Source organism: Rossellomorea sp. NS-SX7, assembly GCF_052828565.1.
On the sequence record NZ_CM128249.1, the window covers coordinates 2,936,862 to 2,994,532 of the forward strand.

Genomic DNA, 57,671 nt, shown 5'->3' on the forward strand with positions numbered 1-57,671 from the left:
GATTCACTTCCCCATGACAGGCAAAAAAAAGGCAGCTTCGAAAGCCGCCGGCGTGATAGTGGATCATTTTGTTAAAAGACGGGCATCCAGATCTTCCACCACCTGGTTTTTCCCATGATTCTTTGCGGTATAAAGGGCTTCATCCGCTTTTTTGACTAATTCCTTTACCGATTCTGGGCCGCTTCCATGTTTTCCCCAAGATGAAAGCCCGCATGAGAGCGTAACCCTTGGCTGTGTTTTACAGGCAATCATTTCCACAATGGTTTCAGCAATGACAAGGGCTTCCTTTCGCCCAAGCCGGGGCAGATATACAGCCATTTCTTCTCCACCCCAGCGCGCGGCCATTCCATTCCCGCCTACATGATCCTTCAGAAGGCTCGCTACCTGGATGAGGACTTCATCACCTATTTGATGACCATAACTATCATTCACCGATTTAAAGTCGTCAATGTCGATTAGAAGCAGCGTACCCAATTTGTCTTCTTTCATCGAAGTTTCCATTTTGGCATCAAGGTGATGCCGGGCGTACAGTTTCGTCATATGATCAGTGATGACCAGATGCTCAAGTTCTTCCCTTAGGGTCGCATTTGTAATCGCAAGGGCAGAATGATGGATAAACGACTGCAAGAGTTTGTACATATCAAACGAAAACATATACGGCTCTGAATGAAGAACGACACAGAAGCCGATCAGCGTTTCATTTTGGGTCATCGGCACAGCCATAAGAGATAGATAATCTGGTTCGCCAATCCGGTCACTGACGTCTCCCAAAAAGATAGAATCCCGCTCCTTATTGATCCGTTCATTTACATAAGATATGTATTTTTGGCCTTCTTCTGTAAAAAACACTGAAGAGCTCTGATCCAGGATGACTGATTCATTCTTTTCATTTAATACGAATCCGATTGCACTCGGCTGAAATGAACGCTGTATCTGTTTCTTTAAAAAGAATATAGTGTCGGACAAGCGGGACTCCAGATTAAGTTGATGGGAGGTTTCATTGATAAGCTGCAAATCACTGATCAGCCTTTTCGATTGCTCATACAGTTTGGCATTCTCCAATGCGCTCCCTGCTGTATAAGCAAGTAATTTGATAAACTCAATTTTTGACTCTGTAAACAGCATATCGGGCGCTGTGCCTACTTCCAATACGCCATAAATTCCCTGTTTTCCTCTTAACGGGGCATAGAGCATGGATTCTTCATCCAGTTCAATATCCCCGTTAACAAAAGCCTGCATGGCATAAGGATTGGCTTCTTCGAAATCAAAGCATGTAATCGGAAGAGAACCGAAATCATACCGGTCATTTGAGAGAAGGATTTGGAACGTATCCTGTGGAAAAACCTCTCCCAGCGTCTCGATAATTTGCACCAATAATGTCTGAACATCCCGGTTGGAATGAAAAACTTCCGTTACCTTGAATAATTCCCGATAACGTCTTTCTTCTTCACACACGCTCTGAATGTTCCAAGCATGTTTCAGGAACTGATCGCTCGCTTTCCAGAAAGAAGACAGCCATTCCGCTTCAGCTGCTTCCAAGGCAGCGGGACCCTGGATAAAAAGCACATACGTTTCTTCAACATTCTTCTGAAATCGAAATCCACATTGAAAGACTGAATCATGGGAGTCCATAACAAAATAAGAGGAGCCTCTAAAGGAGGTCCCCGCACTGCCTTTGCTCATTGCCTGTGGAATACCGAGCTCTCCGGTACATTGCAGCAGGCGGTATTCATCCTGTTTGCTGCTGTATAAAGAAGCTTTTTCTATCCCCAGGCATTCATTTAACACCTCGAGCCAGTTCTGGAGATGTACTGATTGCAGCAGCCCGTTGGACATATCATCATGAATCAAATCGAATAATTTAGATTTATAAGCATGTAATTTATCAGTTTGAATGTTCATTTCCTCACCCGTACCTTAAAAGGTTTGTGAATCTAAGATTAACGCGATTTTGCAAGGACCAATTCGTCCTCATATACGACGAGCCATAATGAGTCATCAGCAGACAGCGGATGTATTTCCAATGGCTTTGTTTCTTTTGTAAGCTGTATGACAATTTCTTGTTGATCTATCGCCACATTGGCCTTATGATTGCTTTTCTCATAACGGAATGAATGACGGGTTGAATGACCATTTTCCGGCTGCTCTGTTTGATTCAGCACTTCTAAATCATTTGAAAAAAGGATCCATTCATTTTTATTTATTTTTGCCCACAGGCCTTCCCCGTCACCAAGTATTTTCATTTCCTCGATCTGTTCTTTCAGTGCCGTGCTATGAAGCACGTTAAAATGATGCTTATCTTCTTTTTCAATTTCATATAGTACAAGAACCGGCTGTTCACCGGCCATTCTGGTCACCGCTGCAACGGCGTTTTGTTCACCATTCTGTTTCATGAGAACCTGTGCGGAAACAAGCGGTTCCTTATGTTGTTCCACCTCTCCCGGGGAGGCAGCATATACATAACCGATTACCACGACCGACAAACATGAGGCAATCAATAAAAATCGTATGTATTTTTCACGCTTTGTTTCATTCAAAAGCATTCACCTGACTAACTTATTTGCCACTCATTATTATATCATACGAAGAACCGTACGACTGATAATTTTTGCAATATTTAGGTAGTAAATTGGTAAATGCAGTTCGGGATTGATAGAAATGGTTAAAGGCCGGCCCGGGCAAGTCTTACAGAAGTATTTGTCACTGACTACAATAGATTAGACGGATGTCGATATTTACAGGTTTTAAAATTCAGCGCAAAAAAAGTCTATTTTCTTTACCGGCTCATTTTTTCATTCTATACGAAACTAAAATACTTCCTTGACTTCTATCCTTCTACGTCATATAATGTTCTTTGTGTAAAATAATGCAGCTTCAGTGAAGTCCTTTATGTTTGTATTTTGTTCCTCTTATGTTGAGGTGTATCTTGTAACCCTCTGCTGCTAGGGCGAAGGTACATGAAAACAAAATGCACATAATTGTTAATTCACAGGTGTTTTTATTTTACAACAAAATAAAAACAATAAAGGAGGAGTCTCTCATGGCTCGTTATACTGGTCCAAGTTGGAAATTATCTCGTCGTCTTGGAATCTCTCTAAGCGGTACGGGTAAAGAATTAGAAAAGCGTCCTTACGCTCCAGGTCCTCATGGTCCTAACCAACGCAAGAAAATCTCTGAATACGGTTTACAACTTCAAGAGAAGCAAAAACTTCGTCACATGTACGGAGTAACTGAACGTCAATTCCGTAACCTATTTGACCAAGCTGGCAAATTACAAGGTAAACACGGTGAAAACTTCATGGCTTTACTTGAGTCTCGTCTAGATAACGTTGTTTATCGTTTAGGTCTTGCGCGTACTCGCCGTCAAGCTCGTCAGCTTGTTAACCACGGTCACGTAACGGTTAATGGATCTCGCGTAGATATCCCATCTTTCCGCGTACAACCTGGACAAACAATCTCAGTTCGTGAAAAGTCACGCAACTTTGCCATCATCAAAGAAGCTCTTGAAGTGAACAGCTTTGTTCCTGAGTTCTTGACTTTCGATGCTGACAAGCTTGAAGGTACTTTCACTCGCGTTCCTGAGCGTTCTGAATTACCAGCTGAAATTAACGAAGCTCTTATCGTTGAGTTCTACTCTCGTTAATCTTTGTGAAGAAGAAACTCTGCTCTTTTATGGGGCAGGGTTTTTTTGTTCTTTTAGCAAGGGGAACCGCTTCTCCAGGAATTACGGTTTTGGGGATGTGGGTAGATCCCGGTAATAAAGAACATTCGACAAGTTGCTCAATTATGAAAAAAGTGGCGCAATAATTTTAAAAGTGGCTTATTTATTTTGAAAGAGGCTCAATTATTCAGAATCCGGCGCAATAAATATTAATATAGTTATATTCCTGCATTTCCCACTCATTTCTCCACTGTTAACTCTCTCATTTTCATTAAATCAAGCTTCCCCCAATCAAAACCAACCTAATATCTGCCTGAATGCAGCCAAATCCATACAAAAAACAGCGCAACCTCTTAAACAGAGATTACGCTGTCCTCCAAACCAATCACTACTTACACATACTGAATCTTAAAGTACTTCTTCTTCCCGCGGCGGATGATCGTAAATTGTCCTTCGATCATATCCTTCTCATCGATCACATGCTGCAGGTCCGTCACACGTTCACCATTGATATAGATCGCACCGTTCCCAACATCTTCACGCGCCTGGCGTTTTGAAGGTGAAATTTTTGCATTCACGATCAAATCAACAAGACCGATCGCATCTCCTTTAGGCTGCTCGAATGACGGTACATCCTTGAAGCCTTCAAGGATTTCAGATGCTGAAAGTGACTTGATGTCTCCGCTGAAAAGAGCTGCGGTAATACGGATTGCCTGATCAAGTGCTTCTTCACCGTGGATCATTTTAGTCATTTCCTCGGCAAGTGCTTTCTGTGCTTTACGTAAATGAGGCTCCGTCTCCACCGATCCGGCAAGTCCCTCAATTTCTTCCTGAGACAGGAATGTAAAGTATTTCAGGTATTTCACGACATCCGCGTCCGCTGTGTTGATCCAGAACTGGTAGAACTCGTATGGTGACGTCTTTTCCGGATCGAGCCAGATCGCGCCGCTCTCCGTCTTACCAAACTTTGTGCCGTCTGCTTTCGTTACAAGTGGAATTGTAAATCCGAATGCTTTCGTTTCTTCTTCGTGTGTCCTGCGGATCAATTCAAGACCGGTCGTGATATTCCCCCACTGGTCGCTTCCGCCAATCTGAAGCTTACAATTGTAGTTATCGTATAAGTGATTGAAATCGAGTGCCTGAAGAATCGTGTAAGTGAACTCAGTGAATGAGATCCCTGATTCCAGGCGGGAAGAGATCGTATCTTTTGCAAGCATATAGTTGACACCTACATGCTTACCGAAGTCTCTCAGGAATGTCACGACATCCATCGCGCCAATCCAGTCGTAGTTATTCACCATGACCGCTCCGTTTTCCCCTTCGAAATCGAAAATGCTTTCCAGTTGATTCTTGATGCTTGCTGCATTGTGCCTGATCGCATCGATCGTCTGCAGTTTACGCTCTTCATTTTTACCGCTCGGATCACCGATAAGACCAGTAGCCCCTCCGACTAAAACCAGAGGACGATGTCCTTCATTTTGAAAACGGCGGAGAGTCAGGAAAGGCAGTAAATGACCGATGTGCATGCTGTCTGCGGTCGGGTCGATTCCGCAGTAAATGGAAATGCTTTCTTTATCTAAAAGGTTTTTCAACCCTTCAGCGTCTGTTTGCTGGTAAGTGATTCCACGCCACTCTAAATCCTTCAATAATTCCATGTCCAATCTTCCTCCTTCTTCTCTTCCAATCATTTGACACACGCCTGAAAAACAAAAAAGTCCCTGCATATATGCAGGGACGCTGTCGCGCGGTACCACCCAAATTAAGGAAAATACATCCTTCACTCAATAAAGATAACGGCTTTAACCGTTTGCTGCTACTAAAGGTTCACAGCAAAAGCTCCAGGATGTAATTCATCTGCATTTTGTGTCAGTTTTCAGCGGCCACTGACTCTCTGGGGAACAGGGAATGCAAACTACTCGATCCTCTCATTGCGGTAGTGTCTATATGTCAAACGAATTGAAAAAATCAATACTAACTATATTAGGTTTTTACCATAATGCACGATATTAGTCAACAAAGTCAAGAATTTTTTATGTCGAAATACCTTTTTTGTTTGACTTTTTGCGACAGTGTTCTCTCGTATATGCTATAATAGGAATGTTCTAGGGGGAATGAAAATATGAGAGAAACATGGAACAAATTACTTGAAAAATTAGATCCTGCCATCAGGTTCTTTACAAATACCAGAGTTCATAAACGAGCAAGAATTACATACGGAGTATTTTGGAACCTTGCACTGATCACCCTTGTCGTTTTGGTGTTAGGAACGGCCTTCGCCGGTGGTGTGGGTGCCGGTTATTTTGCATCATTGGTCAAGGAAGAGCCGATCCGCTCATACGGCCAAATGAAAAAGGACATCTACAATTATGAAGAAACCTCGCAGCTTTATTTCGCCGACGATGTCTATCTAGGAAAATTAAGGACGGACCTTGAACGTGAAGAAGTGAAGCTCGAAGATGTATCAGAGCATCTAAGAAATGCTGTCATCGCAACGGAAGATGAATATTTCAAAGAGCATAACGGCGTGGTCCCTAAAGCGATCATGCGTGCAGTGGTGCAGGAATTCACCAATTCTTCCACTCAATCGGGCGGAAGTACGCTCACACAGCAGCTGATCAAGAATCAGATCCTGACAAATGAAGTATCCTTTGAAAGAAAAGCTAAGGAAATCCTTCTCGCCCTGCGACTGGAAAGATTCTTTGAAAAGGACGAAATCCTCGAAGCTTATCTCAACGTTGCAACATTGGGAAGAAATTCATCAGGACGTAATATCGGCGGAGTCCAATCTGCTGCCCAGGGGATTTTTGGCGTTGATGCAAAAGACCTGACTCTTCCACAGTCAGCATTCATAGCCGGATTGCCCCAGGCTCCATTCAGTTACACACCATTCATGAACAATGGAGAACTGAAAGAAAACCTTGAGCCGGGTATGTCACGTAAGAACACGGTCCTCTACAGGATGCACCGTGAAGGCTATATTACAGACAAGGAATATGAAGAAGCAGTCGCTTATGATTTAACAAAAGATTTCATTGAGCCGAAAGCTTCTCCGAATGAAAAGTATCCTTGGCTGACAGCCGAGCTTGAAAGCAGGGCCATCGACATCATGACGGAGGTTCTTGCCAAGAAAGACGGGTATTCAAAGCAGGACATTGAAAACAATGATGAGTTGGAAGAGAAATATCACACATTGGCCGACCGCAATGTCCGTCAAAGCGGGTATGAAATCCATTCAACCATCGATAAAAAAATCTATGATCAAATGCAAAAGACAAAAAATGCATACAACATGTACGGACCATCAAAGACTGTCACAACAACCGATCCTGAAACCGGCGAAGAAGTCCAAGTCGAGGAACCGGTACAAGTCGGCGCCATCATGATAGAAAACAAGACTGGAAGAATCATAAGCTTCATCGGTGGCCGTGATTTTAAAATCGAGCAGTTGAATCACGCAACTTCTTCCTACCGCTCGAACGGTTCGACAATGAAGCCGCTGCTTGCTTATGCGCCGGCATTGGAGTATGGCTATATTTCACCGGGGTCGCCACTGCCTGATGTTGGAGTCAATATTAATGGTTGGACACCGGAAAACTACTCATTGAGAGAGCGTGGACTATTCCCTGCAAGACATGCACTTGCAGAGTCCTTGAACCTGACGGCGGTCAGAACGTATGCGAATATATATGACCGCAATCCTTTCAATGAATTCCTGATGAAGATGGATTTTGCTAGACTGAGCCGGGTGGATAACAACTTGTCCCTTGCCCTCGGAGCCACGACAGATGGTGTGACGGTCGAAGAAAACGTCAATGCTTATGCGACGTTCGCCAATGGAGGAAAGTTTGTCGACGCCTATATGATCGATAAGATCGTCGATCAAGATGGAAACTTCGTATTTGAACATAAATCAGAAGCTGTGGATGTATACAGTCCTCAGACTGCTTATCTGACGATCGATATGATGAGAGATACGCTTGACCATTCCCTTGGAACTGGCCGCTACGCGAAAAGATTCCTGAACTTCTCATCGGATTGGGCAGGAAAATCGGGTACTTCCCAGGATTATAAAGACCATTGGTTTGTTGCTTCCAACCCAAACATCACCTTTGGTACTTGGTTTGGGTATGATACACCTTCAGACTTAAATACCGCAGCATCCCGTGCGCAGTATGGACATTACGGATTAAGGAACATTCGTCTATGGTCCTTCCTGCTGAATGATACAAGGGACCTTGCACCAAACCTGATCGATCCCGAAGGCTCCTTTAAAGAACCGGGCGGAATCGTGCGACGTTCATTCTGTTCCATCTCCGGACTGCTTCCTTCAGAAGCATGTACGAAAGCTGGACTTGTCAAGAGTGATCTGTTCAATGCCAAATTTGTACCGACCAAAACAGATGACAGCTTGTTGATGAGCCGTTACGTGATGGTGAACGGAAAGAAATATCTTGCGCTTCCTAATACACCGGAAGAATTTTCACAGCCAGGGGTCATCCTCAACCCTGATTTTGTGAAAAGTGTCTTCGGTAAAGTACCTGGGGATGCTTCAAAACTGATCCCTCAGGAAGATGAACGTTTCAAAAATGTTCTGATTGCAGAGAATAAAATTTCAGATGATGGAGCTGCACCCGGTACGGTGAAAGCTTCTGTGAACGGAAATAAGATTACATGGACTCCTTCCGGAAGCGGGGATGTCGTCGGTTACCGAGTATATTCTAAATCCGGAAGTAAAGTAGGCAGCGTCAAATCAGGTGGTAACTATTCAGTTTCAGTAGGTAACGGAGAATATTTCGTCAAGGCAGTTGATGTGGCCGGTAAAGAATCGTCTCCGTCCAACACGGTTCAAGTAGGGAAACCGGAACCAAAGCCTGAAAAGCCAAAACCTGAGCCGAAGCCTCCGGGCGGGGATAAACCAACAGATCCCAAGCCTCCGGAGCCGGATAAACCGGAACCTCCTCCAGCTGACGGTGGCGGAGACGGCGGCACCACGCCTGAGCCGCCTGGTGATGATGAACCAACGGATCCTAAACCGCCTGAAGAAGGAACAGAATAAAAAATGGAAAGCGAGCACAGAAATAGTTTCTGTGCTCGCTTTTTATGAATTGAGGAATATCTATACAAAAATCCCCGCTTCGATTAACAAGCGGGGGTTTTCTCTTGACTATTAATCTTCCATCGTACTCAAATCACCTGTAGGTAAATCCAGCTCCCATGCTTTCAAGACACGGCGCATGATTTTACCGCTTCGTGTTTTTGGAAGTTTTTCACGGAATTCGATTTCACGTGGAGCAGCATGGGCTGCCAATCCTTTTTTGACAAACTGGCGGATTTCCTCTTTCAGCTCGTCTGTCACTTCATACCCGTCACGAAGTGCGATGAAGGCTTTGATGATTTCACCGCGTACCGGATCAGGTTTCCCGATAACACCGGCTTCAGCGACTGCAGGGTGTTCAACAAGCTTACTCTCCACTTCGAACGGACCGACACGTTCACCGGATGTCATGATGACATCATCGACACGGCCCTGGAACCAGAAGTAGCCCTCTTCGTCCATATAAGCAGAATCTCCTGACACATACCAATCGCCCGGCATGAAGTAAGACTCATACTTTTGCGGGTTGTTCCAGATTTGGTTCATCATGGACGGCCAGCCTTTTTTAATGGCCAGGTTCCCCATCCGGTTCGGAGGCAGCTCATTCCCCTGATCATCGACGATCGCAGCTTTCACTCCAGGGAAAGGTTTACCCATTGAGCCCGGCTTGATTTCCATACAAGGATAGTTACAGATCAACTGTCCTCCTGTTTCAGTCATCCACCACGTATCATGGATGCGCAGGTTGAAGACCTTCATTCCCCAGCGCACCACTTCAGGATTAAGCGGCTCTCCCACGCTCAGGATATGGCGAAGCGAACTTAGGTCGAACTGTTTGACGACCTCATCGCCTGCACCCATCAGCATCCGGAAAGCGGTCGGGGCACTGTACCACACGGTCACCCCGTAATCTTCAATCGTTTTATACCAATTTTCAGGCTTGAAACGGCCTCCTACAATCACGTTAGAGGTACCTGTGAGCCATGGGCCGAAGATTCCGTATGAAGTTCCTGTTACCCAGCCCGGGTCTGCCGTACACCAGTACACATCTTCTTCCTGGAGATCCAGCACCCATTTAGACGTTTGGTAGTGCTGAAGCATCGCATTATGAACATGCAGGACTCCCTTAGGCTTTCCTGTTGAGCCGGATGTATAATGCAGGATCAGACCATCATTTCGATCCACCCACTCGATGGCAAGCTTATCACTTGCTTCCTTGAATTTTGCATTGAAATCAACATGGACATCGTCTTCCTGAACGTTGTCCCCAATCAGGAATACATGTTTAAGATGAGGCAGTTCACTTACAGGAACACGGTCCAGCAGTTCAGGAGTCGTGATGAGCACCTTTGCTTCAGAGTCCTCCAGGCGGTCTCGTACGGCACCTTCCATGAACGCTTCGAATAAAGGACCTACGATAGCGCCCAGTTTCACCGCTCCAAGAACGGAGAAATACAGCTCCGGTGATCTTGGCATAAAAATGAACACACGGTCGCCTTTTTCCACATCACCGTACTGTTTCAAGACGTTTCCTGCTTTATTGGATAATTTCTTCATATCAGTGAACGTATATTTGTCATCACGTTCAGGATCCCGATAATAAAGGGCGACTTTATTTTTTCTGAATGATTCAGCATGACGGTCTATCGCTTCATACGCTAAATTGACCCGTCCTGTCTCATGCCATGAAAATTCTTTTTCAACTTCATTCCAATCAAAAGTATCATACGTATTTTCATAGCTTTCCAGATTATAATTCCCCTTCGTGACTGGTAACGCTTCCACTTTCATATACCGAATCCCCCTTATGTAAGAATTTACAACCTTATTATAGTATATAAATTATATTTTCTCAATTTTTTAAAAAGTCTGTTGCATTGATTATCCTCAATATATATAGGTTTGATCGCAGATAAACCATTGATTTATAGGTATTTCACAATAATGTTCAGACGACAAAATTTATTTCAAACGTCTGAAAATTTTGTGAAAGCGCTCTACTTTTTTCTATTTCATGTATAATAGATTGAGAGGAATATCTTTAGGTGGTGTCCAGATGAAATTGAAGAAAACCTATAATGCAACTGAGTTAAAGACAACAAAAGGAAACTTGATCATTGAAGGGCCGATTCATGCAGAAGAGCTGGCACGTCTTGATTTTCATGAAGATTTGGTCGCATTCAGACCTCCCGCACAGCAGCATAAAGCTCTCGTCGAGATTGCCGGTTTACCTGAAGGAAGAATTATTATCGCTAGGGATAATCATACGATAGTAGGCTATGTTACATATCTATATCCTGATCCACTTGAGCGGTGGTCTCAAGGGAAAATGGAAAACCTGATCGAGCTTGGTGCCATTGAAGTCATCCCGAAGTACAGGGGGGCATCAGTCGGAAAGCACCTGTTAAAAGTATCTATGATGGATGACAATATGGAAGACTTCATCGTCATTACAACCGAATATTACTGGCATTGGGACCTGAAAGGAACGGGGCTGAATGTTTGGGAGTATCGTAAAATCATGGAGAAGATGATGAATGCCGGCGGTCTGGAATATTATGCGACGGACGATCCTGAAATCAGTTCGCATCCAGCCAACTGCCTGATGGCGAGAATCGGGAAGCGAGTCGACCCCGAATCCATACAGCGATTTGATCAGCTTCGGTTCATGAACCGCTTTATGTACTAATCTATACGTTTTCTAAAAGGGGTGGAGAACATGATAGTAGAAGAAATAATGAAAACGAACGTGGCTGCCTTGCACCCAGAAGATACAATCGAATCAGCCATTCAGTTAATGCGAGAAAAGAAAATCAAACATATTCCGATTACGAACGAGAATTCAGAAGTGATAGGGATTGTAAGTGACCGGGATGTAAAAGACGGCACCCCGTCCATTTTCGATAAGGACTCTTCAGCTCCAGAGCTTAAGAAACCCCTTAAATATATTATGAAAACGGATGTCATAACCGGGCATCCGCTGGATTTCGTCGAGGAAGTCGCCGCTTTATTCTATGAACATCATATCAGCTGCCTTCCGATTGTACGGGAAAACAAACTGATCGGGATCATAACGGAAACAGACCTCCTTCACACGCTGATCCAGCTGACCGGAGCCAATCAGCCAGGCTCACAGATCGAGGTAAAGGTCCCTCATCGTGCAGGGATATTATATGATGTGGCAGGAATCATCCGTCGCCATAACAGCAATATTTTAAGTGTACTTGTATACCCTGATAAAAAGGATGAAGCATTTAAAATCCTTGTCTTCCGAGTGAGAACCATGAATCCGATGAACGTGATAGAAGATTTGAAGAAAGAAGGGTATGACGTGTTATGGCCAAACATGCCGGGAATGTCTTCATGATGAAAGATGCTGTATTTATCTATTCCGATGAACTTCTCGGGTACCGCTTCAATGATCAGCATCCTTTCAACCAGACCAGGTTGACGCTGACGATCGATTTATTGAAGGAAATTCAGGCTCTTCAGCCCGAGGAAATCATTCCGGCAAGAATGGCAACGGATGAAGAGTTATTTCTTAATCACGATCCCAACTATGTAAACGCTGTCAAGAGAGCAAGTACTGGCCAGCTACCCGCAGAACAGGCAGAAGGATATGGAATCGGTACGGAAGATACCCCGATGTTCGATGGAATGCACGAAGCAAGCGCCTTTTTAGTCGGAGGGACGCTTACAGCAGCGGATTATGTGATGACAGGAAAAGCGAGACATGCACTTCATCTCGGCGGCGGCCTTCATCACGGATTTAAGGGAAAGGCTTCCGGATTTTGTATTTATAACGACAGTGCAGTCGCCATCCGGTACTTACAAGAGAAATATCATGCAAGAGTGCTGTATGTGGATACTGATGCTCATCATGGGGACGGTGTGCAGTGGTCTTTTTATGATGACCCCGATGTCTGTACATTGTCCATCCATGAAACCGGAAGATACTTATTCCCCGGTACCGGAAATATTAATGAACGCGGCCATGGGAAAGGATATGGATTTTCGTTCAATATCCCCTTGGATGCATTCACAGAGGATGAATCATGGCTCGAGGCATACGAAACGAGCTTCAGGGAAGTTGTGGAATTCTTCAAACCCGATGTCATCCTTACACAAAATGGTGCAGATGCCCATTACTATGATCCATTGACACATCTTTCTTCAACGATGAAGATTTACAAGGAGATCCCCCGCATCGCCCATGAACTGGCTGAAAAGTACTGCAACGGTAAGTGGATCGCAGTTGGAGGCGGCGGATATGATATTTGGAGGGTCGTTCCGAGAGCCTGGTCCTTGATCTGGCTGGAGATGACCGGACGTACAGATGCGGCCGGCACATTTCCATCTGCGTGGATTGATCGGTGGAAGAGTAAAGCCGGTGTCACGTTACCCACTGAATGGACGGATGCTCCTGATATCTATCCTGCCATACCGCGCAAAGGCGAGATCACCGAAAAGAACAGGCATACTCTTGAAAAAGCCCTCTATCCCATCCGCCAGCAGCTCAGGCAGAAGCCTGGGAGTTGACACTATTAGATTAAAAAAGGCTCAGAGTCCCTCACAGTACTCTGAGCCTTCACTGTTATTCCTTTCATTCCGCCTGCCTTCAAAAGCAAAAACCACTCCAACTCTGCATGTTGAAATGGCTTCCCTTCATCTATTCTTCTTCATAAGTAGGATCACTGATGATGATTTCCACTCTTCGATTCTTTTGCAAATTCTCAGCGGTATCATTCGGTGCGATCGGACGCGTATCGCCGTAGCCCACTGCGATGAAGCGTTTGGGATCGAGGTTTTCAGCCCCGGTCAAATAACGGATGACAGCACTGGCACGCGCTGATGAAAGTTCCCAGTTGGAAGGGAATTGATAGGTGGAAATCGGCCGATTGTCCGTATGCCCTTCCACTTTTACAAAGTTGGGGATTTGGGATAGCAACTCTCCCACTTTATTCAAAAATGGATAGGACGTTTCAAGGATCGCTGCTTCTCCGGAGGCAAAGAGTGCCTGCTCCTGAAGGACAAGGACAACCCCTCTTTCCGTTCTTGTCGCCACTACGATTTCACTTAATTTATTTTCTCTTAAGTAGGATTGGATTTCAGAAAGCAATTCCTGCAAGTCTTTATCCCTTTCGGCTCCGTCGTCCATCTCTATTTCCGGCTCGCTTGACGGCGTTTCAAAAGGAATGACAGATGGGTAGAATTCAAGAATCTGCTTCTGCTGAAATGAATCGGCAATGGCCCGGAATTTTACAATATCAATCTGCGACATTGAAAAGAGCAATATAAAGAATACAAGAATAAGAGTGATCAGATCCGAGAAGGTAACCATCCAGCGAGGTGCATTCGACCTGGGTTCAGGCGGTTTCCTTCTACGCCTCATCAAGGGCAGCCTCCTCATGCTTCAGCAGTTCGTCATGAGACAGAAAGACTTTGAGCTTTTCTTCCAGTATCCTCGGATTCTGCCCAGATTGGATCCCTACTACGCCTTCAATGATGATTTGCTTCATGAACACTTCTTTTTCCGTACGCATCCCTAGCTTGGATGCCATCGGGATGAATACAAGATTGGCAAGCAATGATCCATAAAGGGTGGTCAGGAGCGCAATCGCCATGTTGGGTCCTAAAGAAGACGGATCGTTCAGGTTCTTCAACATCAGGACAAGGCCGATCAAGGTTCCGATCATCCCCCATGCAGGTGCATATTCACCCGCTTTGTCCAGTAAACTTCTGCTTTTCCGGTGACGCTCTTCGAGTGCAATGATTTCTGCATTCATGATATCTGTAATCATATCAGGTTCCATGCCATCAACGGCCAAAAGGACCCCTTTTCGGATGAATGGGTCCTCGATTTCTTCCACTTCCGCTTCCAAAGCCAGGAGGCCCTCCCTCCTGGCTTTTTCAGAGAGCATGATGAAGGTGCGGATCAATCCATGTATGTCGTAATCCTCATCACGGAATGATTCACGCATGACTTTCCCCAGCTGCTTCAGTTCTTTGAGTGAGAAGCTGACAAGCATGGCGGCGATCAAACCGCCGATGACAATAAAAATAGAGGGAAGGTCCACAAATGAACCAAACCCTGAAAGCCCTGCGTTTGATATGATGGCAAACGCTACAAATAGAAAGCCTACGACTACCCCAATAGGCGTAAGAACATCAATCTTCTTCATATTGACTCTCCCTGTAAATAAGTTCTTTTTATCTTAGGCACAATTCTCATATTTTGTTGTTTTAACCTTCGTATTATCGGATGTGCAATCAGCTGGGTCGAATCGAGTACATTTATGCACTTCATTCAGACTTCTCCAGAAACGTAAGAAAACAACAATTCTTTAGAAAAGAGCCTTGTCTTATCTCTATTATCGACAAAAAACTTATTTAGTTGAGCGTCTATGTTCAATACGGTGTGGTAATACAACGGTTTCTTCTTCGACAGTTTCCTTATTCATGTATTTCGTCAAAAGTCTCATCGCAACGGCACCGATGTCATACAGCGGCTGCACGACTGAAGTCAGTTGAGGTCTTACCATGAGTGCAAGCCTTGTGTTATCAAAGCTGATGATTTCCACATCTTCAGGGATCGCGACACCACTGTCCTGCGCACCATGCACCACGCCTAGAGCCGTTTCATCGTTTCCAACGAAAATCGCTGTCGGTTTTTCATCCAGCTCAGAGAATTTCTGCCAAGCTTCCAGCCCTGAATCATATGTGTACTCCCCTTCAATCACAAGGTCGTCGTTGAACTCCACTCCTGCAGAAGCCAGTGCTTCTCTATATCCTTCAAGCTTAAACTTCATATTGATCGTATCGTGGAAAGGACCGCTTACGAACCCGATTCGTTTATGTCCTTTATCAAGCAGATCCTTCACTGCATCATATGTCGCAGCCTTATAGTCAATATTCACAGACGGGACTCTGTTCGTTTCTTCAACGGCACCAGCAAGGACGATCGGAACCGGGGAACGTTCAAATTCCTGAACATGCTCTTCGGAGATATGTCCTCCCATGAAGAGAATTCCATCCACTTGTTTTCCAAGCATCGTGTTTAACAGATGAAGCTCCTTTTCCGAATTCTGATCGGAGTTGCTCAGGATGATATTGTATTTGTACATTGTGGCAATATCCTCAATCCCACGTGCCAGTTCAGCATAGAAGATATTTGAAATATCTGGGATGATGACTCCGACTGTTGTTGTTTTCTTACTTGCAAGTCCTCTTGCCACCGCATTCGGACGGTACCCCAAGCGGTCGATGACCTCAAGTACTTTCTTTCTTGTTGCCGGTTTTACATTGGGATTTCCATTTACTACACGAGATACAGTTGCCATCGAGACATTTGCTTCACGCGCTACATCGTATATTGTTATATTCATTACTGACACTCCTTTATCTTCTCAACTTATTACTGTTATTTTACACTAAACATTCCCTAAGAAAAAAGCGATTACAATGGTTTGTTAAAAAATGCACATATTTAGCGTTAAAATAATCATTATAACAGTGTTTAGTCTATTTATCTGCAATTATGTTGATTATCATACGACAGAGTTTGTTTAACTGCAATGATTGACGTTTATAAATATCCCTTTTAAGGCCGCTGTTGATTTCCGTGCAAGACTTCGCTTTCCGCAGGTGACTCGTGAGCCTCCTCGCCGCTGCGCTCCTGCGGGAAGAAAAGCGGAAGGGCTTTGTTCAGAGGCGGGTGGCATAAGACGAATCGGCCTGGAAGGCGCTCTTTGCCTTCTTGGTCGGTTTGGCTTATGACATGTGCCTCTAAGCCCTGGAGCTGGACACGTCTCACATTAGTCACTTCTCCCGCAGGAGTCTTCGTTTTGCACTCCAATCAACAGCTGGATATAACTTTAATCCACAATTATTTATACAATACCTTAATTGAATTATTCACCAAACCAAAAAGGCTGGACTCTGTGGAAGTCCAGCCTTTTCTCTATACCCCGTATTGGGTTGGTTAAACGTTAATTGTGCGTCCTTTTAATAGTTCCTGGTAGAAGTGATCGAATTGATCAAGGTCCATTTGCTGTGCTGAGTCGGATAGTGCTACAGCTGGGTCCGGATGTACTTCTGCCATTACGCCGTCTGCTCCGATGGCGATAGCTGCTTTTGCAGTCGGAAGCAGAAGGTCCCTGCGTCCAGTCGAATGCGTGACATCCACGAATACAGGAAGGTGAGTCTCTTGTTTAAGAATCGGAACAGCTGAGATATCCAGCGTGTTTCGTGTCGCCTTTTCATACGTACGGATACCGCGTTCACAAAGGATGATGTCCCCGTTACCTTGTGAAATGATATATTCAGCTGCATTGATGAATTCATCGATCGTTGCAGCAAGACCTCTTTTTAATAGGACAGGCTTCTTCACTGAACCGGCAGCTTTCAGCAATTCGAAGTTCTGCATGTTTCTCGCACCGATCTGGATCACATCAATGTAATCGAGTGCAGGTTCGATATCTGCAGGATTCACGATTTCACTGACTACCGCCAAATCGTATTCATCCGCAACCTTCTTAAGAATCTTTAATCCTTCAATGCCCAGCCCCTGGAAATCATATGGAGAGGTTCTTGGCTTGAATGCACCTCCGCGAAGTAGTTTCAACCCTTTCGCTTTGACAGCCTGTGCCACTTGAGCCACCTGCTCATAGGATTCCACTGCACACGGACCGAAGATGAAGTGAGGATTCCCGTCACCGATTGCATCTCCATTGATATTCACAATCGTATCTTCTGCCTTCTTCTTACGGGATACTAATAATGCTTTACGATGATCATCTTTCTGTAATTCCAAACCAGCTTTGAAGACCTCTTTAAAAATATGTTCAATGGTCGAGTTTTCAAAAGGACCATTGTTATTTTCCTTGATCAGGTCTAACATTCCTCTTTCACGAACAGGATCATATCGGTATACTCCTTGCTTTTCCTTCACACGCCCGATTTCCTGAACGAGCTTAGCACGTTCATTGATGGTTTCTAGTAGTTTTAAGTTCATCTCGTCGACTTTTTTTCGTAATTGATCGAGCTCTTGATTACTCACAATACAGCACCCTTTCTTGATTTTATCCTGTTCATACATAAAAAACTGTTTTAGTTTTATCAAAGTATGATACATTTTTTATAGATATTGAAACTAATTATAATAGAAGAATACCCAAATGTCACGATAATTTTCTTTATTAATTAAACGCTTTTAAGCGCTAAAGTATTTTAGTATCTTATGAGACTGATCAAAAGTAGGTGTATGCTTTGCAAAAAATTTTTTCATTAGATATAGGAACCCGTTCGGTCGTAGGCATCATTTTAGAAGAAAAAGACGGGAACTACCATGTATCCGACATTGAAGTGGAAGAGCACAAGGAACGAGCGATGCTCGACGGTCAAATTCATGATGTCCCTGCCGTATCGGATGTGATTTGTTCCATTAAGAAGAAGCTTGAAGAAAAGCATGGGCCGCTTCATAAAGTTTGTGTAGCCGCTGCAGGCAGAGCATTGAAAACGGAAAAATCACTGGCCGCCTTCTCCATTAAAGGGAAACCGCTTCTAAAAAAAGAAGATATCCTCCATTTGGAACTCAGTGCCGTCCAGCAGGCACAAGCGCAGGCAGCAGAAAACGAGGCCGATGACAAAAGCTATCACTATTACTGTGTCGGCTACTCCGTCTTATATTATCGGCTGGATGGAGAAGAAATCGGCAGCCTGATCGACCAGCAGGGAGATGAGGCCAGTGTTGAAATCATTGCTACCTTCCTCCCGAGAGTGGTAGTCGAATCGCTTCTGGCTGCATTGAATCGAGCAAATCTTGAAATGGAGGCATTGACGCTTGAACCGATCGCTGCGATCAACGTCCTTATTCCCCAGTCGATGAGAAGATTGAATGTCGCACTGGTGGATATCGGAGCGGGAACTTCTGATATCGCGCTGACAAATAAGGGAACCGTCACCGCATACGGGATGGTGCCGACCGCTGGGGACGAAATCACTGAAGCGCTCAGTGATGCATTACTGCTCGATTTCCCACTGGCGGAAAAAGCGAAAAGGGAACTTCACCAATCCCAGAGCATTGTTGTAACGGACATTCTAGGATTCCAATCAGAGCTTTCTGTTCAGGAAGTGGTGGATAAAATACACCCTTCCATTGAACATCTTGCCGGGAAAATCTCGCGTGAAATTCTTCTACTAAATAATCAAAAGTCCCCACAGGCCGTCATGCTCGTCGGTGGAGGCAGCTTGACGCCACAATTGAATGTAGAGTTGGCAAAATCATTGAACCTTCCGGAAAACAGAGTGGCCGTAAGGGGGATCGAAGCCATTCAGGATTTAACGTTTACAGACGCTTCCGCAAAAGGGCCGGAACTGGTTACACCTGTCGGCATTGCAATCGCCGCTAAGCAAGCACCTGTCCAATACGTTACCATTTATGTTAATGATCAGCCAATCCGCCTTTTTGAAGTAAAGGATCTAACCATCGGGGATGGGCTGCTTGCTGCCGGTTTAAAAATAAACAAACTGTACGGAAAACCTGGTACTGCGTACTTCATCACTGTCAATGGACAGGATGTGACCCTTCCAGGAGGCTACGGTCATCCCCCTGTGATTACTAAGAATGGGAAAGAAGCATCCGTGGACGGCAGACTGATGAACCATGACAGAATCACGGTCAAAAAAGGAGAGGACGGGGCCTCTCCTACTGTAAAAATAAGAGAGTTAGTGGATGACATTCCGGATAAAACTCTTTTAATCAATGAAAGAACACATACCTTGTCACCCAATCTATTAAGAAACGGAAAGAATGTCACCCTGGATGAAACCATTCAAGATGGGGACACCATTCATTATGAAACAAGAGAAACAATTGCCGAAGCATTGAGAAAGCTTGGGTATGATGAGTGGCTGGAGAAATGTAAACCTTTCCACCTCACCATCAATGGTAAAGAAACCTTCATCCCCTCATTTGGAGGGAAGTTATTCATTAATGATAGGGAAGCTAAACCTTCTTCAGCCATTGCCCATAATGATAAAATCACGATAAAGGTCCCTGAAAACCCTGCGGTCGAACAATTATTGATGAAAATAAGTGATTATCGTGATCGATCGATTGAGGTCGAATTCAATGGCAGCCCGGTGATTATAAAACAGGAAGCGGCTAAAGTATATAGGGATGGCAAACCATTGATTGTGAATGATACCATCCATATGGGAGATACAATCACGATCGAGGAAAAATCAGGGCACTCATTCATTTTCCAGGATGTCTTTAATCATGTGGAAGTCTCCATGCCTGAAAACGGAAATGCTTCCTTTCAGTTAATAAGAAATGGAGAAGAAACCACTTTCTATGAAGAAATACAAGCTGGAGACAGTCTCGAGATACGATGGGCAAACTCATATAAGAGATAATCAAGAACATAGAAAAACTGTCACTGGCGAAACCGCCAGTGACAGTTTTTTATGAGCCGATCTGTCCAGGGACACTGCTCGGCTTATTCGTGCTGTGGACATTATCTCTGTTAGAAGATGGAATGGACGTCGATGCAGATGAAGTTTGTGATGCTTCAGATGTCACTTCTTCACCTGCTTCCTTTACTTTACTGCCGATTTCCTTCAGATCTTCAGCAGCTTCCTTTGTAGTGGCGATAATTTCAGTAGAGTCATCTTTCACCTGATTCACTTGATCGATGACTTCCCCGTTTACTTTTTCATATAACTTTTGCGCATCATTGATCGCTTCTTTCAATACAGAAGAAGCTGACTTGATTCGCTCCTGCCAGTCATTCATGACTCCTGATGGGTTTTCTTTCACTTTCGATACCATGTCCATTGTGGAGTCCTTCATTGAACTTGTATTGTTTGAAATTTTCTTTCTTGTATTTTTGTCCATCATGGCAACCGCTCCGCCAACGACGGCTCCGAGTACGATTCCTTTTACGAGCTTACCGCTTCTTTTTTCTTTTACGGTTGGGATTTGATTTACATTGTTTGATTCAGTCGTTCTGGTTTGGTAAGATTGTACCATTTTAATTGATCCTCCTATAGTGTGATTGATTTGTTATTACGTTTAATTCCCCGTCCCGGTGTAAATAAACTTTTGTAGGGAAAATTCCTATTATTACCGGAAGAGTTCAAGCTTTAATTTGGAGGTTTCTATTAACTTTTTGCCTGGAACATGGACCGTTCTTTTCCGCTGCAGGCACTTGCTTTCCGCGGGGAGGAAGTCAAGCCTCCTCGACGTTCCGTCTGCGGGATAGAAAAGCGGAGGCGGTTCGCACAGCCCCGACAAGCATAAGATGAATGGGCCGGGAAGGCGATCTTTGCCTTCTTGGACCATTTAGCTTATGACCTTGAGGGGCTAACCGCCGGAGCTGGACAAGTCTCGACTTTTCCTCTATATCCCGTCGGAGTCAAGTGCCTTCCGCTTCAATCCACTCTAGGTTTCATAACATAATAGGAGCTAAAAAAGAAGTTCTTCCATATTCAGGTCTTTGTAATTTATGTATTAACCGGTTCCAGCTGTTGATTGGAGTGCAAGACGAAGACTCCTGCGGGAAAAGCGAGTTAGGTGAGACCCCGCAGGAGCGTAGCGACGAGGAGGCTCACCAACCGCCCGCGGAAAGCGAAGTCTTGCACGGAAATCAACAGCGGGGTTTAGCAGGACAAATCTTACGAAAATCTAAAGAAATAAAAAAGAACCTGCACATGCAGATTCTTTTTTTATAGTTTACTCAGTTCTTTTTCGGTGATATGCCAATGGGAAGCATTCCAGCCGGGTTTTCCGTCGATGAATAGGAACGCTTGGGGGGATTCGTGCTTGATGCCGAATTTTTCGGCAATATGATTTGAGAGTTCCCTTGATTCCTGGACCGCCAGATAATAGCCTTCTTCTTCTCTATTATTGTTTAAGAACGCTTGGTAATCATTGAACGCATTTGAACTGATTGGACAGGTCAAACTGTGCTTCATAAAGAAAAAGCGGGGCTTCGTTTCTGCAAGCTGTTCGAATTGCTGAACGGTTTCAATCTTTTGCATCTTCAGTATTCATCCTTTCTTTCACAAGTGCTTTAGTTGGACACTGCTATTTCTAGAATAGCCTGCACAAAAAAGCGGCGAAGTAATCATATCACTTCACCGCTCCCCTGGACAACTATTATTGGTTATACGTTTTTTCAGTTTCATCAAAAGCTTTTTTCGTTTCTTCAAGCTTTTGGTTCACATCTTCCGTTTCCTGAACTGGAGTCGCATCCCCTACAGGAACTTCCTGAAGCTCATCAGTTACGTCTTCTGTATTATTTTTTGAACGGTAAGATTTGAATTTATCTTTCACTGTATTGGATTGTTCCTGAACAGTCTTTGAAAGCGCAGCAGATTTTTCTTTGGCAACCGCCGCTAATTCATTGCTCTTTTCAACCGCTGAATCTTTCCACTGACCTGACTTTTCCCTTATTACGACAGCCTGTTCATTCAGGTCGTTCCGTAAATCTTTCCCTGATTTAGGCGCCAGTAAAAGCGCTGTAGCAGCTCCTACGATCCCTCCGATCAAAGTACCGATCATGAAGTCCTTTGAGTTGATGTTGCTGCTGTCGTTTGTTTGCTGGTTTTGGTTTTGGTTTTGATTTTGTGTCATTTGAAAATTCCCCTCTCCTAATTGTTATAAGATCTTGCTCTTTTAATCAATTTTTCTCGAGATTGAACTTCTGCGGGTGTGGGTTGATTATGAACAGCTTCATCGGTATGACTCGGCTGCTGATCCTTTTTTTGCTTCCACTTGTCCTTTAACTCGATAATCGCATTCCCCCACTGAACCACCTGTGAAATCTTACCTTGGTTCTTTTCAAGTTCAGTCGAGATGGAAGTGCTGACTTTCTTTACCGAATTATTAAGGTTTTGAATGGAATGACCTACATCTTTTACTGCATAAACAACGGTGTTCAGATCCTCAGACTTACGCTGGATATCCTCGGCTAACAAATTCGTTTTATGTAGTAATTCAGTAGACTCTTTTGTCACTCCCTGAAGCTGGGTCTCAAGACCGTTCAAGGTCGTCGATACACTATCCAGTGTAGTCCCCAGTGATTTCAAGGTTTTCATAACGCTGATTACTAAAATGAAAAAGGCAATTGCTATGACAGCTACACTCAGATAAAGAATTATTTCCATATAGTACACCTCCATATATAAAAATTCTTTACCCACCCTATACATAAATAAAACATTATACTAGGATTTCTTCCTTTGAAAGGCAAATTCCTGCTTAATTTTAAAAATACTTTTTTATCTTTTCTTTTTCACTTTTTTATCATCCCGGTAATTTTTAGGGTAAAATAAAGGTTGATATACATATAAGGAGGTTCACATAAATGAAAGATCCACGTATTGAAAAACTGGCAAGAAACTTAATCCAATATTCAGTCCAATTGCAGCCAGGTGAAAAAGTGCTGATTGAAAACTTCGGCCTCCAGCGAGAGTTGGTCACAGCGCTTGTTAAAGAAGCATATGCAGCAGGAGGATTCCCTTTTGTATCCATCAAAGATCACTCGGTTGACCGTGCATTATTGTTGGGTGCGCAGGAAGAGCAATATAATATGATGGCTGATTTCGAGGCGAATGTCATGAAGGATATGGACGCATATATCGGACTCCGCTCAGGTGATAATATCAGCGAGCAATCAGACGTTCCAGATGAAAAAATGAAGATCCATGGAAATACGATCGGCAAAAAAGTACATAGGGAAATCCGTGTTCCAAAGAAAAAATGGGTGGTTCTTCGCTATCCGAATGCATCGATGGCCCAGCTGGCAAAAATGAGCACGGAAGCATTTGAAGACTTCTACTTTGATGTCTGCAACCTTGATTACAGTAAAATGGACAAGGCAATGGACAATCTCGTTGACCTCATGAACAAAACGGACAAAGTCCGCCTTGTCGGAGAAGGGACCGATTTGACGTTCTCGATCAAAGATATTCCGGCTGTGAAATGTGCTGGCCGTCTGAATATTCCCGATGGGGAAGTATACTCTGCCCCGGTCAAGGATTCAGTAAACGGAACTATCAGCTACAACACTCCGTCCCCTTATAATGGGTTCACGTTCGAGAATGTAAAGCTTACATTCAGAGATGGTAAGATTGTCGAAGCGACTGCTAATGACACAGAAAGAATCAATAAAATATTCGATACGGACGAGGGTGCCAGATACGTCGGTGAGTTTGCCATCGGAGTCAATCCTTACATCCAGCATCCGATGCAGGACATCCTTTTCGATGAAAAAATCGACGGCAGTTTCCACTTCACTCCTGGTGAATGCTATGAAGATGCGTACAACGGCAATCACTCAAACATCCACTGGGACATGGTCATGATCCAAAGACCTGAATACGGTGGAGGGGAAATCCACTTCGACGACGTCCTGATCCGCAAAGACGGAAAATTCGTCCTACCAGAACTCGAGGTGCTCAACCCGAAAAATTTGAAATAACAAGAAAAGCGGAGGCGGCTCTAGCCTCAGCTGGATAAATAAATGCCCTTTTCTCAATGCTTAAAGCAATGAGAAAAGGGCATTTAAAATGGAAAACCGGCCCTTTGTGAGCCGGCATCATCTGATTAGTTTTGTGCTAAATTTGCTTTTAGCGTCGTTTCGTATGCTTCCTGGAACTTTTGGATATCTCCCGCTCCCATGAAGATCAGGACACTGTTTTCATGGTCCAATAGAGGGGTAGTATCATGTTCGTCGATGATTTCAGATCCTTCAATTTTGCTTTGCAGATCCTGGATCGACAGTTTTCCATGATTTTCCCTGGCTGAGCCGAAAATCTCACATAAGTACACTTTATCCGCCATATCAAGACTTTCAGCAAACTCTGACAGGAACGTCTGAGTACGTGTAAAAGTATGCGGTTGGAACACCGCGATGATGTCCTTTTCGGGATATTTTTGTCGAGCGGAATCCACTGTTGCTTTGATTTCCGTCGGATGATGGGCATAATCATCAATCAGGATCTGGGACCCGAGTTCTTTTTCAGAGAAGCGGCGTTTAACTCCTTGGAAGCTGCTGAGTCTATCCTGTACGACCGCTGTATCCAATTCTTCATAATGGCAAATCGCGATGACGGACAGCGCATTTAAGATATTGTGATCACCGAATGTAGGGATTTTGAAGCTTGCATAGAACTCATTTCGTACGAATACGTCAAAGGAAGTCCCTTCACGGTCACGGTTCACATTTCGTGCCTGAAAATCATTTTCTTCAGCGAAACCATAAAAAACGACCGGAACCTGAGCCTGAATCTTCTGTAATTGTTCGTCATCACCGCAAGCAATGATTCCCTTTTTCACTTGCATCGCCATCTCCTGGAATGCGGAAAAGACATCATCGACATTTGCGAAATAATCAGGGTGATCGAAATCGATATTCGTCATGATGGCATAGTCAGGATAATAGGATAAGAAATGACGTCGATACTCGCATGCTTCAAATACGAAATATTGAGCATCCACTTCCCCTTTACCTGTACCGTCACCGATCAGATATGAAGTAGGCTTTGCACCGCTGATCACGTGTGCAAGAAGACCTGTTGTGGACGTTTTTCCATGCGCCCCAGTCACAGCCACACTCGTAAACTTCTGCATGAAGTCACCAAGGAATTTGTGGTATCTCGTGATCGGCAACCCTTGTTCTACTGCAGCTTCAATTTCTTCATGTGTATCCGGAAATGCGTTTCCTGCAATCACATGCATATCCCCTCCGATATTTTCTTTCTGAAAAGGAAGGATTTTTATATTTGATTCTTCTAAAGACTTTTGAGTAAAGAAATATTTATCTACATCAGATCCTTGGACCTCGTAGTCCATATCGTGGAGTATTTGGGCTAATGCACTCATACCCGAACCCTTGATTCCTACGAAATGATAAATAGTCATAATAGAACCTCCAACAATCATCTATCTAAAGCATTATATGAAATGAATATTAATTTGCTATCCGTATGGCTATGGACTTGAGATACAGAATTCTTTTCGTCTTCTTAAGTATAAGGGAGTTCAAGAAGAATGGCTATCTTCTGACATCCTATTTGGAAGATTACTTGTTTCATTCAACTTGAACATTATATCACTTTTTAAAGACGCTGACCATGAACGAACTAGGAATCCCCCTTAAGGATATAGGAAGGAGCCTCTTCTTTTAAAAATGTTCTCCATAATACTCCAGTTTCATGATTCTTTTGGCGGTAATGTTTTTTTATCACTGCCTGCAAACCGCTGTCTCCCGCTTCAAACACGGGTCCAATGAGCCACGGATCTGTGACGAGAGGGACTTTTCTCATAAAATAAAGCGAGCCTCTATGTATCTCATCCTTTACACGCCCCGGGAACGTTTTCACGCATTCTTCCTGGTCATGGATGATATTGACAGCCTTAATAAATAATTCATCATTCTCTGAACGGATTTCTGTGGCGATCACCGGTTCAGGGGCAGCTGATAGCAGCAGGGCCCCCATCATCTTTATTGGGTCGCTATGCTGCCGGGACTGCAAAAATTGAAAGAATAACGTCTGACCCTTTATTGTCTTATAATCGAAAAGAAACCATTGGTGAAAAACATCTTCGACTTTCTTTGAAACAAGGGATGCTTCCTTCAATTTAAAACGTTTTGCAAAGATCATTTTCGCTCTTACTCTTTCACGTATATTGGTTTCTTTTAACGCATATTGATACGACCTCTGATATAATTCATCGATTTGCCCTTGTGCAATGAGCTGTTTTTTCAAACGATATTCACTTAAATCCAAAAGTTCCTTATCCTGCATCCTCTCACCTATTCGAATTCAACTTTTTCAAGACGTGGATTAGGACGAAGCTTTCTGCCTGCTTTTGCTTGGTGTACACCGTCAAGGACAACATTATCCCCTGTAAATCCGACGTGAATCTTTAGAAGGCTGCTGCCTACACCATACACGTCAACCGGCACCCGGCTCTCCTCAAACTCACGGATACGTTTCTCGTTGAAGCCACCCGTAACCACTATCTTCACATGTTGATATCCCTCTTCATCCAATGCTTTTCTGAGAGCAAATATCAGTTCACTGTTCACCCCTCTTGGATCGAACGTGCCCAGCACATGCTGATTGCGGAGGAAATATTTGTCGATCAACATTCTCGATGTATCTACACGTACCCCCTTTAGGTCGGAACCAAACTCCCTGGCCACTTTCAATGCATCTGTAATGACATCGTTATTGTAATCGACCAGCGCAATCAGTTCATCCTCAGGAAACGTTTCCTGATACACCTTGGCCGCTTCCACGATATCACCATTGAATAACTGGATCAACGCATGGGGCATCGTGCCCATCCCCTGTTTTCCCCACCATTCATTCATGGCATGTGTAGCCTGTGCAGTAGATCCGCCGATAAATGCGGCATATCCGTCCCCCGCCTGCTGAGTAAAGTGATCATCACGGTCACCCATGAAAATGACCGGCTTTTGTTCTCCTGAAAGGGCAGCTGCTTTCATTACGTTATACACGCTTGTGGCAACGGATGTCCTTCTGGCAAGGATTCCATCAATGATTCCCTCCAGGTAGCCGAAATCCTGGTAGCGTCCTGTTATCGTCAGCACAGTTTCAAATGGAGATATTTGATCTCCATCTTTCAGAGAATGGATTTCGAGGTTTTCAGGTTGATCGGCAAACGTATGCAGAAGCGCTATGACTTCATCGGTACCGCATAATACTGAGTGATCCTTCTGAAAGAATTGCATCGTAACTACCGCATCGGGTTTATACTTACGAGCAATTTCCCTTGTTTTTAAAAAATAGACCGCCGAAAACCATCCTTCCTTGATCCTTTCGTCAAACTTGAATGTATGGTTGGTCAATCGGTTGATTTTCCCTTGAAGTTTCAATTCGATTTCTTTCATCTTAGAGCTCCTTAATGGCTTACCAAAAAAATAGGTATTCTGTTTATATCATAAACAGAATACCATGTATTAAATGTTTGTACTAGTCTATGCCAATGTCTCCAGTTCGCTCTCTGAAATCAGGACATCCCTTGGCTTGCTGCCTCTTGACTCTGAAATGACACCACTCTTTTCCATCATTTCCATCAATCTTGCCGCACGGTTATATCCGATTCTGAACCGTCTTTGCAAGCTGGACGCAGAAGCCCCGCCCTGATCGATGACAAATTCGCATGCCTCGAAAAACAACTCATCTTCTTCTTCCGTCACTTGCGCCTTCTTGATCAGTTCATCCTGTTGAAATATATAATCCGGCTCTCTTTGTTCCCGTACATGATTGATGATTTCATCAATTTCGTCATCGGATACAAAGGTCCCCTGCAGCCTCACAGGTTTGCTGGACCCATTTTCAAGGAAGAGCATATCGCCTTTACCGAGCAGTCGTTCAGCACCGCTGCCATCAATGATCGTTCTGGAATCAACACCTGAAGAAACAGAGAATGCAACCCTAGTCGGAACATTCGCTTTGATCAATCCCGTGATGACATCAACGGACGGGCGCTGTGTCGCAATGATCAAGTGGATCCCGCAGGCACGGGCCTTCTGGGCGATACGGCAGATCGCTTCTTCGACATCTGCAGGCGACATCATCATAAGGTCCGCCAGCTCATCAATGACGATGACCAAATATGGAAGCATATCATTGTACTGTTTGTTCCGTTTTGCCAATTCATTGAAACGCTTGATATCCCTTACTCCGGTATGAGCAAACAATTCATATCGTCTTTCCATCTCCTCGACCGCCCACTTCAATGCAGCCGTTGCCGCTTTGACATCGGTGATGACCGGGCTGACGAGATGCGGTATGCGGTTATATGGGGCAAGCTCCACCATTTTCGGGTCGATCAAGAGCAGTTTCAATTCATCCGGTGATGCCTTATATAAAAGACTTACCAGTATGGAATTGATGCAAACACTTTTTCCGGAACCCGTAGCACCGGCAATCAGTCCGTGCGGCATCTTACTCAAATCGGTCACGATCGGCTGACCTGAAATATCGAGTCCCAGGGCTGCAGTCAACGCTGATTCCGATTCCTGGAAGGCAGGGCTTGCGATCACCTCACTGATACAGACAGGACGGCTTTCCCTGTTCGGAACCTCGATCCCGATCGTATGCTTCCCTGGAATTGGCGCTTCGATCCGGATATCTTTTGCTGCAAGGCTGAGCTTGATATCATCCGCGAGATTCGTAATCTTATTGACCTTCACCCCAGGCTCCGGCTGCACTTCAAATCGTGTAACCGACGGACCCTGAGTGACATTGACCACTTTCGCGCGGACATTAAAGTTATGAAGCGTCTCATCCAGAAGATTTTTCAGTGATTCCAGCCATTCCCCGCTCAACTTCTTTGAAACGGGGGGCATCAAATAATCCATTTCTGGAAATGTATATCCTTTTGTGCTCTTCACCGAAGAGGCAAGTTCACTGTAGCTTTTTGCAGCTTCTTCCCCCTGGACCTTATCCGGCGGATTTCCTTCTTGGCTGGAGGTCCTTCTTTCAGACACCTCCGGTTGATGTGCTGTTCCTGCATACCCTTGGTTTTCATGGGGTTGGGTTCCATCCACAGTTTTTCGTCTATCTGCAGAAGTATCTGCAGAAGGTTCGCGGACAGATTGAACCGATGTCATGACGCCTCCGCCCTCCCCCGGGGTCTCATTTAACGATGCATTTTCCGATTCTGCAGCTGCATCGTATTGAACAGGTGCAGACTGCCTTTTTTCCTCTCGGTTCGGAGAAGACAGCGGCTTTCTTTCCTGAGCGCCATTGGTTCTTTGGCGCTGATTCATCTGCCGTTTATCCTGCTTTAACATTAAGACGTTAAAAGGGAGATGCGACCTTTTTCTAGGCTTCGGTTCCTCTTCCTTGTTCTTTGCAGGAGCCGTTTCCTGATTGTTTTCTTGAATCTGCAATGTTTCTTCTGGTTGTGTTTTTTCTTGGGACATTGCGGTAACTTCCGGTTGTACGATTGGCTGGAGTTGGTCCTCCGGCTTTGATTGTTCAGATTCTTGCTGTGTTTGTTGCACATCTTCTTGTTGTATCAAATGTATTTCTTGTTCTGACTGCTGCACTTCTTGAAGAATTGGCTGTTCCGGTTGATTTACTGTCGCTTCTTCAACCTCCCCCGATTCTTCTTGGGAGACAGCAGAAGGGAGCTCTGCTTGCATTACTTTGACAGGCTCATTTTCGGTTGAATTTTCTGCGGGATATTGTTTGTATAGACCTTGCGGTTCTTCCCCATTTTCATTTTCCTCAAAAGAAAATTCATTCCCGATAAGGGAAGCTCCGACTCCCGACCAGCTATTGCTGATTTTTTGCGTGCTTTCATGTTTTTCGTGTACTTCTTTTACTTTTTCAACTTCATTAACTTCACTTACTTCTTTCAATTCAGGAGGATATACATCGTATGTTCCTTCCTTTACTGCTTCGCCATTATGTAAAAACTCTTTCAGTTCGTATTCCACTTCATCTTTTTTAATCGGCCTTGTTCTGAAACCGTAAATAGGAGAAGGGATTTCCGTCGGACGAAACGGCCGGCTGTTCCCTTTTTCAACTTTCTGGGTCTTTTGGTTTTTGCCGCTATTTTCAGTTTGTCGCGCAGGCGAAGCCTTTTCTGAATAGGTTGATTTTTGCAGCTGGCTTTTCCGGGGTTTCCGTTCGATTCCTCGTGCTTCTTCCCGTTTAGTCTCCTGTTTGTCTTTTTGTTCAGGCTCTCTCCGTTTTCTCTCGGGGCGGGGCTCATTCACGTCTTCTCTGTCCGAAATCAGCGGGAACCTGAAGTTCCCTTTTGGATATTGATACGTCATCCTTGCTTCTACGTCTCTTGAATGTTTCACGACTCTATTATGATTAAATGTACGCTTTTCAGACCGCGGCTCTCTTTCTTCAACTTCTTCTTCAACATATTCTTCAATTGGCTCATCTTGATCTGATAGTTTATTCATTATCTTTTTAATCCAACTCACACTTATCACTCTTTCCTTGATACTTATCTTATATTTTATCAGTTAAAGAGAAAAATTCGAGTGATTTCGATAGAATTAGAGAATTGTTAAGAGAATGTGTCGAAAGCAATATTGGTGTAATATTGTTTTGATGGGAATGTTTGAGAGGAAGTGGTTTCTTTTTGAAGGAATTTAAGTCATTCTGATGATGTTTTTCTACCATTGTTGAACTTTTTGTATTAAAAGTTGATTTAAAAGATTGATTTTTATAGTGGAAATGGGGGAGGGACGGTAGAGCGGAAATTAATTGTTCCGGTTTCAAGGTAATTGCACCGTTATCAGGTTAATTGCACCGCATTTCCATTAATTGCACCCCATTTGGAATTATTGTTCCGCTTTCCGCATAATTGAACTACTTAGAATCATTATCGATTACAGACGGGCCATTTAAGCCGTTAGTTCTTTCACGGTTAATACTCCAAGCTACTCACTTTTCCATATCAAAAAGCCCGGAGTGATCTATCATCGACTCCGGGCTTGTTTTTTTGTAAATTTATCCTTTATATGGCTGTCCAACTTCATAACTGTCTTCCAGCACTAAAATCCCTTTTTCCTGCGGGGCATTCGGCAGGTCGAGTTCTTTTGCAGAACAGATCATCCCGGATGAAGGGACACCGCGCAGCTCTGCGTCTTTAATGACCATTCCACTCGGCATGACTGCGCCCACTTTCGCAACAACCACTTTCTGACCCTGGTCAACATTAGGTGCGCCGCATACGATTTGCAGGGTTTCCCCGCCAACATCCACTTTACAGATGTTTAATTTATCTGCGTTGGGATGCTTTTCTTTTTCAGATACATAACCTACGACGAATTTAGGTGAGAAGTCCGCTTCCAATACCTCTTCAAATCCATTTCCCTTAAGAGCTTTATTGATTTGCTCCAGCTTTTCGTCATGCATTTCAACTTGTCCATTTTCATTTAACTTCATGTAGTTTGAGGCTTTGAACAAATTATACCCGACTGTTTTGCCGGATTCGATATCGAAGATGCGGACAGCATCTCCTTTACTTTCATGTTCCACTTTCCCTTCAAATCCGGGTTGAAGCGTGATGATTAGGGTATCCCCAATTCCTTCTAGATTGTAAAATACGTTCATGTATGTTTTCTCCCTTCACTTTTTACGATTTTTAGCCAGGATGAAGATCGGTTCAAGTTCTCCATCTTCATAGACAAATGATAAAGCAGTAATCGGGACATTGCCCGTGGTGAAAAAGCTCATTGTTAGCTGCGCTAGCACATCATAGCCTGTTTCATTACGGATATCCCCTATGACAAGCACGTCCTGGTGCGGCACGGATACTGTCATCTCACCTTGGATATCACCGCTGATCTTCTTAAGGAAAGCATCATTTAATATGCGGCTCGCATCGTAGCCGTCATTATTATTCAAGAAATAATAGATGTTGCCGGCTACCTCATCTTTTTTCATTTGCGTCGGCAGCCCTCTTACGTTGAATAAAGCTGTTTCTTTCATCTGCTCGTGGGACCAGCCTTCTTCTTTCAACATGTTTTCATCAATCAAACGATAGGTTGAACCGAGATCGATTGCATAATAGATCCTGGTTTCGGCTGTGTGTTCGTCTGTGACAAGCGGGACCCCGTCGTTTGATTCGGTTGCAAAGGAAGTGGACCGGATGACCGGAAACACGTTCTTCTCTTTGCTTCCCATGTCAGATTTTGTTCCCATGACATTAAGCGCTTCTTCTACATAATATACGACTTCATCGATGATCGACTTATTATTTTCTTTCCACTTTGAGACGATGGGCGGTAGTGCTACCGTAATCCCTTTATTAGTCTCGGTATTTTCTATGCGCAGGGAATCTTTTTCCCGATCATATGTAAATGTGCGATTCGGTTTTTCCAATCGCTCCTGAAGGATTCCTTTTAATTTTTTTATATCCATAGTTCCCCTCCTTCTTATACTCATCATTCACCGTTCAAATAAAACAATCTGCCACTTTTAACATTTTACAATAAAATCTCGATATTACAAAAAGAATCCGTCCATAGAAAAAGGGATACCCCGAAGAATATCCCCTTTGCATTATTTAGAAAGGCTGTTCATGAACTCTTGTATTTCTTCTTTTGTTTTACGATCCTTGCTTACAAAACGGCCGGTTTCCTGTCCGTTATCGAATGCAAGGAAGCTCGGGATCCCAAAGATATCATGTTCAATGCAGATATCGATGAATTGATCGCGGTCTACATATAAAAAGGTGTATTCACTGTATTCATTTTCAATTTCAGGCAGGATCGGCTCAATCACCCGGCAGTCGGGGCACCAGTCAGCCGAAAACATAAAGACATGTTTCCCGTTATTTTTCAATTCATGAAATTCTTCCATTGTTTCAAGTTTACGCATCTTATTTTCCTCCTGTATCTATCGTCATCTGATTCGGCTTGATCCAGCCAATTTTACGCATATATTCAGATATTAACAGGGAGATGAAAGCAGGTCCAACAAAATGCAACAGCAGCACCTTCAGCGCCGTATCCCAAGTGAAGCCCATTGTCTTAAAAGTCATGATCTGACCGACGAGTCCGCTCGTTCCCATCCCCGCTCCAGCAGCATTATTCTCCATGATCCAAAGAGTCGTTCCAATCGGTGCAAGTACCATCCCTGCAATCGTAGGCGGCAGCAAAATGCGCGGGTTCCGGACAATATTCGGCACTTGAAGCATGGAGGTACCGATTCCCTGTGCCAGAAGGCCTCCTACTTTATTTTCCCTGTAGCTGATGACAGCAAACCCAACCATTTGAGCGGCACACCCTATGGTTGCAGCCCCCGCTGCCACCCCGCTCAGATCAAGCATCAGCGCAATCGCCGCACTCGAAATCGGCGCTGTCAAAGCAAGGCCCATGAGCGCCGCCACCAAGATACCCATGATGATCGGTCTCTGTTCCGTCGCCCAGCTGATCCAGCTTCCAAACATGGTCATAAAATCACCTATTTGCGGCCCCACAAAATATGCCACAGAGAATCCTGCCAGAATCGTCACAAATGGAGTGACGATAATATCAACCTTTGTCGTTTTACTTACCAGTTTTCCTATTTCGGTGGACACCACCGCTGCCAGATAGGCACCTGCAGGACCCCCAAGGGAGGCACCTGCCGCACCCGTCACGACGGCAGCGAATAATACAAGCGGAGGGGCACCCAAGCCATATGCAATGGCCACACCGATGGCTGGCCCCATCAGACTGATGGCCAGGGCTCCCATATCGATGAAAAAGGTATTAATCGGCATAGGCAGGAACGCTGCCTGCTCACCGATCGTCTTGATGATCAACCCGATAATCAGCGAGCTGAAAAGACCAAGGGCCATATAACTTAAAGCATCTATAAAGTAAACTTTGGCAGAGAACTTAACCCCTTTGCTCTCCATGTAGTTCTTCATTTCCATTCCCCTTTTCTCTGTAATAAGGAATACACATTTACTAGTGTAAAGACACATGTTGTTTTTGTCTATATGTAATTTCCGGACAACCCTATGAATTGTAAGCTGTCCAAGGGAGACTTGAATCATTCATAGGATAAGAGGCTGCCTGTCATCCCATTTCCAATAAAAAAAACCGATTTTCTACTGTTATAGTAAAAAATCGGGAGATATCGTTATTTATGTTTTACAGAGCTTGCTATTTCCATCATCATTTCGGCATTATCCGAGAGATCTTCCAAATGCGATTGAGTGGTCAATTTAGTGCCTCCCACCCCAACAATCAGTTCATAGTCTTCGGAATCCGGCAATTTTTTAATGACATAGTATCCTAAACGATTATCATCTTTGAATGTGTCATTTTGCACGATATTCTTCTCGTCGCTGATTGCCATCATATATAGAAGTTCACTGTTTTGATCTTCTTCGGTATTAGCAAATAGAATAAAAGTATCAGAGCCTTCTGAAATAATGATATTATTTGGAGATTCCTTTTCAATCTTGGCTCCAAACGGGAGATAAAAGCTTAAGTTCCCTGCTTTTTCTTTCGCGCTCTTCTCTGTATTTTTGAACGTATCCTCCACAGTCTGGGCTGTCTGCTCTTTTTCATCATCTATGGTTGTATTGCATCCAGCTAATATAAGCACAAGAAAGAAGAAAACGATCGAAATCTTTGTTTTCATCCTCTTATCCTCCTTTTTCCGCGTTCAGGCGGACATCCGCCTTCACTTTTCTCGCTTAGGACCTACGCTAATAATACCGTCACAAAGTACCATTGACAACCCTTACAAAAAGAAAAGTCCTTTATTTCATGGCAATTCAGGTTACTTTACACCAGCACAGGGTATATATGATAAAATGACTAAAAAAAGGAGAGATGCCGAATGGAATTTACTGTATACCTCGCGGGGGAAATACATAGCAGCTGGAGAGAAGAGTTAAAACAGCAATCGAAACAGCTGGACTTGCCATTATCCTTTGTCGGACCCATGGAAAATCATGACCGCTCTGATTTCATCGGAGAAGAAATCCTAGGCGAACAGCATGATAAGATCCATCGTGATGAAGCTGCGTCTGCCATCAACAACCTCCGTACCGAATTGCTCATGAAAAAATCGGATCTGGTCGTTGCGTTATTCGGGGAAAAATATAAGCAATGGAATACAGCGATGGATGCAAGTACAGCTCTTGCCATGAATAAACCGCTGATCCTCATCCGCCCGGAAGAACTGCATCACCCCCTAAAAGAACTGTCGAATAAAGCAAATGTAACATGTACGACAATCGAACAAGCAACGAAAGTACTTTCGTATATATTTGAAACGGAATAACCAGATTATTCTTTTACTGACAGTAATTTTATCTATAAATTAAAAGAAGCATGCCGTTATAATAATCTCCGGCATGCTTTTTTCATGTTCAGAACACTGCCATCATCCCTAAATTATCTTACTATTCTAAAATAATATAATCTTGGTAAAATAAAAACATTTTGTGCTATAATTACTAGTTTTGAAAGTTTTTTTGACTTTATGAAAATATTAAAATATTATAGTAAAAGAACTAAGGAGGTTGTAATATGTCGTCAATCAATAAACAGAAAATTGTGGATAGTGTTCCTCAGAAGGGATTCTTTGGACATCCTAAGGGACTATTCACGCTATTCTTCACGGAATTTTGGGAGCGCTTTTCTTACTACGGAATGCGCGCAATCCTTGTGTACTATATGTATTACGAGGTTTCAAAAGGTGGCCTGGGCCTAGAAGAAGGTACAGCTTTAGCAATCATGTCTATTTATGGGTCACTTGTTTATATGTCCGGTGTCATCGGAGGATGGCTGGCAGATAGATTATTCGGTACATCAAAAGCCGTCTTCTACGGAGGAATCCTGATCATGTTCGGGCATATCGCTTTATCGTTCCCGGGCAGCTTGTCAATGTTTTTCGTTTCAATGGTATTAATCGTAATCGGTACTGGTTTATTAAAACCAAACGTATCGACTGTAGTCGGTGAAATGTACTCAGAAAATGATACCCGCCGCGATGCTGCATTCAGTATCTTCTATATGGGAATCAACTTAGGAGCTTTCCTTGCACCGCTATTAACAGGTGCTCTTATGAAAAGCTACGGATTCCACTGGGGATTCGCACTTGCTGCAATCGGTATGTTCTTCGGACTAGTCGTCTTCATGGTGACAAAGAAGAAGAGCCTGGGTCTTGCTGGTACATATGTGCCAAACCCGCTTAATGCTGCTGAAAAGAAAAAATACGGTTCCATCACTGCACTTGTATTGGTTGCAGTTGCCATCGTACTAGGAATTACGATTCCTAACGGCTGGTTCACTTTGGATCTATTTATCAATCTAGTCGGAATCTTCGGTATCTTGGCACCAACGATTTATTTCATCGTCATGTACAAGAGTCCTAAAACAACAGCAACAGAACGTTCACGTGTCATTGCCTATATTCCATTATTCATTGCTGCAGTCATGTTCTGGGCAATCCAGGAACAAGGTTCAACAATCCTGGCTGCTTATGCAGATAAACGTACTCAATTGGACTTTTTGGGACTTGAGATTTCACCTGCATGGTTCCAATCTCTTAACCCGCTATTCATTATCATCTTAGCACCGATGTTTGCCGGTATGTGGGTAAAACTGGGCGATCGTCAACCGACGATTCCTCAAAAATTCTCTCTTGGTCTTCTATTTGCAGGTCTATCATTCCTTGTCATCCTGCTGCCTGGTTATTTCACAGGAGAAGATGCATTAGTAAGTCCGCTATGGTTAGTACTAAGTTACTTCATTGTAGTACTTGGTGAATTGATGATTTCTCCGGTAGGTCTGTCAGCGACAACCAAACTTGCACCTGAAGCATTCTCAGCTCAGACAATGAGTCTTTGGTTCCTTGCTTCTGCCGGAGCTCAGGCCTTGAATGCACAGCTGGTAAGATTCTATTCAGCTGATTCAGAAATGCTTTACTTTGGTTCCATTGGAGGAGCTGCAATCGCATTAAGTATCATCCTTTTCCTTCTTGCACCAAAGATTCAAGTGTTTATGAAAGGTATAAAATAAATAAGTTCATGACCCTCTGATGAATTTCAGAGGGTTTTTTTTATGCAAAAAAAAGACCCGCGCATACACGCGGAGCCTTTCCCCCTTTACCAGAACCAGCAGCAGTTTCTGCGTCTTCTTCTGCGATTATCTTCCGCTCCAAGGACACCATCTCTACGGCATCCTCTGCGGTTGTCTCCTACACCAAGGACATTGTCATTTCTTCTGCGACGGCAGCCTCTGCCGTTGTCTTGTGCACCAAGGACATTGTCATCTCTTCTGCGGCATCTTCCACGGTTATCTTCCGCTCCAAGGACACCGTCATCTCTTCTCCGGCGCCGTCTTCTGCGGCCGCCAAATAACAGGTCGTCCCAACAGTCGTCACGACGTCCTCCGACACGGTCATTATTTCTACAACCCATATACCAAACCTCCTTGAAAGAAAAATTATCAGATACTAAACTCTGATATAGTTTATCGTATGAAGAGCTTGGCGGTTTGGTATGGGCCAAGTAGGAGGAAGATGTATAAATAATCCCTTATCAGCTTTGATTTTCTCTATATTTCAACTGTCCGATCAGTAACTGGACAACATGAAGGAACATTGCATCCCGTGTGACGATCCCATTGGTGAAAATCCCCACTGCTCCTTCACTTTGCCTGATTCCCGTCCGTTGGGTGAATTCATCCATAAGAGGACCAAGTTCCCCGCCTTGTCTCAATCCCCTGCCGATTTCCGCCGGCAGGGAGATTCTCGCCCCTCCGGCGATGATTTCATTGCCATTTCGATCAACGAGCCCACCCCAGTTGCACAGGAACATGCCATAAAGGGACTCCGTCACCCCTCCTTCAAGACCAATCCCGATGTCCGCTTCCGTCATCCTTAAGACGTTCTTCGCACGATTCAATGCCCCTTCAATTGTTTCCTGATCAGAAAATGGCTGTTCACTTACATTTGATTCCGTTTTCAAACATTCGAAACTCACATGTTCATAATGCTCCCGAAAGCCTTTTTTTATTGCTTCTACTTTTGCTTTGTTCTGTGTCCCAATTGCTATTTTCAACAAATTTCGATACCTCTTTCCTGCTAAAACATGGTTAAGAAGATAACCCCGGCCCTATCCTCATCCCTTTAAACCTGTTTCCTAAAAAAACTGCCTCCGGGGAGACAGTTCTCAACTCAAATAAATCCTCAATTTGAATGTGAATGATCCTCTAACCGTTTCGTTTGATCGTTTCGATTGTGGAACGGTCACATTGTTTGACCAGCTTTACAATAAGTTCTTTGGCTGCTGCATAATCGTCAACATGGATCATTGATGCATGTGTGTGGATATAGCGTGAACAGATCCCGACTACAGCACTTGGTACACCTTCATTGGATATGTGCACTCTTCCGGCATCCGTTCCTCCTTGTGAGACAAAATATTGATATGGGATGTCATTTGATTCCGCAGTATCCAAGATGAATTCCCTGATTCCTTTATGCGTCACCATGGAGCGGTCAAGGATTCTGAGGAGAGCCCCTTTACCTAATTGGCCAAACTCATTCTTATCTCCTGACATATCATTCGCAGGGCTTGCGTCTAACGCAAAGAAAATATCCGGATTGATCATATTTGCTGCTGTCTGCGCTCCGCGAAGTCCAACTTCCTCCTGCACAGTGGCACCTGAATAAAGCGTACTCGGCAGTTCGGTATCTTGAAGCTCTTTTAACAACTCAATTGATAAGCCGCAGCCATAGCGGTTATCCCATGCTTTGGCAAGGATTTTCTTTTCATTTGCCATTGGCGTAAACGGACAAATAGGAACGATCTGCTGTCCTGGCTTGATTCCAATTTCCAGTGCATTCTCTTTATTATCTGCACCGATATCGATAAGCATATTTTTTATATCCATCGGTTTCCTGCGCTGTTCCTCGCCTAAGAGATGCGGCGGGATGCTTCCGATTACACCGGTGACAGGTCCGTTATCGGTAATGATTTGCACACGTTGAGCAAGGAGGACCTGACTCCACCAGCCTCCAAGTGTTTGAAAACGAAGCATACCGTTGTCCGTGATTGAAGTGACCATAAAGCCAACCTCATCCATATGACCGGCAACCATGACTGTCGGATCCCCCGATTGACCCCTTTTCACACCAAATACCCCTCCAAGACGGTCCTGGACCACTTCGTCAGAGTACTGGGCTAGTTGTTCCTTCATAAATTTACGCACGGCATGTTCATTCCCAGGTGCCCCAGGCAACTCGGTTAACGTCTTAAATAAATCCAATGTATCTTGTTTCATTTATTCTGCCCCTTTTTATTTAATATCTAGTTATGTATAGTTTCATTTTACAGAACTTTCTCACGTCTTACCACCAATTAAGGCAAAAGCAGTTCTCTTTTTTTATGATTCTTTGTTAGAATGTACCTATATACCTGTTTGTAATCATGGCTGTGGAGGGGATAAGTATGAACTGGAAATCTTTCATTTTAGGAATTGGAATCGGTGCCGCGGGCGGTATATTACTGAGCGGTAAGCTGAAAGATGCAAGCTTTGTTTCAGCTGAAAGAGTATTAAAAGATGTAAAGCTTTCGTTTAAAAAAGAAGGGAAGATTGATGGGTCCTGGATAGCGATGAAACCAGAGGATTATCAAAAGCACTCCTTGTCCACCAAAGTGTATAAGGGCGGGGTTTCACGCAGAAGCGAAGGCGGTTTGGAACAGTATGAATTCGTGGCCGATGCATATACCGGTACGGTGATCGATGTTTATCCTTTATCTAATTAATATGAAAAACAGGATGACAAAAGCGTCATCCTGTTTTTTTCATTATAATCTTCTCGGCACTTCTTCAATGATTTCTCCGTCCTTATTCCATTTCAATGCCCTGTAAACGGCATCGTGATAGAACAAGAACCACCACTCATTGCCAATCGCCTTGTTGATCCACTTGTCCTTCGCATGAATGGACATCATTGGATAATCGTCATAAGCAAGGACCCAGAGCGGGTTTTTATGAGCATGTGTAGGCATGATGTCCGCCATATGAATGAACGTCTCACCCTCATTCTCCAATACAATGATCGAATGACCGTCACTGTGGCCGCCTGTATGAATCATGCGAAGTCCCGGCAGCACTTCCATTTCACCTTCGAACGTTTCCACCTGGTGGGTGATGCTTTCCCAGTTTTCTTTCCAATATGTATTACGCGAGCGGATATTCGGCTCTCTCATTTCATCCCATTCGACCTTCGATGTATATATCGTCGCATTCGGGAATACCGGGACGAGCTTTTCCCCTTCATACTTAGTCAATCCGCATGCATGATCGAAATGCATATGTGTCATCAAAATGATATCGATATCTTCAGTGGTCAATTCCAGTTCCTCTAACGATGCATCTATGGATGATTCCTCATGTACTCCATAATTACGTTTCTGTTTATCATTTAACTTCCCTTTACCGATCCCGGATTCAATCAGGATGTTTTTTCCTTGATGTTGAAAAAAGAGAGGATCGGTTCTCAACTCGATTTGATTCAATTCATTGACTGCATATTTTTTTTGCCAAAGAGGTTTCGGAACCACTCCGAACATCGCTCCCCCATCCATATGGGTCACGCCCCCATTCAGCCAATGGATCGTTAAATCTCCAACTTTCAATGATTCCATCATGTCTATTCCTCCTTTGTTCGTACAGATATATTTTATCAGAATTTATGGACGACTTATATAGATAAGCCTTTTCTTCGGCATGTACCTCAATCTACCGCTGGACAGGATAACCTAAACTATAGAAAATTCGACAAGAGGCACAATTATCGGGATATCGGCGCAATTATTTGGAAAGTGGCGCAATTATTTCAAAACCGGCGCAATTATCCTGAAAGTGGCTCAATTATTTTAAAACCAGCGCAATTATCTTGAAAGTGGATCAATTATTTTAAAACCGGTGCAATTATCATGAAAGTGGATCAATTATCGTTTGAAGGGCTGCTGGCAGGATGCATTTCACCATGTTATTGATAACCCCTGACTAAAAGTAAGGGAGCAATGTAATTTTTTCAAAAATCACTAACTTTTTTAGGATTTTACTATCCATTCTGAAAGATATCAACCACTCAAGCTGACACCCCAACAAAAAAAGCGCCCCGATGTAATCAGGACACTTCTTCTAACTATTATTAATTCTGATACTGCGCCTCCACACGGTAGATCCGCTGGCCTTTTGCAGAGAACTTTTCCTCGTACTCAGTCATGATATTGCCTTCGAAGTCGCTATTGTGAAGATCCAGGCTAAGGAACTTCAAGTGCAGGCCGTACCATGAAAAACTCTTCAATGAATACTCGAACAAGCCTTGGTTGTCCGTCTTAAAGTGAATTTCCCCGCGTTTGATCAGGATATCCTCATAAAGCTTGAGGAACGTTTCGTAAGTGAGACGACGCTTTTCGTGTCGGTTCTTCGGCCAAGGGTCTGAGAAGTTCAGATACACTCTGCTTACTTCCCCACTCGCGAAGAATTCAGTTAAGTCGCGCGCATCAACGTTCAATAGTTTTACATTCGGCAGCTCTGCTTCAATCAATCGATCCAATGCTGTCACGATGACACTTTCATACAATTCGATTCCGATATAATTGACATCAGGATTCGCTCTTGCCATTTCCGTTACGAATTGTCCTTTTCCTGTTCCAACCTCTATATGAATCGGATTGTCATTTCCAAATACTTCATTCCATTTACCTTTTTTCTCTTCGGGCTGTGCAACCACATACTGCGGATTCTCATTGATCTTTTCAGAAGCCCATGGTTTATGTCTTAAACGCATGCTGTGACACCTCATTTATTTATTTGGCCCATTGAAAACCGCTATTGATTTCCGTGCAAGACTTCGCTTTCCGCGGGCGGCCGGTGAGCCTCCTCGTCGCTGCGCTCCTGTGGGTTAGAAAAGCGGAAGGGCTTTGTTCAGAGGCGGGTGGCATAAGGCGAATCGGCCACGAAGGCGTTCTTTGCCTTCTTGGTCGATTTGACTTATGACATGTGCCTCTAAGCCCCGCAGCTAGACAAGTCTCACCTGTCTCACTTTTCCCGCAGGAGTCTTCGTCTTGCACTCCAATCAATAGCTGGATTCTGTTAATACAATAAAATAACAGAGCCATAAATTAAATTTAAAAGCTGTTTTCATATAAGACGTTCTTTCATAAACAATTCATATGAAAACAGCTCTACCGAAAAAACAATAACAGATGTAAGATCTCTATGCAACAACATTTTGCGGCCACACCCTTTTCAAAAAATCAAACGAATAAATAAAAAAGGAATCCACACACTAAACGTGAATTCCTTTATGAAAGATCTATATGAAAGGGTGTACGGTATGCCTTTGAACTCCCAGTATCAAATGCAGTTATTGAAAGATATATTAACGAATCATCAAACAGATTGCTGCGGTTCAGTATCTGAATGTGAGCAAGTCGAACGATTGGTCAAATCGTTGATGGTCAATGCTGATATTAATGAAAATATTAAGCCGGTCCTGCAGGAAATTTATCAATACAGTCAAAGCGGAGCAGGCAGCTCTGACCTTGATTCTCATATCACGAACAATCAACAAAACCTGTCCCAATGGGTGACAGATATGGATCAGTTCTCCTGATTAAACGATTTTGTGCAAATATTCAATCCAGTGGTTCATTTCATGAAAACGTCCTTTTCCTTTATGCCATTGGATGGAAAGGATCGTTTGAGCCACTACATACCACTTCATTCTCAGTTTTAAATTGTCTGTTAACTCAACGCCATATTGAGTGAGCCATGCCGGCCACTCTTCTTCGGGAATGTACCAGTATAACAGCATTCCTACGTCGAAAGCAGGGTCGGCAATCATGGCGCCGTCCCAATCAATCAGGTACAGCTGGTTGAAATCGGAAAGCAGCCAGTTGTTATGATTGACATCCCCGTGGCAGACCACATATTCATCCTGCCGAACCTCTTCCAGTTCTTTTTGCAGAAATAATAACGCTTGCCTGACTACCGGGAGCGATAGAAGATCGAACTCCAGGCCAGTTTCAACTTCCGTCAGCATATGTTCGGGTTGAAACGGTTCCTGCCCCAATCTCTCCAGCATCGTGGACAGGGGCTTGGAAGAATGGATTTTTTTGAGCAGCCTGGCTACCCGTTCATTCTTCATCTCTTCTGGATTTAATTCTCTTCCATTCAACCAGTGCTGTGCTGTTATAACGTCCCCATTTTCCATTCGCTTAGTCCAAACCAGTTTCGGCACAATGCCTTCTGCGGACAATACGGCTACAAATGGAGAAGAGTTGCGTTTAAGAAACAGCTTCTGCTCTTGATACTGAGCAAAAAAAGCTTCTCCGGTAGCACCGCCTGCGGGGACTATTTCCCAATCTTGGTCAAATAAGTGTTCCAATATATTCACCTTCTATTGGTCCTTAGTCATAATCTTTTTTATCATGCTTACATTTATTATCGTCATTTTTATATATTCATTAAACTTATTTTCACGATTGAAAAGTCTTCATAAAACAAAAAAGACAGCTATTGGGCAGATCAATCAATAGCCATCTGTTTTTGATTTTATCGTCATCTTCTCATTTCGTCAAGCATTGGAACGATGTGTCATCGAACCATTAAATAGGAACAAAGCCCCTCAACCTCCATGGAATCTCCGTTCAGCTCACATATTCCGTTGACATTCGCCTTATCCCCATCTGCAAGCAGAGTCCAGGATTTTCCTTTCGGCAGTCGTAACTCCGTCTTACCGGTGCCTGAATGAAAAAGCAATAGTAGTTCATTCCATGGTCCATATGGGTGAACGTCCTGATAATGAACGGTTACCAGATTTTCTGCGGGGTGATGGACAGAAGCATATTTTCTGATAAGATCGGAATTCCTGAATCGAAATGCCCCGTGACTTTTCCTGATGGCAATCAAGCCCCGGACATACTCAATATCCTCTTCATGCTTCTCTCTTCTCAGCCAATCAAGCTGATTCACCTCAACAGGGGAATTGTAACTGTTCTCTATTCCATGCTTGGTACGGAAAAATTCCTGACCTGCGTGAAGGAACGGTATTCCTTGTGAAAATAACACCATAGCGGTCGCAAGCTTCTGCCTTCTCATAAGGATTTCATCCTCTTCCTCAAGACAGGCTTGCATTTTATCCCACAGCGTATGGTTATCATGTGACTCTACATAGTTGACGGATTGAGCAGACTCATTAAAAATGCCTCTTTCTCCTTCTATGATGCCAATGCTGCCCAAGAGCACCTGTTCCACTTTCTCCTCCAGGTTCCCGTGGCCGAGAGAGAAACCTTTATCGTGGAGATTGAATGTACTCCCCTTGATCGTGTCCCTGAAACGATCATTGAATTGACCGATTCCCAACAAACTGTTTGCATTTCTAAGATTTGCCTTTCTGTTTGAAGGAAGAGGTGTATTCAAGTCCCACCCTTCACCGATCATGATGGCATCAGGAAGGATACGGTTTACTTCATCACGGATTTCATTCATCGTCTTAACATCGAGGATCCCCATCAAATCAAATCGGAATCCATCCACACCATATGTTTTCATCCAATAAAGGATGGAATCTTTAATGAATTTTCGCGCCATGGAACGTTCCGAGGCAAAATCATTCCCGACACCCGTTCCATTGGAAGGCAGTCCGTTTTCATCATGACGGAAAAAATATCCTGGAACGAGTTTTTCAAAAGACGATGTTTCTCTTATATATACGTGGTTATACACTACATCCAAAATGACCCTTATGTTTTCTTCGTGCAGTGAATGAATCGCAGATTTCAGTTCGTATATGCGTTCTGCGGGGTCATCGGGCTTCATACTGTAACTGCCTTCTGGAGCATTAAAGAATAAAGGGTTGTATCCCCAGTTGTACCGGTTATCCTCAGGGTCATCCGAAACACCATCGAAATCATTCACGGGGAGCAGTTCAACATGAGTAATACCCAGCTCCTTCAAATATTGGATTCCGCTTGAAAAACCATTTGGTGTGGCTGTCTCTTTTTCCGTAAATGCCAGGTATTTCCCTTTGAACTTCATCCCGCTTTCCTTGGCGCTTGAAAAGTCCCGTACATTCAATTCATATATGACAGCATCTGTTGGCGATGACAAGGCTTCAAGTGAAGAACACTGCGGTCCGATGCGGTCAGCATCAACAACACACCCCCACTCGCTATTATAAGAAACAGCTTTCGCATAAGGGTCTATAAGCTCATTCCAAACTAAATTGATGCAAGTCATGAATGTATAGTAATAACCTTCAATGTCTTCCCTGACAGTCATTTCCCATACACCATTTTCGGTTCTTTCCATGGTGTACTCCATGACTTCCTCTTTATCGGGTGCCTTTAACTTCAGCTTTACTTCAATAGAGGTGGGAGACCACACTTTAAATACGGCCGAGTCGCCAACGAAGGTGACACCGAGGTCATCTCCGTCATAGAAAAATCGTTTGTCGAATTCTTCCGTACGAATGACTGCACCGACCTGAAGATCCGTTTGCATATTGTGTTCGTCAACGATATGATAAGTTTTTCCAAGTTCCAGTTCCTCCGAAAGGGATGCTGTGTATTTCATTGCATCCTCCAAAGGGATCTTCTCCTTCAAATCAAGAGGGATTACCTTCCCGTCTTTTAAAAGGGAAAATTGATTGGACTCGCCCCCATGATACGTATAAGGAAGAATGAGTGTAATCGTATGAATTGTATCCAGGAATGCTTCGTACTGCCGACTAATGACTAACACTTCTGCCACCTGCTTCTATTTAACATTTTCCAGCTGTCCGGAAGGATCTTGACGTTCAGTTCACTATCTTCATCGATGACACCTGCAAAATCGCCATCTGCATGGACAGGAACCCCCTCCCCGCTTCCAATTGTGATATTACTACCTGTTAATGTATGGACTTCTTTCAATTCAGTATGTTTTCCGAAAAAGACGGAAATAAACAAAAACAAAAGCTTCCATTTCGAAAGCCCGGACACGATTGTCAAATCCAGCTCTCCATCATTCGGACTTGCTTCCGGGGCTATTTTCATCCCGCCCCCGAAATAAGGCTGATTTGAAATGGTGATAAACCATACTCTTTCCAGTGTTTGTTTCACACCATCAATCTCAATCGTCACCTGAAAAGGGGTAAAAGTGAACGTTTCCCTGCAAAGGAGAATGGGATAGATCAGCTTCCCCAATGACCAGCGGTTCAATTTTTTCTTTAATGGGGAGGCATTTGCCTTTTGTGCAATCAATGCATCGAACCCTACACCTATATTATTCACAAAATATTATTTTGGCCCCCCTCCTAAAGAGAAAAGACCTGCATCCAGTGAAATCGAATGTGCCGAAGATGATGTTTCTTTAATCAAGTTATAAGCCTCACGTCTGCTGGCTGGCCATTTATAGCCCCTGGCAAAATCATTTCCGCTTCCACCTGGGATATACCCGATGAAAATATTTTTAAAACCGGCCGTACCTGAGATAATGGAGTTCATCGTGCCATCGCCGCCGACTCCGATTATGTATAGCGTATCATCCGGATACTTCCGGACAAGATCCTCCATGATTTTTCTCACATCACCAGGGTGGTCGGTGACATACATCAAGTGGGGGATGGTGATTTCTTTCTGAAACTTTTTCCAGGAAGAAAGGGAATGGTCGTTCCTTGCAGATGGATTCACTATAAAGACTGTCTTCATTTCGAATCCTCTTCCGCTGCTGCGTTCCATCCCTTTAACGTCTCATGTTGATAATGCATCCGCTTGAATGAAGTCGTCTGACAATAACTCAAAATGGATTTCGCCGCTTTCAATTGAACACTTTTGATCGGTGACGAGTTTGACCGCTGCTGATTGAACCAGTTTTCATGCATCCGCTTATCAATGAATTGATATCCGGCAGGGGCCTGAGGATAATCGATATATCCATTTCTCGAGATGACAGCTTTATGGACTGGCAATTCGATCCCGGCGTATTCCACAATTTGCTGAATGATACGTTCCATCCTTCTTAAGGAAATCAGCGGATTCAGTACCCGCGTTTCCGAATTGCCCCACTTCTTCTCCCAGAAACGATCTCCGGATCCGATATAGGCTGTCCCATCCTCGAATTCCAGGAACGATAAACACCAGATACCGGTCGGTGTAACCAATAGGACCTCCAACTCAACGGGTGCATTCTTTATTTTAAAAACCGGATAATATAAAACGAGTGTATTATCAGGAAATCGCTGGAGCAGATACTTGAGACGCTCATCATAGTAATAGCTGTTATCTACATAGGATTTTTCTGAAATCGTGGAGCTTGCCCACCTTAACTGAAATTCAAAGATTGAATCCAGGAAATGCTTCTTCAATTCCTCTTCCGTCGCAATATCAGGGTTCGAATTCATTTCAAGCTCGATTTCATCATCATCCTTCTGCGTCACAAATTCGGTTTCCTCAGATTCATCATCATCCTTCTTTTTAAAAAAAGACATGAACTTCCTGGTAACGGATGATTTCTCTTTCTCTATTTCTTCTTTTTCGATTGAAGAAAACATACCTCCGTTTTCCCAGTGAAGTTTCATTTTTTCCCATTGCTGCTTTTTTAATCGTACAAATTGGGAAGGATATCTATATAAATCCGTTTCATACCTTGAAACATAATCTTGGAGTTTAATCAGCTGCGCCATAAGGAGTCCTTCCTTTCAAGAATGTTTTAGGGCAGATCATTCAATTGTATGGTATGGATCCGTTCATACTTTGGAATACGGTCCATGTGTGTTCTATATAAAACGACTTCTCTTATCCGATGACTTGGGGTTTCGGCTGGATTGAATTCATTAAGGCATTCCTTTGAAAATGCAGCAGGCTTGTTCCATTTTCGCCCAACGGTAATATGGGGGGTGAACGGCCTTGAATCCAGTTGAAATCCAGCTTCTTCGCAAGCTTCATATACTTTTTCGCGAATTTGGTGAAGAGTCGATGACGGCTTTACGCCCATCCAGAAAATTCTTGGTTCATCGCTTTTCCCAAATGTGCCAAACCGCTTGAGTGACAGCGGGAAACTTTGCAGGTTATGTAAAGAATGTGTGACATGACCAATCGCCACATCCAGATCTTCTTGTGAAGCATTACCTAAAAAAGCCAGAGTGATATGATAGTCTTCTGGATGCACCCATTTTTTTAAAAAATCATCCTCCCTCATAGGAGCCGTCAGTTCATGTATTTCTTTTTTCAGTTCGTTCGGTAATGATAATGCAAAAAAATAGTGTGTTTTTAACATAACATACCATCCTTTTTGTTTAGCTTTGTATAAAATCGCTTTTATTTATTTCTGGTGAATAAGCATGCTTAGGTAAATCGCGTGCCCCAGGCTAAAAGGTTCACAGTCTGACTACTTTCCTATAAATAAAATCTATGTTAAAACTTATTATTGTTCTTAGCTGATTCCAGCTGTTGATTGGAGCGCAAGACGAAGACTCCTGCGGGAGAAGTGACCAATGTGAGACTTGTCCAGCTACAGGGCTTAGAGGCACATGCCATAAGTCAAATCGACCAAGAAGGCAAAGAACGCCTTCGTGGCCGATTCGCCTTATACCACCCGCCTCTCTTCAAAGCCCCTCCGCTTTTCTTCCCGCAGGCGAAGCCGAGGAGGCTCACGGGTCACCCGCGGAAAGCGAAGCTTGCACGGAAATCAACAGCGGTATTCAATAGAACAAACTTTGACTTATTTATCTCTATTTTAGCAAAATGTGCTAAGAGAAAGAATCACTGATGGAAAATGCAATAAAAATGAAATACAAAGCCTATTTAGTTGATAAGATTTATGTGAATGAGTACCATATAATTAGACAGTGAAGGAAAGGAAGTTGACCATGAAAGTAGTACAGAATATTGCTGAATTGATCGGGGATACCCCCCTTGTTAAATTAAATCGTCTTAATCCTTCTGATGGAGCGGATGTATATGTAAAGCTTGAATTTTATAATCCGAGCAAGAGTGTAAAAGACCGTGCTGCCTTTCAAATGATCGTGGAAGCTGAAAAACAAGGCTTGCTGAAAGAAGGTTCGACAATCATCGAACCGACCAGCGGAAATACGGGAATCGGTCTTGCCATGAATGCAGCAGCGAGGGGCTACCGCTCCATCCTCGTCATGCCTGACACGATGACGCAGGAGCGGATCAACCTGCTGAAAGCATACGGAGCAGAGGTCGTATTGACTCCCGGTGATGAGAAGATGCCCGGCGCGATCGAAAAAGCGAAGGAACTGACGAAAGAAATCCCAAACAGCTTTATGCCGATGCAGTTTGAAAATGCAGCGAATCCGAATGCCCATCGCAAAACAACAGCGCTGGAAATCGTAGAAGCGATGGAACAAATCGGCAAGCCCCTTTCCGCTTTTGTCGCGACAGCAGGTACAGGAGGAACGATCACCGGTACCGGCGAAGTACTGAAGGAACAGTATCCTGATATCCAGGTGCATGTCGTCGAGCCTGCAGGGTCGCCTGTCCTTTCCGGTGGAAAACCAGGGAAGCACAAACTGGTCGGAACAAGCCCTGGCTTTGTCCCTGATACACTGAACACAGAAGTATACGATAAAATTCACAAGATAGAAGATGAACAGGCTTATGATATCGCACGTAGAATGGCTAGCGAAGAAGGAATCTTGGTCGGACCGTCTTCCGGTGCAGCATGCTACGCAGCAATCGAAGTCGCTAAAACATTGTCACCCGACGATGTCGTCATATGTATCGCATGTGATACGGGTGAGAGATACCTTTCCAGCGATCTATTTCGCTTTTAATTTTGAAGGCCCGTCCCTCAGTGCTTTAATAAGCACTTGGAGGGACGGGCCTTCTCTTTAGATGTCTTTTTTTATTTTTCGATAATGCGAGATGAAATGATCTGGTGAAGACTTCACCACAAACGTCAGCACACCTTCAATGGTATGAAGGTAGAGGAACGTGTAGCGGGCAGATAGGTGCTTTTTCGTTACATCCATCACTTGATGAAGTGTAAAGCTCCTTTTAGGCGTGACGATTTTATCACTATATAAATAGAGATACTCTTCCGTCTCCACCGTAAACTGCTGATTATCTTCAATCAACCGTTCTTTCTTCATATAAGCTTGTGAACAAATCAATTCCATCCCGCACCCTCCGTTACACTTGCTGTACCTTGCACTCAGTCAATATTCTTCCCGTGAACATTTCTTGCAATTTCACCGTCACAGGCCCCGGTACGCCCTGCCCGATGTTCACTTCATCCACTTTAATGACCGGCATCACTTCCGATGTCGTACTAGCGATGAACATTTCTTCTGCAGCCAGAAGCTCATCGACGGTGAATGTTTTTTCAACAAATGGCACACCGCTCTTAGCAGCTATATCCTTGATGACTCTTCTCGTAATCCCATTGAGGATCAAATTCGTAGCCGGATGTGTATAGATGCTTCCATCCTTTACAATGAAGACATTTGATGAAGAACCTTCCGTCACTGTCTCGCCGCGGTGCTGGATCGCTTCGAAATGCCCTTTGGAAGCCGCCTCTTCTTTTGCAAGAATATTTCCTAATAGATTCAGGCTTTTGATATCACAGCGGAGCCATCTGATATCCTCTACCAGCGTAGCCGTCACACCTTCGTTCATCTGCTTTGACGGCCGTTTGAAATCCTTCGTATACGCAATCACACTTCCGGATATGTCTCCTCCGGGAAAATGATGCTGTCTCGGTGAAATACCCCTTGAGACCTGCATATACACAATGCCTTCTTCGACGTCATTTTTTTCGATCAATTTACATACGATGGAAGAGAGTTCCTGAAGATCGAATGGAATCTTCAGCTTCATTTTATCGGCACTTTGATACAGCCGCTCCATATGTTCGTCCATCGTGAAAACTTCCCCACTATACACACGGATCACTTCATAAATCCCATCTCCGAATTGATAGCCGCGGTCCTCTATGTCTACTTTCGCGTCGCTTCTTTTCACAAATTCCCCATTAAGGAATACCGTTTCTACCGCCATTTCCCTCTCTCCTCCCGATCCTTAGGATTTACATGCCAATTCATAAATGGCCTGAGCATAGATTGCCGTCGCTTTTAAAAGATCCTCTATATACATATATTCATCCTTTTGATGTGCAATATCTTCTCTTCCAGGGAATAACGGTCCGAAAGCCACTCCTGCCTCAAGGCTCCTTGCATAGGTGCCGCCGCCGATGGTGATGAGTTCACCTTTTTCCCCTGTCTGTTCTTCGTACACTTTTTTCAAAGTCTGTACAAGCTCATCATCTGACGACACATGATGCGGCTTGCTGTCTGTGAATTTATCAACATTATAGCCTTCAATGGAATGAAGGGTATCTTTTGCTTTTTCCATATCGTAATGTACACCGTAACGCATATTCAGTCCCAGACGGCCGCCTTCTTCATGGGAATAACGCAGTTTCCCTACGTTGATCGTAAGGTCACCCGTGATTTCATCCCGATGACTCACCCCAAGCTTAACACCTCTTGAGTCTTTAAAGAAGTTTTCTTTCGTAAAAGCAAAGAATGCTTCTGCCTGTGAATCGAGAGGAAGCTCCGTCAGGAAAGCAGCAAGATAGAGTCCTGCATTTTTCCCGTTATCAGGCTCCATCCCATGAGCCGAGATACCTTCCACTTCAAAGATCACGTCGCCATTTTCCATATAGTAGCTGCCCTTGATCTCTTCTTTTTTCGAGAAGATTTCAAACTGCTGGACCCATTTCGTATGATCTTCATCCAGATGGACAACTGCCTTTGCGTAATCAGGCACCATATTATAGCGGCGACCCGATTCAAAGGAAATGACTTTATTGCGTGAATCGTTTCCTTCGCTGTTCATCTTCTGAACGAGATCATAATCTGCAATCCCTTTTTCAGCATAGATGATCGGGAAGTCGGCATCCGGTGCGAATCCCATCGATGGCATTTCTTCTTTCTTGAAGTAGTGATCCACACATCTCCAATCGCTTTCCTCATCCGTTCCGATGATCATACGAATCCGTTTTGTAAAATCAGGCTTCAATTCTTTTACGATTTTCATCGCATAATAGGCGGCCATCGTCGGCCCCTTATCATCGATCGCACCGCGAGCATAAATCTTTCCATCCTTGATCTCTCCTCCGAAAGGATCGACACTCCAGCCGTCTCCTTCAGGAACGACATCCACGTGACAAAGAATACCAAGGAGGTCCTCGCCTTCACCGAACTCAAGATGTCCGGCAAGATGATCGACATTCTTAGGAGTGAACCCGTCTTTTTCCCCGAGCATCAATAAATAATCCAGCGCTTCCTTTACTCCTTTTCCAAGCGGGGCGTCCTCTGTGGCATTCTCTTCATCTAACACACTTTTTATTTGCAAAAAGTTTTGTAAATCGTTTAATAAATCATCTTTTCGTTTCTCTACTTCCTGCGTCCAATTCATCTTTAACACCTGCTCATTATGTATTTAAACTCATTCCACTCCATTTTATACTGTTTGCTGAGGAAATCCAAACAAGGAGAAAGACCTATGTAAAAAAGTTTACACCCTTAATTTTCAGAATTATTCATCTTTTGTTCCTAGGCCTCATAAAATAGGGTTAATACCGGTACCCTACGTTAATTGTTTGTAAATTTAGACAATAATATAGAATTTTTGTAGAAATAAGGGTACAATATTATTGTCAGACATCTTATGAGTAAACGATAAAAGGAAAAGGGGTTGTCTAAAGCGCATAGTACATAGGTAGCACGTGAGGTGCACACATGGCGATGTAGTCTTTGACTTTGGAAAAATGATGAGGGAGTGGTTCTTTGAAACCTTCAACCAATCGTATGCTAACAAGAATAAAAGCTGTATACATGTACATCAACAAGAAAGGTACTGTAACAACTCAAGATCTCGTTGACGAATTTGGCATTACTCCTCGCACCATTCAAAGAGATCTCAACGTGTTAGCGTATAATGACTTGGTACAAAGCCCAAGTCGCGGCCAATGGACAACAACTGAGAAGAAAGTAAAGATGTCTTCATAGAGAGAAAGAGAAAAGCGGAACGCCTTGCTTAGAGGCGACAAGCATAAGGTGAACCTACCGGAAAGGCGTTCTTTGCCTTTTTGGTAGGTTTAACTTATGACCTCCAGCCTCTAGGCGCTGGAGCTGGACAATAGAAAAGCGGAGGCGGCTCGTTCAGCCCCGACAAGCATAACTGGGAAATCCCCTAAGGCGCTTTTTGCCTTTGGGGATTTTTCAGTTATGACCTCGAGGGGCTAGCCGCCGGAGCTGGACAATGAAAAGAGTAATAATAAGAAAAGCCCAGCCCCTGAAGCGTATACCACTTGAGGGGCTGGACTTTTTTCATATTCAGGGTAAAATCAAGGGCGGTACTCCTTCAGCATCTCCACTTCCTCATCCGTCAGCTCACGATACTCTCCAAGCTCCAAATCCTCATCCAGCTGCAGCGGTCCCATCGACAAACGCTTCAAGTAAACAACGCGTTTCCCGACGCTTTCAAACATCCGCTTCACCTGATGGAACTTGCCTTCCGTGATCGTCAGCTCAATATCCGAAGTAAGCCCGGATTTCAGAATCACAAGGTCTCCCGGCTTCGTATGATAACCATCCTCAAGCGTCACGCCTTCTTTGAAAGCTTCAACATCACGTTCAGTCACTTCACCTTCTATCACGGCAAAGTACGTTTTTGGAACATGCCGTTTTGGGGAAAGAAGCTGATGGGATAATTGCCCGTCATTCGTGATAAGCAGCAAGCCTTCTGTATCTTTATCAAGTCTACCTACAGGAAATGGATTAAAGATCTGGTCTTCCATTTGGAGGATATCAATGACGGTTTCATCGTTTGCATCTTCCGTAGCTGAGATCAGACCAGGCGGCTTATTCATCATGAGATAGATGAATTCACGATATTCTACCTTATCTCCGTACAGCATGACGGTATCCTTTTCTGTGTCGACGTGGACTTTTCCATCCTTGACGACCTCGCCATTCACCTGCAGACCCCCATCCTTTAGCAGTTTCTTCACTTCTTTTCGGCTACCATAGCCCATGTTTGCAAGCAGCTTATCAATTCTCATAATTACACTCCTACTATATTTAATAAATCTCTTTAGATAATTCAAATTTCGTTTAGGGTAATGGCCCATTCATAATCCTATTTTATACATAGGCTATTAACGATAAGCAAGAACCCATAATAAAACTTGAGGTGAATAAAATGTATCCTTTTCGACAACAAGGAACCGGCGGCATTTTGATTCCGATTCCTCTTCCAGGCGGCGGACAGCAATTTCCCGGTTATCCAGGTTATCCTGGAGGCGGTGGCGGCGGAAGCTTCAACGACCGTCTGGATCGTTTAGAAAGACAATATCAGCGTCTTGACCGCAGGGTGGACCGACTTGAAAGACAAGTGGAAAGGCTTGAAAGGCAGCTTGGGTATTACAATCAATGATAAGAAAAGCGGAGGCGGTTTGCCCAGCCCCGACAAGCATAAGATGAATGGGCCGGGAAGGCGCTTTTTGCCTTCTTGGCCCATTTATCTTATGACCTCGAGGGGCTAACCGCCAGAGCTGGACAATTCTCAAATTTATAAGATCAAAAAGGGGATGAACACTATGCGTCATCCCCTTTTCTATTATCCAATCCGCAAACGGCTTCTAATCTTATTGACTCTTTCTCCAAACAACTTGTCTGCAAGTTTGCTTCTCAGGCTCAAGTAAAAATAGACAAGTGCCCCAACTCCCCCGCAAATAGCCACAAGGATGATCGCCTGGAATCCGGAAGCAGGATTTAAGAATTGTTTTAATACACCATACAAAATCAGCACAACTACGGCCATGACCGCATTCATGATACCTATTGCCACCGTCCTCCGGATGATAAGTCCGAATTTGTAACGGGCATATTTTTTAATCACATACAGGTTGATTGCAATCGCTACTGCGTAACCGATCGTTGTTGCGATAACGGCTCCCTGAGTTTCAAACAGCTTGATCAGCGGTATGTTCAGCACAAGCTTCAGAAGCAGTCCTACCAGCAAACTGAAGATGGTGAATTTCTGCTCATCAATTCCTTGAAGGATGGCTGCTGTAACAGCATAAAGAGCAAATAAAATCGCAACTGGCGCATACGTTCTAAGAATCGATGTACCTAATTCGTCGCTATGATAAAACAATGTGTAAGTAGGTTCTGCCAATAAGGCGATTCCGATGGATGCAGGAACCGTTAAAAACAACAGGATCTGAAAAGATTGATCGATATTCCGGCGCATCGTTTTCCGGTCACCGCTTGTGTAGGACGTTGTGATAAGCGGAATCAATGTCATGGAAAAGGCTGTTGCCAGAGACACGGGAATAATCACGAGCTTATGAGTATAAAAGTTTAATACCGCGAAAGCATGGTCAGAAACCTTGGCATTCCCGATTTCTGCCATCGCTGTATTAAAAGTGATCTGATCCACAAGCTGGAACAATGGATTGGCTAGTCCCACAAAAATGAACGGAATCGAGTATGCAATAATTTCTTTGTACATCTTAGTCAGGGAAACCTCCGCTTGTCCCCGGTCTTCCTCCAAAAGCTCATCTAAATGAGGCTTCCGTTTAAACCAATACCAGATGAGTACACCGAGACTAGCTAGTCCACCAACGAAAGCAGCAAACGTTGCTACACTGATTGCTGTCGTGACCGAGCCGTCCATAATATGCAGCACTACATAAATCCCGCCAAGTAAAAATACAATTCTGACGATCTGTTCGATGACTTGTGATACAGCAGTTGGCCCCATCGATTGATGTCCTTGGAAAAACCCCCGTATCAGGCTCATGAAAGGAATGATGATCAATGCAAAGCTGACCGCACGGATGACCGTCGTTACTTGTGCTACTGAAATGACCTGTTCATCACTCTTAATGGTCATCTCTGCAAATATTGGAGCAAAGATGTACATAACAAGGAATGATAGAATTCCTGTTAACGTCATTAACAGCAATCCTGACTTAAATAACTTCCTCCCGACCTCGTATTCCCCGATCGCATTATATTTCGATACAAACTTCGAAACAGCCAATGGAACCCCGGCTGTCGCCACAGTCAAAAAGATCGTATAAGGCACATATCCGTATTGATACAGCGACGCCCCTTCTTCATGGCCCTTCAACAACTCATCAAACGGTATAACATAAAAAAGACCCAAAAACTTTGAAATGAAGGTCCCTAACGTTAAAATGAACGTTCCTTTTATTAATTTAGATGACATAGTATCCCTCTCTGGAAAAGCACATTCCGTTTAGAAATATGCGTTAATACTTCTAATAGTTTTTCACACTATCATAGTTTACTACTCTGCGTATCGAATGACAATTTTTTTCGGACGGAGGCTTTATTGAACTGAAGCTTTTTATAGTGGATCATTTTTGATAATATTAACTTTTAAGAAGTAAAACGATAAAGTTGGTGGAAAAATGTCAGCATATGACGTAATTGTTATAGGAGGAGGACCATCGGGATTAATGGCGAGCATAGCAGCCGGAGAGAACGGTGCCAGGGTCCTTCTTGTAGATAAAGGAACGAAGCTTGGAAGAAAGCTTGCCATTTCAGGCGGCGGTCGCTGCAATGTGACGAACCGCCTGCCGATCGATGAAATCATTAAACACATTCCCGGAAACGGACGCTTCCTTTACAGCGCTTTTTCCGAGTTTAATAATGAAGACATCATTTCTTTCTTTGAAAACCTGGGGATTGAATTGAAAGAAGAAGACCACGGACGCATGTTCCCGGTCTCAAATCGTGCGCTGGATGTAGTAGAGGCGCTTCTGAATAGAATGAAAGAGTTACAGGTCGAGACAAGAACGAATACGGCCGTTGAAGAAGTGATTTATGAGGATGGCGAGACTAAGGGAATCCGATTAATGAATGGCGAAGTGATCCATGCAAAAGCCGTGGTCATTGCAGTGGGCGGAAAGTCTGTCCCTCATACCGGTTCGACCGGGGACGGATATCCATGGGCAAGAAAAGCCGGCCATACGATCACTGAATTATTCCCTACGGAAGTTCCATTGACATCCGATGAACCCTTCATCAAACAAAAAGACTTACAAGGGTTGTCTCTCCGTGATATTGAACTGAGTGTGCTCAACCCAAAAGGCAAAAAACTGATTACACATAAAATGGATATGATCTTCACTCACCTGGGCATTTCAGGACCCGCAGTACTGCGTTCGAGCCAATACGTCGTAAAAGCGATGAAAAAATGGAACCTGACTCATGTGACGATGGTCATCGACTCGCTTCCTGATACAAACGAAGAGCAGCTCTTCCAATCTCTGTTCAAGCAAGTGAAAGAGGAAGGAAAGAAAGCGGCAAAGA

52 protein-coding genes and 1 other annotated feature (1 of these 53 only partly in view) are annotated in these 57,671 nt (G+C 43.8%); of the genes, 15 read left to right on the top strand and 37 right to left on the bottom strand.

Annotated features, from left to right (window positions below):
• Window positions 1-63: 63 nt before the first annotated feature.
• Window positions 64-1,902 carry a diguanylate cyclase gene (locus tag ACUXV2_RS14695; RefSeq protein ID WP_446243928.1) on the bottom strand — a complete coding sequence of 613 codons (1,839 nt, stop codon included), beginning with the start codon at window positions 1,900-1,902 and terminating at the stop codon, window positions 64-66.
• Window positions 1,903-1,940: 38 nt separating this feature from the next.
• Entirely contained in the window at window positions 1,941-2,537 is a 597-nt protein-coding gene (locus ACUXV2_RS14700; protein WP_446243929.1) for a hypothetical protein, read from the bottom strand.
• Window positions 2,538-3,040: 503 nt separating this feature from the next.
• On the opposite strand from ACUXV2_RS14700, the gene rpsD reads away from it, so the two are divergent.
• The gene (gene rpsD / locus ACUXV2_RS14705) at window positions 3,041-3,643 is read left to right on the top strand and encodes a 30S ribosomal protein S4 (protein ID WP_446243930.1); all 603 of its coding nucleotides are present in this window, start codon (window positions 3,041-3,043) and stop codon (window positions 3,641-3,643) included.
• Between the two features lie 410 nt (window positions 3,644-4,053).
• Here rpsD and tyrS read toward each other — a convergent pair whose 3' ends face one another.
• Window positions 4,054-5,316: a tyrosine--tRNA ligase gene (tyrS, locus tag ACUXV2_RS14710; protein WP_446243931.1), complete on the bottom strand. Its 1,263-nt coding sequence runs from the start codon at window positions 5,314-5,316 to the stop codon at window positions 4,054-4,056.
• Window positions 5,317-5,388: 72 nt separating this feature from the next.
• Window positions 5,389-5,599, bottom strand: a binding site (T-box leader).
• A gap of 181 nt (window positions 5,600-5,780) precedes the next feature.
• Here tyrS and ACUXV2_RS14715 point away from each other — a divergent pair.
• Window positions 5,781-8,717: a transglycosylase domain-containing protein gene (locus ACUXV2_RS14715; protein ID WP_446243932.1), complete on the top strand. Its 2,937-nt coding sequence runs from the start codon at window positions 5,781-5,783 to the stop codon at window positions 8,715-8,717.
• Between the two features lie 111 nt (window positions 8,718-8,828).
• Here ACUXV2_RS14715 and acsA read toward each other — a convergent pair whose 3' ends face one another.
• Window positions 8,829-10,547 (bottom strand): acetate--CoA ligase, encoded by a 1,719-nt coding sequence (gene acsA / locus ACUXV2_RS14720; protein ID WP_446243933.1) that lies wholly within the window; start codon window positions 10,545-10,547, stop codon window positions 8,829-8,831.
• Window positions 10,548-10,812: 265 nt separating this feature from the next.
• Between acsA and ACUXV2_RS14725 the strand changes: the two genes are divergently transcribed.
• From ACUXV2_RS14725 to ACUXV2_RS14735, 3 genes are read left to right on the top strand one after another with little or no spacing between them, the layout of a single operon-like run.
• Entirely contained in the window at window positions 10,813-11,445 is a 633-nt protein-coding gene (locus tag ACUXV2_RS14725) for a GNAT family N-acetyltransferase (protein ID WP_446243934.1), read from the top strand.
• 30 nt (window positions 11,446-11,475) lie between these two features.
• Window positions 11,476-12,123, top strand: coding sequence for an acetoin utilization AcuB family protein (locus tag ACUXV2_RS14730; RefSeq protein ID WP_446243935.1), 648 nt, complete (start codon window positions 11,476-11,478; stop codon window positions 12,121-12,123).
• Entirely contained in the window at window positions 12,120-13,295 is a 1,176-nt protein-coding gene (locus ACUXV2_RS14735; protein ID WP_446247082.1) for an acetoin utilization protein AcuC, read from the top strand. Before ACUXV2_RS14730 ends, ACUXV2_RS14735 begins: the two co-directional genes overlap by 4 nt.
• Window positions 13,296-13,425: 130 nt before the next feature.
• Here ACUXV2_RS14735 and motS read toward each other — a convergent pair whose 3' ends face one another.
• The 4 genes from motS to ACUXV2_RS14755 form a co-directional block, all read right to left on the bottom strand.
• Window positions 13,426-14,148 (bottom strand): flagellar motor protein MotS, encoded by a 723-nt coding sequence (motS, locus tag ACUXV2_RS14740; protein WP_446243936.1) that lies wholly within the window; start codon window positions 14,146-14,148, stop codon window positions 13,426-13,428.
• Window positions 14,138-14,938, bottom strand: coding sequence for a flagellar motor protein MotP (gene motP / locus ACUXV2_RS14745; RefSeq protein ID WP_446243937.1), 801 nt, complete (start codon window positions 14,936-14,938; stop codon window positions 14,138-14,140). Before motP ends, motS begins: the two co-directional genes overlap by 11 nt.
• A 204-nt stretch (window positions 14,939-15,142) precedes the next feature.
• Window positions 15,143-16,141 (bottom strand): catabolite control protein A, encoded by a 999-nt coding sequence (gene ccpA / locus ACUXV2_RS14750; RefSeq protein ID WP_446243938.1) that lies wholly within the window; start codon window positions 16,139-16,141, stop codon window positions 15,143-15,145.
• Window positions 16,142-16,737: 596 nt separating this feature from the next.
• Window positions 16,738-17,814 (bottom strand): bifunctional 3-deoxy-7-phosphoheptulonate synthase/chorismate mutase, encoded by a 1,077-nt coding sequence (locus ACUXV2_RS14755; RefSeq protein ID WP_446243939.1) that lies wholly within the window; start codon window positions 17,812-17,814, stop codon window positions 16,738-16,740.
• Between the two features lie 200 nt (window positions 17,815-18,014).
• On the opposite strand from ACUXV2_RS14755, the gene ACUXV2_RS14760 reads away from it, so the two are divergent.
• The gene (locus ACUXV2_RS14760) at window positions 18,015-20,174 is read left to right on the top strand and encodes a cell division FtsA domain-containing protein (protein ID WP_446243940.1); all 2,160 of its coding nucleotides are present in this window, start codon (window positions 18,015-18,017) and stop codon (window positions 20,172-20,174) included.
• Between the two features lie 49 nt (window positions 20,175-20,223).
• On the opposite strand, the gene ACUXV2_RS14765 is transcribed toward ACUXV2_RS14760, so the two are convergent.
• The 4 genes from ACUXV2_RS14765 to ACUXV2_RS14780 all read right to left on the bottom strand — a co-directional run bounded on the left by ACUXV2_RS14765 (window position 20,224) and on the right by ACUXV2_RS14780 (window position 22,928).
• Window positions 20,224-20,790 (bottom strand): YtxH domain-containing protein, encoded by a 567-nt coding sequence (locus ACUXV2_RS14765; RefSeq protein ID WP_446243941.1) that lies wholly within the window; start codon window positions 20,788-20,790, stop codon window positions 20,224-20,226.
• A gap of 695 nt (window positions 20,791-21,485) precedes the next feature.
• The gene (gene ytxJ, locus ACUXV2_RS14770) at window positions 21,486-21,800 is read right to left on the bottom strand and encodes a bacillithiol system redox-active protein YtxJ (protein WP_446243942.1); all 315 of its coding nucleotides are present in this window, start codon (window positions 21,798-21,800) and stop codon (window positions 21,486-21,488) included.
• A gap of 118 nt (window positions 21,801-21,918) precedes the next feature.
• Window positions 21,919-22,395 carry a YtxH domain-containing protein gene (locus tag ACUXV2_RS14775; RefSeq protein WP_446243943.1) on the bottom strand — a complete coding sequence of 159 codons (477 nt, stop codon included), beginning with the start codon at window positions 22,393-22,395 and terminating at the stop codon, window positions 21,919-21,921.
• A 17-nt stretch (window positions 22,396-22,412) separates the two neighbouring features.
• Window positions 22,413-22,928 (bottom strand): DUF948 domain-containing protein, encoded by a 516-nt coding sequence (locus ACUXV2_RS14780; protein ID WP_446243944.1) that lies wholly within the window; start codon window positions 22,926-22,928, stop codon window positions 22,413-22,415.
• 200 nt (window positions 22,929-23,128) lie between these two features.
• Here ACUXV2_RS14780 and ACUXV2_RS14785 point away from each other — a divergent pair, with 200 nt between their 5' ends.
• Window positions 23,129-24,244 carry an aminopeptidase gene (locus ACUXV2_RS14785; RefSeq protein ID WP_446243945.1) on the top strand — a complete coding sequence of 372 codons (1,116 nt, stop codon included), beginning with the start codon at window positions 23,129-23,131 and terminating at the stop codon, window positions 24,242-24,244.
• Window positions 24,245-24,369: 125 nt separating this feature from the next.
• Here ACUXV2_RS14785 and murC read toward each other — a convergent pair whose 3' ends face one another.
• From murC to ACUXV2_RS14830, 9 genes are all read right to left on the bottom strand, one after another.
• Window positions 24,370-25,686: a UDP-N-acetylmuramate--L-alanine ligase gene (gene murC, locus ACUXV2_RS14790; protein ID WP_446243946.1), complete on the bottom strand. Its 1,317-nt coding sequence runs from the start codon at window positions 25,684-25,686 to the stop codon at window positions 24,370-24,372.
• Between the two features lie 221 nt (window positions 25,687-25,907).
• Complete coding sequence (locus ACUXV2_RS14795) at window positions 25,908-26,573, bottom strand: hypothetical protein (protein ID WP_446243947.1); 666 nt, start codon at window positions 26,571-26,573, stop codon at window positions 25,908-25,910.
• An 8-nt stretch (window positions 26,574-26,581) separates the two neighbouring features.
• Window positions 26,582-27,685 carry a nicotinate phosphoribosyltransferase gene (locus ACUXV2_RS14800; protein WP_446243948.1) on the bottom strand — a complete coding sequence of 368 codons (1,104 nt, stop codon included), beginning with the start codon at window positions 27,683-27,685 and terminating at the stop codon, window positions 26,582-26,584.
• A gap of 87 nt (window positions 27,686-27,772) precedes the next feature.
• The gene (locus ACUXV2_RS14805; RefSeq protein ID WP_446243949.1) at window positions 27,773-30,748 is read right to left on the bottom strand and encodes a DNA translocase FtsK; all 2,976 of its coding nucleotides are present in this window, start codon (window positions 30,746-30,748) and stop codon (window positions 27,773-27,775) included.
• Window positions 30,749-31,280: 532 nt separating this feature from the next.
• Window positions 31,281-31,886: a YtpR family tRNA-binding protein gene (ytpR, locus tag ACUXV2_RS14810; RefSeq protein WP_446243950.1), complete on the bottom strand. Its 606-nt coding sequence runs from the start codon at window positions 31,884-31,886 to the stop codon at window positions 31,281-31,283.
• A 15-nt stretch (window positions 31,887-31,901) separates the two neighbouring features.
• Window positions 31,902-32,696, bottom strand: a complete 795-nt coding sequence (locus ACUXV2_RS14815) for a DUF1444 domain-containing protein (RefSeq protein WP_446243951.1) — start codon at window positions 32,694-32,696, stop codon at window positions 31,902-31,904.
• A 141-nt stretch (window positions 32,697-32,837) separates the two neighbouring features.
• Window positions 32,838-33,155, bottom strand: a complete 318-nt coding sequence (locus ACUXV2_RS14820) for a thioredoxin family protein (protein WP_446243952.1) — start codon at window positions 33,153-33,155, stop codon at window positions 32,838-32,840.
• Window position 33,156: 1 nt separating this feature from the next.
• Window positions 33,157-34,191, bottom strand: coding sequence for a PTS transporter subunit IIC (locus ACUXV2_RS14825; RefSeq protein ID WP_446243953.1), 1,035 nt, complete (start codon window positions 34,189-34,191; stop codon window positions 33,157-33,159).
• A gap of 215 nt (window positions 34,192-34,406) precedes the next feature.
• A complete protein-coding gene (locus ACUXV2_RS14830) occupies window positions 34,407-34,913 on the bottom strand; it encodes a hypothetical protein (RefSeq protein ID WP_446243954.1) in 507 nt (168 codons plus the stop codon).
• Window positions 34,914-35,114: 201 nt separating this feature from the next.
• Here ACUXV2_RS14830 and ACUXV2_RS14835 point away from each other — a divergent pair, with 201 nt between their 5' ends.
• Window positions 35,115-35,561: a YtoQ family protein gene (locus tag ACUXV2_RS14835; protein WP_446243955.1), complete on the top strand. Its 447-nt coding sequence runs from the start codon at window positions 35,115-35,117 to the stop codon at window positions 35,559-35,561.
• 248 nt (window positions 35,562-35,809) lie between these two features.
• Window positions 35,810-37,303, top strand: coding sequence for a peptide MFS transporter (locus ACUXV2_RS14840; RefSeq protein WP_446243956.1), 1,494 nt, complete (start codon window positions 35,810-35,812; stop codon window positions 37,301-37,303).
• 86 nt (window positions 37,304-37,389) lie between these two features.
• Here ACUXV2_RS14840 and ACUXV2_RS14845 read toward each other — a convergent pair whose 3' ends face one another.
• From ACUXV2_RS14845 to ACUXV2_RS14855, 3 genes are all read right to left on the bottom strand, one after another.
• Window positions 37,390-37,704: a hypothetical protein gene (locus ACUXV2_RS14845; RefSeq protein ID WP_446243957.1), complete on the bottom strand. Its 315-nt coding sequence runs from the start codon at window positions 37,702-37,704 to the stop codon at window positions 37,390-37,392.
• A gap of 120 nt (window positions 37,705-37,824) precedes the next feature.
• Window positions 37,825-38,349, bottom strand: a complete 525-nt coding sequence (locus ACUXV2_RS14850; protein WP_446243958.1) for a DUF84 family protein — start codon at window positions 38,347-38,349, stop codon at window positions 37,825-37,827.
• Between the two features lie 148 nt (window positions 38,350-38,497).
• A complete protein-coding gene (locus ACUXV2_RS14855) occupies window positions 38,498-39,571 on the bottom strand; it encodes a M42 family metallopeptidase (protein WP_446243959.1) in 1,074 nt (357 codons plus the stop codon).
• A 167-nt stretch (window positions 39,572-39,738) separates the two neighbouring features.
• Here ACUXV2_RS14855 and ACUXV2_RS14860 point away from each other — a divergent pair, with 167 nt between their 5' ends.
• Window positions 39,739-40,056 carry a PepSY domain-containing protein gene (locus ACUXV2_RS14860; protein WP_446243960.1) on the top strand — a complete coding sequence of 106 codons (318 nt, stop codon included), beginning with the start codon at window positions 39,739-39,741 and terminating at the stop codon, window positions 40,054-40,056.
• Between the two features lie 42 nt (window positions 40,057-40,098).
• Here ACUXV2_RS14860 and ACUXV2_RS14865 read toward each other — a convergent pair whose 3' ends face one another.
• Both ACUXV2_RS14865 and trmB read right to left on the bottom strand, forming a co-directional pair.
• Window positions 40,099-40,941: a YtnP family quorum-quenching lactonase gene (locus tag ACUXV2_RS14865; RefSeq protein WP_446247083.1), complete on the bottom strand. Its 843-nt coding sequence runs from the start codon at window positions 40,939-40,941 to the stop codon at window positions 40,099-40,101.
• 512 nt (window positions 40,942-41,453) lie between these two features.
• Window positions 41,454-42,095, bottom strand: a complete 642-nt coding sequence (trmB, locus tag ACUXV2_RS14870; RefSeq protein WP_446243961.1) for a tRNA (guanosine(46)-N7)-methyltransferase TrmB — start codon at window positions 42,093-42,095, stop codon at window positions 41,454-41,456.
• A gap of 549 nt (window positions 42,096-42,644) precedes the next feature.
• Between trmB and ACUXV2_RS14875 the strand changes: the two genes are divergently transcribed.
• Window positions 42,645-42,923 carry a YtzH-like family protein gene (locus tag ACUXV2_RS14875; RefSeq protein ID WP_446243962.1) on the top strand — a complete coding sequence of 93 codons (279 nt, stop codon included), beginning with the start codon at window positions 42,645-42,647 and terminating at the stop codon, window positions 42,921-42,923.
• On the opposite strand, the gene ACUXV2_RS14880 is transcribed toward ACUXV2_RS14875, so the two are convergent.
• The 6 genes from ACUXV2_RS14880 to thpR all read right to left on the bottom strand — a co-directional run bounded on the left by ACUXV2_RS14880 (window position 42,924) and on the right by thpR (window position 48,568).
• The gene (locus ACUXV2_RS14880; RefSeq protein ID WP_446243963.1) at window positions 42,924-43,697 is read right to left on the bottom strand and encodes a phosphotransferase; all 774 of its coding nucleotides are present in this window, start codon (window positions 43,695-43,697) and stop codon (window positions 42,924-42,926) included.
• A 209-nt stretch (window positions 43,698-43,906) separates the two neighbouring features.
• Complete coding sequence (gene pulA / locus ACUXV2_RS14885; protein WP_446243964.1) at window positions 43,907-46,054, bottom strand: type I pullulanase; 2,148 nt, start codon at window positions 46,052-46,054, stop codon at window positions 43,907-43,909.
• Window positions 46,048-46,584, bottom strand: coding sequence for a diacylglycerol/lipid kinase family protein (locus tag ACUXV2_RS14890; RefSeq protein WP_446243965.1), 537 nt, complete (start codon window positions 46,582-46,584; stop codon window positions 46,048-46,050). Before ACUXV2_RS14890 ends, pulA begins: the two co-directional genes overlap by 7 nt.
• A 6-nt stretch (window positions 46,585-46,590) precedes the next feature.
• On the bottom strand, window positions 46,591-47,001 hold the full coding sequence (locus ACUXV2_RS14895) for a diacylglycerol/lipid kinase family protein (RefSeq protein ID WP_446243966.1): 411 nt from the start codon (window positions 46,999-47,001) through the stop codon (window positions 46,591-46,593).
• Window positions 46,998-47,975: a nuclease-related domain-containing protein gene (locus ACUXV2_RS14900; protein WP_446243967.1), complete on the bottom strand. Its 978-nt coding sequence runs from the start codon at window positions 47,973-47,975 to the stop codon at window positions 46,998-47,000. Before ACUXV2_RS14900 ends, ACUXV2_RS14895 begins: the two co-directional genes overlap by 4 nt.
• Window positions 47,976-48,001: 26 nt before the next feature.
• Window positions 48,002-48,568: an RNA 2',3'-cyclic phosphodiesterase gene (thpR, locus tag ACUXV2_RS14905; protein ID WP_446243968.1), complete on the bottom strand. Its 567-nt coding sequence runs from the start codon at window positions 48,566-48,568 to the stop codon at window positions 48,002-48,004.
• Window positions 48,569-49,160: 592 nt separating this feature from the next.
• On the opposite strand from thpR, the gene cysK reads away from it, so the two are divergent.
• The gene (cysK, locus tag ACUXV2_RS14910) at window positions 49,161-50,090 is read left to right on the top strand and encodes a cysteine synthase A (protein ID WP_446243969.1); all 930 of its coding nucleotides are present in this window, start codon (window positions 49,161-49,163) and stop codon (window positions 50,088-50,090) included.
• Window positions 50,091-50,147: 57 nt separating this feature from the next.
• Here the strand turns inward: cysK and ACUXV2_RS14915 are convergent, their stop codons facing one another.
• Genes ACUXV2_RS14915 through pepV form a run of 3 tightly spaced genes read right to left on the bottom strand, consistent with a single transcriptional unit; the run spans window position 50,148 to window position 52,737 of the window.
• On the bottom strand, window positions 50,148-50,435 hold the full coding sequence (locus ACUXV2_RS14915) for a hypothetical protein (protein ID WP_446243970.1): 288 nt from the start codon (window positions 50,433-50,435) through the stop codon (window positions 50,148-50,150).
• Between the two features lie 13 nt (window positions 50,436-50,448).
• The gene (dat, locus tag ACUXV2_RS14920; protein ID WP_446243971.1) at window positions 50,449-51,315 is read right to left on the bottom strand and encodes a D-amino-acid transaminase; all 867 of its coding nucleotides are present in this window, start codon (window positions 51,313-51,315) and stop codon (window positions 50,449-50,451) included.
• Window positions 51,316-51,336: 21 nt separating this feature from the next.
• Window positions 51,337-52,737: a dipeptidase PepV gene (gene pepV, locus ACUXV2_RS14925; RefSeq protein ID WP_446243972.1), complete on the bottom strand. Its 1,401-nt coding sequence runs from the start codon at window positions 52,735-52,737 to the stop codon at window positions 51,337-51,339.
• A gap of 371 nt (window positions 52,738-53,108) precedes the next feature.
• On the opposite strand from pepV, the gene ACUXV2_RS14930 reads away from it, so the two are divergent.
• Entirely contained in the window at window positions 53,109-53,330 is a 222-nt protein-coding gene (locus ACUXV2_RS14930; RefSeq protein WP_032087291.1) for a DeoR family transcriptional regulator, read from the top strand.
• Window positions 53,331-53,668: 338 nt separating this feature from the next.
• Here ACUXV2_RS14930 and ACUXV2_RS14935 read toward each other — a convergent pair whose 3' ends face one another.
• Window positions 53,669-54,385, bottom strand: a complete 717-nt coding sequence (locus tag ACUXV2_RS14935; RefSeq protein WP_446243973.1) for a pseudouridine synthase — start codon at window positions 54,383-54,385, stop codon at window positions 53,669-53,671.
• 140 nt (window positions 54,386-54,525) lie between these two features.
• Between ACUXV2_RS14935 and ACUXV2_RS14940 the strand changes: the two genes are divergently transcribed.
• On the top strand, window positions 54,526-54,759 hold the full coding sequence (locus ACUXV2_RS14940) for a hypothetical protein (RefSeq protein ID WP_446243974.1): 234 nt from the start codon (window positions 54,526-54,528) through the stop codon (window positions 54,757-54,759).
• Between the two features lie 183 nt (window positions 54,760-54,942).
• On the opposite strand, the gene ACUXV2_RS14945 is transcribed toward ACUXV2_RS14940, so the two are convergent.
• Window positions 54,943-56,562 (bottom strand): putative polysaccharide biosynthesis protein, encoded by a 1,620-nt coding sequence (locus tag ACUXV2_RS14945; RefSeq protein WP_446243975.1) that lies wholly within the window; start codon window positions 56,560-56,562, stop codon window positions 54,943-54,945.
• A gap of 205 nt (window positions 56,563-56,767) precedes the next feature.
• On the opposite strand from ACUXV2_RS14945, the gene ACUXV2_RS14950 reads away from it, so the two are divergent.
• Window positions 56,768-57,671 carry the 5' portion of an NAD(P)/FAD-dependent oxidoreductase gene (locus ACUXV2_RS14950; RefSeq protein WP_446243976.1) on the top strand. It continues 356 nt past the right edge of the window, so only the first 904 of its 1,260 coding nucleotides appear in the window; it begins with the start codon at window positions 56,768-56,770; the stop codon falls past the right edge of the window.

Excerpts from the sequence above, each read along its gene's own strand:
- ACUXV2_RS14815 (WP_446243951.1), bottom strand. The coding sequence starts at position 32,696 with ATGGATATAAAAAAATTAAAAGGAATCCTTCAGGAGCGATTGGAAAAA.
- ACUXV2_RS14730 (WP_446243935.1), top strand. The coding sequence starts at position 11,476 with ATGATAGTAGAAGAAATAATGAAAACGAACGTGGCTGCCTTGCACCCA.
- ytxJ (WP_446243942.1), bottom strand. The coding sequence starts at position 21,800 with ATGCAAAAGATTGAAACCGTTCAGCAATTCGAACAGCTTGCAGAAACG.
- ytpR (WP_446243950.1), bottom strand. The coding sequence starts at position 31,886 with ATGAACGTATTTTACAATCTAGAAGGAATTGGGGATACCCTAATCATC.
- ACUXV2_RS14845 (WP_446243957.1), bottom strand. The coding sequence starts at position 37,704 with ATGGGTTGTAGAAATAATGACCGTGTCGGAGGACGTCGTGACGACTGT.
- rpsD (WP_446243930.1), top strand. The coding sequence starts at position 3,041 with ATGGCTCGTTATACTGGTCCAAGTTGGAAATTATCTCGTCGTCTTGGA.
- ACUXV2_RS14860 (WP_446243960.1), top strand. The coding sequence starts at position 39,739 with ATGAACTGGAAATCTTTCATTTTAGGAATTGGAATCGGTGCCGCGGGC.
- ACUXV2_RS14840 (WP_446243956.1), top strand. The coding sequence starts at position 35,810 with ATGTCGTCAATCAATAAACAGAAAATTGTGGATAGTGTTCCTCAGAAG.
- ACUXV2_RS14780 (WP_446243944.1), bottom strand. The coding sequence starts at position 22,928 with ATGGAAATAATTCTTTATCTGAGTGTAGCTGTCATAGCAATTGCCTTT.
- pepV (WP_446243972.1), bottom strand. The coding sequence starts at position 52,737 with ATGAATTGGACGCAGGAAGTAGAGAAACGAAAAGATGATTTATTAAAC.
- ACUXV2_RS14875 (WP_446243962.1), top strand. The coding sequence starts at position 42,645 with ATGCCTTTGAACTCCCAGTATCAAATGCAGTTATTGAAAGATATATTA.
- ccpA (WP_446243938.1), bottom strand. The coding sequence starts at position 16,141 with ATGAATATAACAATATACGATGTAGCGCGTGAAGCAAATGTCTCGATG.
- murC (WP_446243946.1), bottom strand. The coding sequence starts at position 25,686 with ATGACTATTTATCATTTCGTAGGAATCAAGGGTTCGGGTATGAGTGCA.
- ACUXV2_RS14695 (WP_446243928.1), bottom strand. The coding sequence starts at position 1,902 with ATGAACATTCAAACTGATAAATTACATGCTTATAAATCTAAATTATTC.
- ACUXV2_RS14775 (WP_446243943.1), bottom strand. The coding sequence starts at position 22,395 with ATGACACAAAATCAAAACCAAAACCAAAACCAGCAAACAAACGACAGC.
- ACUXV2_RS14830 (WP_446243954.1), bottom strand. The coding sequence starts at position 34,913 with ATGAAAACAAAGATTTCGATCGTTTTCTTCTTTCTTGTGCTTATATTA.
- ACUXV2_RS14895 (WP_446243966.1), bottom strand. The coding sequence starts at position 47,001 with ATGAAGACAGTCTTTATAGTGAATCCATCTGCAAGGAACGACCATTCC.
- motP (WP_446243937.1), bottom strand. The coding sequence starts at position 14,938 with ATGAAGAAGATTGATGTTCTTACGCCTATTGGGGTAGTCGTAGGCTTT.
- dat (WP_446243971.1), bottom strand. The coding sequence starts at position 51,315 with ATGGCGGTAGAAACGGTATTCCTTAATGGGGAATTTGTGAAAAGAAGC.
- ACUXV2_RS14835 (WP_446243955.1), top strand. The coding sequence starts at position 35,115 with ATGGAATTTACTGTATACCTCGCGGGGGAAATACATAGCAGCTGGAGA.
- cysK (WP_446243969.1), top strand. The coding sequence starts at position 49,161 with ATGAAAGTAGTACAGAATATTGCTGAATTGATCGGGGATACCCCCCTT.
- ACUXV2_RS14715 (WP_446243932.1), top strand. The coding sequence starts at position 5,781 with ATGAGAGAAACATGGAACAAATTACTTGAAAAATTAGATCCTGCCATC.
- trmB (WP_446243961.1), bottom strand. The coding sequence starts at position 42,095 with ATGCGTTTAAGACATAAACCATGGGCTTCTGAAAAGATCAATGAGAAT.
- ACUXV2_RS14800 (WP_446243948.1), bottom strand. The coding sequence starts at position 27,685 with ATGAAAGAAATCGAATTGAAACTTCAAGGGAAAATCAACCGATTGACC.
- tyrS (WP_446243931.1), bottom strand. The coding sequence starts at position 5,316 with ATGGAATTATTGAAGGATTTAGAGTGGCGTGGAATCACTTACCAGCAA.
- thpR (WP_446243968.1), bottom strand. The coding sequence starts at position 48,568 with ATGTTAAAAACACACTATTTTTTTGCATTATCATTACCGAACGAACTG.
- ACUXV2_RS14940 (WP_446243974.1), top strand. The coding sequence starts at position 54,526 with ATGTATCCTTTTCGACAACAAGGAACCGGCGGCATTTTGATTCCGATT.
- ACUXV2_RS14855 (WP_446243959.1), bottom strand. The coding sequence starts at position 39,571 with ATGAAACAAGATACATTGGATTTATTTAAGACGTTAACCGAGTTGCCT.
- ACUXV2_RS14795 (WP_446243947.1), bottom strand. The coding sequence starts at position 26,573 with ATGCAGGATAAGGAACTTTTGGATTTAAGTGAATATCGTTTGAAAAAA.
- ACUXV2_RS14865 (WP_446247083.1), bottom strand. The coding sequence starts at position 40,941 with ATGGAATCATTGAAAGTTGGAGATTTAACGATCCATTGGCTGAATGGG.
- ACUXV2_RS14785 (WP_446243945.1), top strand. The coding sequence starts at position 23,129 with ATGAAAGATCCACGTATTGAAAAACTGGCAAGAAACTTAATCCAATAT.
- motS (WP_446243936.1), bottom strand. The coding sequence starts at position 14,148 with ATGAGGCGTAGAAGGAAACCGCCTGAACCCAGGTCGAATGCACCTCGC.
- acsA (WP_446243933.1), bottom strand. The coding sequence starts at position 10,547 with ATGAAAGTGGAAGCGTTACCAGTCACGAAGGGGAATTATAATCTGGAA.
- ACUXV2_RS14915 (WP_446243970.1), bottom strand. The coding sequence starts at position 50,435 with ATGGAATTGATTTGTTCACAAGCTTATATGAAGAAAGAACGGTTGATT.
- ACUXV2_RS14735 (WP_446247082.1), top strand. The coding sequence starts at position 12,120 with ATGATGAAAGATGCTGTATTTATCTATTCCGATGAACTTCTCGGGTAC.
- ACUXV2_RS14900 (WP_446243967.1), bottom strand. The coding sequence starts at position 47,975 with ATGGCGCAGCTGATTAAACTCCAAGATTATGTTTCAAGGTATGAAACG.
- ACUXV2_RS14820 (WP_446243952.1), bottom strand. The coding sequence starts at position 33,155 with ATGCGTAAACTTGAAACAATGGAAGAATTTCATGAATTGAAAAATAAC.
- ACUXV2_RS14765 (WP_446243941.1), bottom strand. The coding sequence starts at position 20,790 with ATGGTACAATCTTACCAAACCAGAACGACTGAATCAAACAATGTAAAT.
- ACUXV2_RS14825 (WP_446243953.1), bottom strand. The coding sequence starts at position 34,191 with ATGAAGAACTACATGGAGAGCAAAGGGGTTAAGTTCTCTGCCAAAGTT.
- ACUXV2_RS14935 (WP_446243973.1), bottom strand. The coding sequence starts at position 54,385 with ATGAGAATTGATAAGCTGCTTGCAAACATGGGCTATGGTAGCCGAAAA.
- ACUXV2_RS14945 (WP_446243975.1), bottom strand. The coding sequence starts at position 56,562 with ATGTCATCTAAATTAATAAAAGGAACGTTCATTTTAACGTTAGGGACC.
- ACUXV2_RS14725 (WP_446243934.1), top strand. The coding sequence starts at position 10,813 with ATGAAATTGAAGAAAACCTATAATGCAACTGAGTTAAAGACAACAAAA.